This window comes from Leifsonia sp. NPDC056824 (assembly GCF_042789575.1).
Lineage (GTDB): Bacteria > Actinomycetota > Actinomycetes > Actinomycetales > Microbacteriaceae > Leifsonia.
Map to the genome: position 1 here is coordinate 468148 of NZ_JBHUAV010000001.1, position 53866 is coordinate 522013.

At 70.0% G+C, this 53866-nt stretch carries 56 protein-coding genes (1 of these 56 cut by a window edge); 25 read left to right on the plus strand and 31 right to left on the minus strand.

All coding sequences use genetic code 11. The features are described 5' to 3' along the window. The first annotated feature begins 170 nt into the window (after nt 1-170). Nucleotides 171-611: a DUF805 domain-containing protein gene (locus ACFRFH_RS02405; RefSeq protein WP_382461413.1), complete on the plus strand. Its 441-nt coding sequence runs from the start codon at nt 171-173 to the stop codon at nt 609-611. Between the two features lie 6 nt (nt 612-617). Here the strand turns inward: ACFRFH_RS02405 and ACFRFH_RS02410 are convergent, their stop codons facing one another. After that, entirely contained in the window at nt 618-1280 is a 663-nt protein-coding gene (locus ACFRFH_RS02410; protein ID WP_382461414.1) for a TetR/AcrR family transcriptional regulator, read from the minus strand. A gap of 63 nt (nt 1281-1343) precedes the next feature. Here ACFRFH_RS02410 and ACFRFH_RS02415 point away from each other — a divergent pair, with 63 nt between their 5' ends. Beyond that, nucleotides 1344-2867, plus strand: a complete 1524-nt coding sequence (locus tag ACFRFH_RS02415) for an MFS transporter (RefSeq protein WP_382461415.1) — start codon at nt 1344-1346, stop codon at nt 2865-2867. Between the two features lie 15 nt (nt 2868-2882). Here the strand turns inward: ACFRFH_RS02415 and ACFRFH_RS02420 are convergent, their stop codons facing one another. Continuing rightward, nucleotides 2883-4148, minus strand: coding sequence for a hypothetical protein (locus ACFRFH_RS02420; protein WP_382461416.1), 1266 nt, complete (start codon nt 4146-4148; stop codon nt 2883-2885). A gap of 204 nt (nt 4149-4352) precedes the next feature. Here ACFRFH_RS02420 and ACFRFH_RS02425 point away from each other — a divergent pair, with 204 nt between their 5' ends. Further along, complete coding sequence (locus tag ACFRFH_RS02425) at nt 4353-5810, plus strand: AAA family ATPase (RefSeq protein WP_382461417.1); 1458 nt, start codon at nt 4353-4355, stop codon at nt 5808-5810. Nucleotides 5811-5816: 6 nt separating this feature from the next. Here ACFRFH_RS02425 and ACFRFH_RS02430 read toward each other — a convergent pair whose 3' ends face one another. Next, nucleotides 5817-6218, minus strand: coding sequence for a VOC family protein (locus tag ACFRFH_RS02430; protein ID WP_382461418.1), 402 nt, complete (start codon nt 6216-6218; stop codon nt 5817-5819). Nucleotides 6219-6275: 57 nt separating this feature from the next. Here ACFRFH_RS02430 and ACFRFH_RS02435 point away from each other — a divergent pair, with 57 nt between their 5' ends. Continuing rightward, nucleotides 6276-6755, plus strand: a complete 480-nt coding sequence (locus ACFRFH_RS02435; protein WP_382461419.1) for a MarR family winged helix-turn-helix transcriptional regulator — start codon at nt 6276-6278, stop codon at nt 6753-6755. 9 nt (nt 6756-6764) lie between these two features. Here ACFRFH_RS02435 and ACFRFH_RS02440 read toward each other — a convergent pair whose 3' ends face one another. The 9 genes from ACFRFH_RS02440 to ACFRFH_RS02480 form a co-directional block, all read right to left on the minus strand. Further along, complete coding sequence (locus tag ACFRFH_RS02440; RefSeq protein ID WP_382461420.1) at nt 6765-8126, minus strand: family 43 glycosylhydrolase; 1362 nt, start codon at nt 8124-8126, stop codon at nt 6765-6767. 143 nt (nt 8127-8269) lie between these two features. Then, nucleotides 8270-9601, minus strand: a complete 1332-nt coding sequence (locus ACFRFH_RS02445) for an AMP-binding protein (RefSeq protein WP_382461421.1) — start codon at nt 9599-9601, stop codon at nt 8270-8272. Then, nucleotides 9598-9999: a hydroxyphenylacetyl-CoA thioesterase PaaI gene (gene paaI / locus ACFRFH_RS02450; RefSeq protein ID WP_382461422.1), complete on the minus strand. Its 402-nt coding sequence runs from the start codon at nt 9997-9999 to the stop codon at nt 9598-9600. Before paaI ends, ACFRFH_RS02445 begins: the two co-directional genes overlap by 4 nt. A gap of 134 nt (nt 10000-10133) precedes the next feature. Beyond that, the gene (locus ACFRFH_RS02455) at nt 10134-12332 is read right to left on the minus strand and encodes a beta-galactosidase (RefSeq protein WP_382461423.1); all 2199 of its coding nucleotides are present in this window, start codon (nt 12330-12332) and stop codon (nt 10134-10136) included. Next, nucleotides 12329-13501: a glycoside hydrolase family 1 protein gene (locus tag ACFRFH_RS02460; protein WP_382461424.1), complete on the minus strand. Its 1173-nt coding sequence runs from the start codon at nt 13499-13501 to the stop codon at nt 12329-12331. Before ACFRFH_RS02460 ends, ACFRFH_RS02455 begins: the two co-directional genes overlap by 4 nt. Nucleotides 13502-13555: 54 nt before the next feature. Further along, nucleotides 13556-15247 carry an ABC transporter ATP-binding protein gene (locus ACFRFH_RS02465; protein ID WP_382461425.1) on the minus strand — a complete coding sequence of 564 codons (1692 nt, stop codon included), beginning with the start codon at nt 15245-15247 and terminating at the stop codon, nt 13556-13558. After that, nucleotides 15244-16215: an ABC transporter permease gene (locus tag ACFRFH_RS02470; RefSeq protein ID WP_382461426.1), complete on the minus strand. Its 972-nt coding sequence runs from the start codon at nt 16213-16215 to the stop codon at nt 15244-15246. Before ACFRFH_RS02470 ends, ACFRFH_RS02465 begins: the two co-directional genes overlap by 4 nt. Further along, on the minus strand, nt 16212-17192 hold the full coding sequence (locus ACFRFH_RS02475) for an ABC transporter permease (RefSeq protein ID WP_382461427.1): 981 nt from the start codon (nt 17190-17192) through the stop codon (nt 16212-16214). Before ACFRFH_RS02475 ends, ACFRFH_RS02470 begins: the two co-directional genes overlap by 4 nt. Nucleotides 17193-17265: 73 nt before the next feature. Beyond that, nucleotides 17266-18855 carry an ABC transporter substrate-binding protein gene (locus ACFRFH_RS02480; RefSeq protein WP_382461428.1) on the minus strand — a complete coding sequence of 530 codons (1590 nt, stop codon included), beginning with the start codon at nt 18853-18855 and terminating at the stop codon, nt 17266-17268. Nucleotides 18856-19095: 240 nt separating this feature from the next. Here ACFRFH_RS02480 and ACFRFH_RS02485 point away from each other — a divergent pair, with 240 nt between their 5' ends. The 5 genes from ACFRFH_RS02485 to ACFRFH_RS02505 all read left to right on the plus strand — a co-directional run bounded on the left by ACFRFH_RS02485 (nt 19096) and on the right by ACFRFH_RS02505 (nt 25101). After that, nucleotides 19096-20184: a LacI family DNA-binding transcriptional regulator gene (locus ACFRFH_RS02485; RefSeq protein ID WP_382461429.1), complete on the plus strand. Its 1089-nt coding sequence runs from the start codon at nt 19096-19098 to the stop codon at nt 20182-20184. A gap of 39 nt (nt 20185-20223) precedes the next feature. Continuing rightward, entirely contained in the window at nt 20224-21171 is a 948-nt protein-coding gene (locus ACFRFH_RS02490; RefSeq protein ID WP_382461430.1) for an alkaline phosphatase family protein, read from the plus strand. Between the two features lie 761 nt (nt 21172-21932). After that, nucleotides 21933-22475: a hypothetical protein gene (locus ACFRFH_RS02495; protein WP_382461431.1), complete on the plus strand. Its 543-nt coding sequence runs from the start codon at nt 21933-21935 to the stop codon at nt 22473-22475. A 177-nt stretch (nt 22476-22652) separates the two neighbouring features. Further along, nucleotides 22653-23555: a hypothetical protein gene (locus ACFRFH_RS02500; RefSeq protein ID WP_382461432.1), complete on the plus strand. Its 903-nt coding sequence runs from the start codon at nt 22653-22655 to the stop codon at nt 23553-23555. A 358-nt stretch (nt 23556-23913) separates the two neighbouring features. After that, nucleotides 23914-25101, plus strand: coding sequence for an alkaline phosphatase family protein (locus ACFRFH_RS02505; protein WP_382461433.1), 1188 nt, complete (start codon nt 23914-23916; stop codon nt 25099-25101). 13 nt (nt 25102-25114) lie between these two features. Here ACFRFH_RS02505 and ACFRFH_RS02510 read toward each other — a convergent pair whose 3' ends face one another. Beyond that, a complete protein-coding gene (locus ACFRFH_RS02510) occupies nt 25115-25708 on the minus strand; it encodes an N-acetyltransferase (RefSeq protein WP_382461434.1) in 594 nt (197 codons plus the stop codon). A gap of 4 nt (nt 25709-25712) precedes the next feature. Continuing rightward, nucleotides 25713-26399: a GNAT family N-acetyltransferase gene (locus ACFRFH_RS02515; RefSeq protein ID WP_382461435.1), complete on the minus strand. Its 687-nt coding sequence runs from the start codon at nt 26397-26399 to the stop codon at nt 25713-25715. Between the two features lie 89 nt (nt 26400-26488). Here ACFRFH_RS02515 and ACFRFH_RS02520 point away from each other — a divergent pair, with 89 nt between their 5' ends. Further along, on the plus strand, nt 26489-27448 hold the full coding sequence (locus ACFRFH_RS02520; protein ID WP_382461436.1) for a diacylglycerol/lipid kinase family protein: 960 nt from the start codon (nt 26489-26491) through the stop codon (nt 27446-27448). Nucleotides 27449-27586: 138 nt separating this feature from the next. Here the strand turns inward: ACFRFH_RS02520 and ACFRFH_RS02525 are convergent, their stop codons facing one another. Beyond that, nucleotides 27587-27979 (minus strand): SHOCT domain-containing protein, encoded by a 393-nt coding sequence (locus ACFRFH_RS02525; RefSeq protein ID WP_382461437.1) that lies wholly within the window; start codon nt 27977-27979, stop codon nt 27587-27589. A gap of 318 nt (nt 27980-28297) precedes the next feature. Between ACFRFH_RS02525 and ACFRFH_RS02530 the strand changes: the two genes are divergently transcribed. Next, on the plus strand, nt 28298-28735 hold the full coding sequence (locus ACFRFH_RS02530; protein WP_382461438.1) for a VOC family protein: 438 nt from the start codon (nt 28298-28300) through the stop codon (nt 28733-28735). Nucleotides 28736-28947: 212 nt separating this feature from the next. Here the strand turns inward: ACFRFH_RS02530 and ACFRFH_RS02535 are convergent, their stop codons facing one another. Then, nucleotides 28948-29382, minus strand: coding sequence for a 4-oxalocrotonate tautomerase family protein (locus tag ACFRFH_RS02535; RefSeq protein ID WP_382461439.1), 435 nt, complete (start codon nt 29380-29382; stop codon nt 28948-28950). Nucleotides 29383-29472: 90 nt separating this feature from the next. Between ACFRFH_RS02535 and ACFRFH_RS02540 the strand changes: the two genes are divergently transcribed. Then, nucleotides 29473-30045: a TetR/AcrR family transcriptional regulator gene (locus tag ACFRFH_RS02540; RefSeq protein WP_382461440.1), complete on the plus strand. Its 573-nt coding sequence runs from the start codon at nt 29473-29475 to the stop codon at nt 30043-30045. 7 nt (nt 30046-30052) lie between these two features. Here ACFRFH_RS02540 and ACFRFH_RS02545 read toward each other — a convergent pair whose 3' ends face one another. The 4 genes from ACFRFH_RS02545 to ACFRFH_RS02560 form a co-directional block, all read right to left on the minus strand. Next, nucleotides 30053-31003 (minus strand): nucleoside hydrolase, encoded by a 951-nt coding sequence (locus ACFRFH_RS02545; RefSeq protein ID WP_382461441.1) that lies wholly within the window; start codon nt 31001-31003, stop codon nt 30053-30055. Nucleotides 31004-31108: 105 nt separating this feature from the next. Beyond that, nucleotides 31109-32044 (minus strand): ribokinase, encoded by a 936-nt coding sequence (locus tag ACFRFH_RS02550; RefSeq protein ID WP_382461442.1) that lies wholly within the window; start codon nt 32042-32044, stop codon nt 31109-31111. After that, a complete protein-coding gene (locus ACFRFH_RS02555) occupies nt 32041-33474 on the minus strand; it encodes an MFS transporter (protein WP_382461443.1) in 1434 nt (477 codons plus the stop codon). The genes ACFRFH_RS02550 and ACFRFH_RS02555 overlap by 4 nt, the downstream gene beginning before the upstream one ends. Further along, nucleotides 33471-34421: a nucleoside hydrolase gene (locus ACFRFH_RS02560; RefSeq protein ID WP_382461444.1), complete on the minus strand. Its 951-nt coding sequence runs from the start codon at nt 34419-34421 to the stop codon at nt 33471-33473. Before ACFRFH_RS02560 ends, ACFRFH_RS02555 begins: the two co-directional genes overlap by 4 nt. Nucleotides 34422-34521: 100 nt before the next feature. Between ACFRFH_RS02560 and ACFRFH_RS02565 the strand changes: the two genes are divergently transcribed. The 4 genes from ACFRFH_RS02565 (at nt 34522) to ACFRFH_RS02580 (ending at nt 36317) form a co-directional block, all read left to right on the plus strand. Beyond that, nucleotides 34522-35544 carry a LacI family DNA-binding transcriptional regulator gene (locus ACFRFH_RS02565; RefSeq protein WP_382461445.1) on the plus strand — a complete coding sequence of 341 codons (1023 nt, stop codon included), beginning with the start codon at nt 34522-34524 and terminating at the stop codon, nt 35542-35544. A 66-nt stretch (nt 35545-35610) separates the two neighbouring features. Then, nucleotides 35611-35751 carry a hypothetical protein gene (locus tag ACFRFH_RS02570; RefSeq protein ID WP_382461446.1) on the plus strand — a complete coding sequence of 47 codons (141 nt, stop codon included), beginning with the start codon at nt 35611-35613 and terminating at the stop codon, nt 35749-35751. A 6-nt stretch (nt 35752-35757) separates the two neighbouring features. Continuing rightward, on the plus strand, nt 35758-36039 hold the full coding sequence (locus ACFRFH_RS02575) for a hypothetical protein (protein ID WP_382461447.1): 282 nt from the start codon (nt 35758-35760) through the stop codon (nt 36037-36039). Continuing rightward, the gene (locus ACFRFH_RS02580) at nt 36036-36317 is read left to right on the plus strand and encodes a hypothetical protein (RefSeq protein ID WP_382461448.1); all 282 of its coding nucleotides are present in this window, start codon (nt 36036-36038) and stop codon (nt 36315-36317) included. The genes ACFRFH_RS02575 and ACFRFH_RS02580 overlap by 4 nt, the downstream gene beginning before the upstream one ends. A gap of 7 nt (nt 36318-36324) precedes the next feature. On the opposite strand, the gene ACFRFH_RS02585 is transcribed toward ACFRFH_RS02580, so the two are convergent. Genes ACFRFH_RS02585 through ACFRFH_RS02595 form a run of 3 tightly spaced genes read right to left on the minus strand, consistent with a single transcriptional unit; the run spans nt 36325 to nt 37713 of the window. Beyond that, a complete protein-coding gene (locus ACFRFH_RS02585) occupies nt 36325-37143 on the minus strand; it encodes a DUF1206 domain-containing protein (protein WP_382461449.1) in 819 nt (272 codons plus the stop codon). Between the two features lie 22 nt (nt 37144-37165). Continuing rightward, entirely contained in the window at nt 37166-37396 is a 231-nt protein-coding gene (locus ACFRFH_RS02590) for a hypothetical protein (protein WP_382461450.1), read from the minus strand. Next, nucleotides 37393-37713, minus strand: coding sequence for a hypothetical protein (locus tag ACFRFH_RS02595; RefSeq protein ID WP_382461451.1), 321 nt, complete (start codon nt 37711-37713; stop codon nt 37393-37395). The genes ACFRFH_RS02590 and ACFRFH_RS02595 overlap by 4 nt, the downstream gene beginning before the upstream one ends. A gap of 186 nt (nt 37714-37899) precedes the next feature. Between ACFRFH_RS02595 and ACFRFH_RS02600 the strand changes: the two genes are divergently transcribed. The 3 genes from ACFRFH_RS02600 to ACFRFH_RS02610 all read left to right on the plus strand — a co-directional run bounded on the left by ACFRFH_RS02600 (nt 37900) and on the right by ACFRFH_RS02610 (nt 40986). Continuing rightward, entirely contained in the window at nt 37900-38427 is a 528-nt protein-coding gene (locus ACFRFH_RS02600; RefSeq protein ID WP_382461452.1) for a MarR family winged helix-turn-helix transcriptional regulator, read from the plus strand. Between the two features lie 243 nt (nt 38428-38670). After that, complete coding sequence (locus ACFRFH_RS02605) at nt 38671-39222, plus strand: RNA polymerase sigma factor (protein WP_382461453.1); 552 nt, start codon at nt 38671-38673, stop codon at nt 39220-39222. 147 nt (nt 39223-39369) lie between these two features. Continuing rightward, nucleotides 39370-40986 (plus strand): glucoamylase family protein, encoded by a 1617-nt coding sequence (locus tag ACFRFH_RS02610; protein WP_382461454.1) that lies wholly within the window; start codon nt 39370-39372, stop codon nt 40984-40986. Between the two features lie 81 nt (nt 40987-41067). Here the strand turns inward: ACFRFH_RS02610 and ACFRFH_RS02615 are convergent, their stop codons facing one another. Continuing rightward, a complete protein-coding gene (locus ACFRFH_RS02615) occupies nt 41068-41877 on the minus strand; it encodes a hypothetical protein (protein ID WP_382461455.1) in 810 nt (269 codons plus the stop codon). Between the two features lie 229 nt (nt 41878-42106). On the opposite strand from ACFRFH_RS02615, the gene ACFRFH_RS02620 reads away from it, so the two are divergent. Further along, on the plus strand, nt 42107-43210 hold the full coding sequence (locus ACFRFH_RS02620) for a hypothetical protein (protein WP_382461456.1): 1104 nt from the start codon (nt 42107-42109) through the stop codon (nt 43208-43210). Between the two features lie 78 nt (nt 43211-43288). Here the strand turns inward: ACFRFH_RS02620 and ACFRFH_RS02625 are convergent, their stop codons facing one another. Together ACFRFH_RS02625 and ACFRFH_RS02630 are read right to left on the minus strand one after the other, a co-directional pair. After that, entirely contained in the window at nt 43289-44545 is a 1257-nt protein-coding gene (locus ACFRFH_RS02625; protein WP_382461457.1) for a hypothetical protein, read from the minus strand. A gap of 451 nt (nt 44546-44996) precedes the next feature. Beyond that, the gene (locus ACFRFH_RS02630) at nt 44997-45428 is read right to left on the minus strand and encodes a hypothetical protein (protein ID WP_382461458.1); all 432 of its coding nucleotides are present in this window, start codon (nt 45426-45428) and stop codon (nt 44997-44999) included. Between the two features lie 125 nt (nt 45429-45553). Here ACFRFH_RS02630 and ACFRFH_RS02635 point away from each other — a divergent pair, with 125 nt between their 5' ends. Both ACFRFH_RS02635 and ACFRFH_RS02640 read left to right on the plus strand, forming a co-directional pair. Further along, a complete protein-coding gene (locus ACFRFH_RS02635) occupies nt 45554-45781 on the plus strand; it encodes an RNA-binding S4 domain-containing protein (RefSeq protein WP_382461459.1) in 228 nt (75 codons plus the stop codon). Between the two features lie 54 nt (nt 45782-45835). Continuing rightward, nucleotides 45836-46090 carry a Smr/MutS family protein gene (locus ACFRFH_RS02640; RefSeq protein WP_382461460.1) on the plus strand — a complete coding sequence of 85 codons (255 nt, stop codon included), beginning with the start codon at nt 45836-45838 and terminating at the stop codon, nt 46088-46090. Between the two features lie 19 nt (nt 46091-46109). Here ACFRFH_RS02640 and ACFRFH_RS02645 read toward each other — a convergent pair whose 3' ends face one another. Further along, nucleotides 46110-47183, minus strand: a complete 1074-nt coding sequence (locus ACFRFH_RS02645) for an alkene reductase (RefSeq protein WP_382461461.1) — start codon at nt 47181-47183, stop codon at nt 46110-46112. A 333-nt stretch (nt 47184-47516) separates the two neighbouring features. Then, a complete protein-coding gene (locus ACFRFH_RS02650; protein WP_382461462.1) occupies nt 47517-48311 on the minus strand; it encodes a PASTA domain-containing protein in 795 nt (264 codons plus the stop codon). Nucleotides 48312-48503: 192 nt separating this feature from the next. On the opposite strand from ACFRFH_RS02650, the gene ACFRFH_RS02655 reads away from it, so the two are divergent. Next, nucleotides 48504-49148: a DUF1269 domain-containing protein gene (locus tag ACFRFH_RS02655; protein ID WP_382461463.1), complete on the plus strand. Its 645-nt coding sequence runs from the start codon at nt 48504-48506 to the stop codon at nt 49146-49148. Nucleotides 49149-49201: 53 nt separating this feature from the next. On the opposite strand, the gene ACFRFH_RS02660 is transcribed toward ACFRFH_RS02655, so the two are convergent. Next, nucleotides 49202-49843: a DUF2625 family protein gene (locus tag ACFRFH_RS02660; protein WP_382461464.1), complete on the minus strand. Its 642-nt coding sequence runs from the start codon at nt 49841-49843 to the stop codon at nt 49202-49204. A 364-nt stretch (nt 49844-50207) separates the two neighbouring features. On the opposite strand from ACFRFH_RS02660, the gene ACFRFH_RS02665 reads away from it, so the two are divergent. Beyond that, the gene (locus ACFRFH_RS02665) at nt 50208-50567 is read left to right on the plus strand and encodes a hypothetical protein (protein ID WP_382461465.1); all 360 of its coding nucleotides are present in this window, start codon (nt 50208-50210) and stop codon (nt 50565-50567) included. Between the two features lie 183 nt (nt 50568-50750). Here the strand turns inward: ACFRFH_RS02665 and ACFRFH_RS02670 are convergent, their stop codons facing one another. Continuing rightward, nucleotides 50751-51809 carry an AI-2E family transporter gene (locus ACFRFH_RS02670; RefSeq protein ID WP_382461466.1) on the minus strand — a complete coding sequence of 353 codons (1059 nt, stop codon included), beginning with the start codon at nt 51807-51809 and terminating at the stop codon, nt 50751-50753. 241 nt (nt 51810-52050) lie between these two features. Between ACFRFH_RS02670 and ACFRFH_RS02675 the strand changes: the two genes are divergently transcribed. Then, the gene (locus tag ACFRFH_RS02675) at nt 52051-52467 is read left to right on the plus strand and encodes a hypothetical protein (protein ID WP_382461467.1); all 417 of its coding nucleotides are present in this window, start codon (nt 52051-52053) and stop codon (nt 52465-52467) included. A gap of 73 nt (nt 52468-52540) precedes the next feature. On the opposite strand, the gene ACFRFH_RS02680 is transcribed toward ACFRFH_RS02675, so the two are convergent. Beyond that, nucleotides 52541-53866 carry the 3' portion of a hypothetical protein gene (locus ACFRFH_RS02680; RefSeq protein WP_382461468.1) on the minus strand. The gene runs 219 nt beyond the window's last position, so 1326 of the gene's 1545 nt are visible here — the last part of the coding sequence; its start codon lies off the right edge, out of view; its stop codon occupies nt 52541-52543.

Genomic DNA, 53866 nt, shown 5'->3' on the forward strand with positions numbered 1-53866 from the left:
GCCGGCGGCCCCTCTCCCCCGGCTCGCGGGCGCTCTTTCCGCCCTCACCGTCGAAAACGGGGGCGATTACCCCCACAGCCCCCACGAATCGCAGGCGCGACGCGACGGATGCGGTTGACTGGCGCCGCTCCACTCGACGCTCGTCACGACCTTGCTCGAAAGGATCCACCATGACCGCACCGCAGAGCCCTGCCTCCGCGCCCCTCGACCAGCCGCTGTACGGCGCCTCGTTCGGCGACGCCATCCGCCGGTTCTTCAAGAAGTACGCCGACTTCACCGGGCGGGCCAGCCGCAGCGAGTTCTGGTGGTGGTTCCTGTTCTCCGCTCTCATCGGCATCGTCTACGGGATCCTGCTGTCGACGCTCGGGTCGATCGGCAACGGCGGCCGCGGGTACGGGCCGATCGCCTGGATCCTGATCGCCGTCTACACCGTGTGGGGGCTGGCGATCCTGGTGCCCAGCCTCGCGCTGATCTGGCGCCGCCTCCACGACGCCAACCTGGCCGGGCCGTTCTTCTTCCTCGGCTTCATCCCGTTCGCCGGCCCGATCATCCTGCTCGTCTTCTACGTGCTCCCGTCGAAGCCCGAAGGCGCCCGGTTCGACCGCCGCTGACGCGGCTCAGGCTCCCGGCCGGATTCCCACGGCCGGGAGCAGCACGCCGTCGATCAGCGACAGCAGGTATGCGCGGTCGACGGGCTGCTGCAGGATCAGCACCCGGTAAGCCGTCATCGACGGCATGATCATCGCCAGCGTCTCGACGTCGGTCTCCGCCGAGATCTCCCCGCGTTCGATCGCCCGCTGCATGAACAGCCGGTTGAGGGAGGCGCGCGGCTCGACGATCGCGGCCGTCACGGCCTCCACCAGGTCGGGGTCGCGCGCGAGCATCGAGGTGAGGCCCGCCATGATCTGGAGCTTGCGCTCGCCGTCCTCGATGGTGTGCGGCTTGACCATCGCGACGAGGTCACCGCGCAGCGTGCCCGTGTCGGGCAGGTGCTCGAAGTCGATCGCGTTCTTCTTCATGCACGCGATCGCCTCGACGACCAGCTCGCCCTTCGACCCCCAGCGCCGGTAGACCGTCGCCTTGCCCGCCTTGGCCCGCGCGGCCACCATGTCCATCGTCATGCGGTCGTAGCCGGTCTCGGCGAGGACCTCCAGCGCGGCGTCGAGGATGTCGGCGTCGCGGGTGTGATCGCGCTTCCGGCCGAGTTTCGGCGCGGAGTCTGCGGCGTCGAGCTGCGTCATTGCGGCCTTCCCCGTGCTCGGTGATGTCTTCTGGACCATTCTAAGGTTAATTTTAGAACTCGGGAGATCCGAAACTGCTGAGTTTCGTATATGCTGTCCCGCATGACCCAGACTTCTCCCTCTCCCTCGGTCGCGCCCGCGGCGCCGGACGGCGGCGTTCCGCACTCGCGGCGCTGGTGGACGCTCGTCACCGTGGCGATGGCCCAGCTCATGGTCGTGCTCGACTCGACCGTGGTCAACATCGCCCTCCCGGCCGCCCAGCAGGACCTCGGCTTCTCCAACGCCGACCGGCAGTGGATCGTCACCGCCTACTCGCTCGCCTTCGGCAGCCTCCTTCTCCTGGGTGGCCGCATCTCCGACCTGATCGGCCGCAAGCGCGCCTTCATCATCGGCCTGATCGGCTTCGCCGGCGCCTCCGCACTGGGCGGCGCGGCCGGCACCTTCGGGATGCTCGTCGGCGCCCGCGCGCTGCAGGGCGCGTTCGGCGCACTGCTCGCTCCGACCGCGCTCGCGGTCCTCACCACGACCTTCACCGTCCCGAAGGAGCGCGCCCGCGCGTTCGGCATCTTCGGCGCGATCGCCGGAGCCGGCGGCGCGGTCGGACTCCTGCTCGGCGGCGTGCTGACCGAGCAGTTCAACTGGCGCTGGAACCTCTACATCAACGTCTTCATCGCGATCGCCGCGATCATCCTGGCAACGGTGTTCGTCACCGCCGGCCACCGCTCGGGACCGCGCCCGAAGCTCGACATCCCCGGCACCGTGCTGGTCTCCGGCGCGCTGTTCTCGCTGGTCTACGGGTTCTCCAACGCGGAGAGCGACGGCTGGGGCTCGCCGCTGACCTGGGGCTTCCTCGCCGCGTCCGGCGTGCTCCTGATCGCCTTCGTGCTGTGGCAGCGCCGCGCCGCCCACCCGCTGCTCCCACTGCCGATCGTGCTCGACCGCAACCGCGGCGCCTCCTACAGCTCGATCCTCATCGCGGGCTCGGGGATGTTCGGCATCTTCCTGTTCGTCACCTATTACCTCGAGACGACGCTGAAGTTCACGCCCATCCAGACCGGGCTCGCCTTCCTGCCGATGATCGTCATGCTGGTCATCTCCGCACAGTTCTCGACCAACCTGTTCCTGCCGAAGTTCGGGCCGAAGGTCATGGTGCCGATCGGCATGGTGATCGCGGGCTCCGGGATGCTGCTGCTCACCCGCCTCGGCGTGACAGCGAACTACGCCACCGAGATCCTCCCCGCCCTCATGGTGATGGGCGTCGGCATGGGCTCGATCATGCCGCCCGCCATCCAGACGGCCACCCTCGGCGTCGACCGCCACTTCGCCGGCGTCGCCTCAGCGCTGGTGAACACGAGCCAGCAGGTCGGCGGCTCGATCGGCACCGCCCTGCTCAACACGCTCGCCGCGACCGCGCTGACCGACTACCTGTCGGCCCACCTGCCGCCGACGCCGCACGTCATCCAGGAAGCGGCGGTGCACAGCTACTCGACCGCGTACTGGTGGAGCGCGGGGTTCTTCGCCTTCGGGGCGGTGCTGTCGGCACTGCTGTACCGGCGGCGGCGGCCGGTGGTCGCGGACGACGCCGGGGCGCCGGTGGCGGATGCTGAGCCGGTGGTGGCGCACTAGGCCGCTGCGCTCGCCCTACCCGCGCTGCAGCGCCTGGAACTCCCCCGTCCACCAGGTGTTGCGGCCGGGGAGGCCGTCGGCCGCAGGCTGCACGGTGTGCTGGCAGAACATGCTGTTGAGCAGCCACGGCGTCGAGGTCGGCCCGAACGAGGTCGACGACATCGCCGTGTCCTGGCCGATGCCGTAGCTGGCGACGACGAGTTTGCCAGTGGCGCGGAAGCGGCCCACCTGGTCGGTCAGGTAGTCCTTGTTCTGCGCCAGCCACGGGGTGGTCGCGAAGAAGTCGTCCCACTGCTGCTGCGGGACGGGGCGTTCCAGCGCCGAGCGGATGGCATCCCACGCGGGCGTGCCCTTCGCCAGGCCGTACCGCTTGGCGTACGCGGCGGCGACCGGCTTCCGAAGCTGCGAGCGGAAGTACAGCACGAGCGAGAACTCCGTCGCCAGGAAGGTCTGATCCGACCGCATCCTCGACAGGATGTAGTCGAGGTACGCCTGGTCGGCGCCCGGGGCTGGCAGGTGCGGGTGGATGTCGGTGCCGGCGAGCTCCGGGGTGTCGTGCACGAACCGCATCCAGCGGTCGGTCGCGGGCGTTCGCCAGCTCGGCTGGTCGAGGTGGTTGAGTGCGCCCATGTAGAGGGTCGTCCGGCTGCCGGACGGGAAATGCGCCGCACGGTAGGCGATCGCGCGCTGCGCCATCCCCTCGTAGAACGCGTTCAGCGGGTCGCCGTGGTCGGCGGTGCGGCTCTCGATGAACGGCTCGTTGCCGATCACGAGGATGTCCACCTTGTCCATCACGGCTGCGAGCACCGCGTCGAGCCGGCGCTGCGCGGTGGCGAGGTCGGCGCTCCCGGCGGCCGGGATGGGCTTGTCGTTGTACGGGAACTTCAGCGAGAGCACGGTGCCGTAGCCGTCGGCGGCGAGCAGTGCCTGGATGGCCGGCTGCGCGGCCGGGTCGCCGCGGTCGGCGTCGGGCATGGCGAAGAAGCCGCGGATCCATTTCGCGCCGATCGCTTGCAGCTCCGCTGTGGTCATGACGGCCGGGTCGCCGTTGAAGTTCGCGCCGAGAATGCCGACCGGCCGAGTGACGGCGGGACGCGGGCTCGGGATCGTGGCGGGCGTCGGCCGCACGGAGGTCGGCGTCGGGGCGGCTGGGCCGACGCAGCCCGCGAGGCCGGCGCCGGCCGCTGCGAGCACGCCCGCGGCCGAGAGCCGGAGGAGGCCCCGGCGGGACACGGCACGGGTCACGTCGGACAAGCCGGACGGACCGGTCGGTGCTGGCATCGCTACGCCTCTCCGAAGCGCAGCGGTTGCGACTCCGCAAATAATTGTAGGGTGGTTCGGACCTGGGCACGGGAAGCCACGACGCGTCGGCCGCCTGGTCGTCGGCTGGCAGTCCCCTGAGTACGGGTGTACCGCTCGGGCCGACCGGTCTACTGTCCACCTTCGGTCTGCGTTCTCCTGCGCGCGGACCGCGGAAGGAGTCCCGTGGCCCTCAACCTGCCCCTGTCACCGCACCTCAGCGTGCGCCTCGACCCGGACGCGACCGGCGAACTGCTGGTCGACGGGTCCCCGGAGTGGTTCTCCGAGCCGAACACCGAGCAGTTGCGCGAGGTCGTCCTCGGCCGCGTCGGCCAGATCGCCGCCGACGCCGGGCACCCGGTGCAGCTCACGGTCTCCGACGAGGAGGGCGACTGGCTGCTGGTGGTGCACCCGGACGGCTCCATCGGCGACGAGGAGGAGCTGGCCGCCGAGAGCATGGCCGAGCCCGTGCCGTTCGCCGATGTGCGGGAGGCCGCGCGGCATCCCGAGCCGACGGCGTTCAACGATCTGCTCGGCGCCGCCGGGCACGACCCGGAGCCGGCGGCGGCGGCGTTCAACGACCTGCTCGGCTCGCCGAGGTCGACGGCGCCCGTCCCGCTTCCGACGGCTCAGCCCGAGGCTCCGTCCCGGCCTGCTTCGTCCCGGCCGGTGAACCCGTCGCCGGTCACCCCGCCCGACCCGGTCGAGCTGGTGCCGCGCGCCCCGGAGCGGACGTCGTTCCTGCACGTCGAGAAGCCGCGCCCCGACCTGGCGCGCTCCGGCGTCCGCGGCGCGCTCTCCCGCGCGGGCATCCCGATGTCGCCGTCGTCGGCGGAGCTGAGGGAGCGCGAGGAGCTCGAGGCCGTCAGCCGGCACTGGGCCGGCCCGCGCACGATCGCGATCGTGAACGGGAAGGGCGGCGCCAACAAGACGCCGACCACCGCGCTGCTCTCCGCCGTGTTCGCCCGCAACGGCGGGTCCGGCGTGCTCGCCTGGGACAACAACGAGACCCGTGGCACGCTCGGCTGGCGCACGGAGCAGGACGACCACGACGCGACGCTCCAGTCGCTGATCCCCGCCGCCGACCAGCTCCTCTCGGCCGGCGCCCGCAGCGCCGACATCGGCCACTTCGTGCACCACCAGAACGCGGACAAGTACGACGTGCTTCGCTCGAACCCGACGATGCTCGCCACCCAGCAGCGCATCTCGAGCGACGACTTCGACCGCCTCCACCTGGTGGCGACGAAGTTCTACCGCCTGGTGATCATCGACAGCGGAAACGACGAGTCGGCCGAGCGCTGGCTGCGGATGATCGACCACACCGACCAGCTCGTCATCGCCACGACGGCGCTCGGCGAGCACGCGGAGGCCGGCGCGCTGCTGCTGGAGGCCCTCATGCAGCGCGACGCCCAGTCGGCCCGGCTGGCGCGCGACGCGGTCGTGATCGTGTCGCAGTCCGAGCGCACCGGACCCGAGTCGAACGTGACCCGCGTCGCCAAGGGCTTCGAGCCGCTGGCGCGCAGTGCGGTCACCATCCCGTTCGACCCGGAGATGCACGGTGGACGGCTGTCGTTCGACACGCTCGCGCCCAAGACGCGCCGGGCTTGGCTGCACGCGGCGGCGGCGGTGGCGGAAGGGTTGTAAGGCGCCCTACCGCGCCCCGAAGCGCGCCATCGCCTCCGGCGTGACCGGCGTGAAGAAGTTGACGACGGTCCCGTCCGGATCGCGGAAGAGCATCGAGCGGTTGCCCCAGGGCAGAGTGGTCGGCTCCATGACGAGGCCGCCCGCGAGTTCCGCGATGCGGTCGCGATCGGCGTCGACATCGTCGACCAGGAACTCCAGCATCATGCCGCCGTTCGAACGCGGGGCGACGGACGCTGCGGCGAAGCGATCCGTGAGGGCCGTGGCGCTGATCGCGATCGTGCCGCGGCTGGTCACCAGTTCGGCGAAGTGGTCGTTGGCCCAGTGTGCCTCGATGCCCAAGGCCTTCTCATAAAAGGCGACGAGGCCGGGGACGTCGTCGGTGGGGAAGCGGACGGATGCGAAAGTCATGGTGATCTCCTGTCTGTATCAGCCAACTTATATAAGTTGACTGATACAGTGTAAGCCATGCCCGAGCAGAACATCCACGGTCCGCGCGACTTCGGCGACCGGCTGACCTACCTCGTCCGGCGCATCGACGGTGCGCTCGCGCAGCGCCTCGACCAGCGCCTACGCGCATACGGGCTCACCCCTGCCCAGCTCTCCGCACTCGCCCAGCTCGACATCGAGCATCCCGGCACCCTGACCGGCGCGCAGCTCGCCGACCGCTCCGGCGTGACCGCGCAGTCGATGTCCGCGGCGATCGCGCGGCTCCTGGAGCGTGGACTGGTGACGCGGAGGCAGAGCACGGTCCACGGGAGGCGGCTCGATGTCACCATCACGCCGTCGGGAGCGGAGCTCCTCCATGCCGTCCAACTCGACACGCTCGACGCCGAGGCGGCCGTCGATTTCGGGCTGGACGACGGGGAGCTCGAGCAGCTCAAGCGGACGCTGCGACGCGTCGCCCGCGCGCTCGGCGTGTTCCTGCCGGCCGAGCACACGGGCTGACGGCCGGCCTCACCCCGAGACGACCTGGCCGTTGTTGCGGCGCTGGACATACAGCCGATCGCTGTCCGGGCCGGTCCACTCCACGCGCACGACGCCCGGCACTGCGGTGTCGGCGATGGGTGACGGGTCGGCCCAATAGCCCTGGGCCGGGTTGCGGAAGAACGTCGTCCACAGGTGGCCGCTCTCGTCCTCGAAGACGCTGTTGCCGCCGCAGCCGACGCCGAGGGTCCAGCGCGGCGAGTACGGGCCCTCCAGTCTGTCGGCCACGGCCATGACCGCGTCGTACTGGTACTGGACGCGGCCGGGCGCCGGGGTGTCGTAGGCGTAGCGCGTCGAGCCGTCGGGGTTGGCGGAGGTGCGGTCCCACGCCGCCTGCGTCAGGTAGTACTTGCCGCCGTATTTGAACGCGTAGGCGCCCTCCAGGTACGGCTCGGGCGAGTACGGGGTCTGCGCGAACGCCGGCAGCGCCGTGTTCGGGATGATGTCCTCCATGTCGTCGCGGAACCGTGCGTACACGCTGTTGTGCAGCACCAACCAGGCCGCGTCGTCCTCCGTGAACATGCTGCCGTCGATGTGGTAGTAGTTCGCCGGTTTGGCGACGGCCGGGCCGCTTCCGGTGGGGTCGCCGAACGGCTTCTCGAGGTTGCCCGTCGCTAGGCGGTACGGGCCCTCCACGCCACCGTCGCTGATGAGCAGGAACGAGCCGACCTTCTGGGAGTGGTCGCCCATGCACGCGACGATGTACCAGCGGCCGTCGAAATAGTGCACCTCCGGCGCCCACACCTCGCCGCGCTTGCCGAACTTCGCGTCGTACCAGTACTCCTGCCACGGCGCGACGACCGTCCGGCCGGGGGTGTTCTCGCCGACGAACTCCGGCGACCAGACCTTGCCCTTCTCGGCGCCGGGCCGGATGCCGGTGGTTTCGGCGAGCGTCCACGGGCCGTGCAGCGAGGGGGAGGTCCACAGGAAGATCCCGTCGTTCCACGGCTGCGCGGCGCTCAGCCCGGGCACGCGCGTGGTGCCGCAGGCGACATAGAGCGAATGGCCATCGACCGTGAAGAAGTTCACGTAGGTGTCGCGGATCCACACATGGCCGAGCTGCTCGTCGCGCGGGCGCAGCTCCAGCGGGAGGACGAAGGAGTTGTCGTCCCGCGGCCAGAGGTCGACGCGGGTGTCGGCCAGGCCGTACGGCGTCTGCTCGGGCCACGGTGCCGGGTACTTCCGGTTGCTCGTCTGCGGCGGGAGCTGGGTGGCGAACGCCGGCCCCGCCTCCATCGCCACCGCCGAGAGCGCCGCCGTGACGCCGATGAGCGTCGCGCCCTTCAGCAGCGAACGCCGGTCGAGCCGAGCACCGTCGCCGAGAGAACCCATTCGTCTTCCTCCATCCGCGGGCGCCGTCGCCCGCACCTGTCCGACGCTACGAACGGGTTTTCTGACCGTCAACGGATGGCAGAAATGAGATCGTACGGATTACTCCGGACGGGCGTTCCGGCAACCCCCGGCGTCCCGGAGGGTCAGCGGTAGTCGTACACCCGCTTGTACTTGCCTTCGCTGCGCGGCAACTCCCCCGGCTCGGCGAGCACCACATCGACGGTCGTGCCGATGTGCACCTTGATCTTCTGCCGGAGCACCACCGCGGCGGCCTCGCAGACCTCGCGGTCGAGGTCGGGATGGCGCTCGATGCGCACGGTGAGGGCGTCCATCCGGCCCTCCTTGCGCAGTTCCAGGATGAAGTGCGGCGTCAGCGTCTCGATGCCGAGCACCAGCTCCTCGATCTGGGTCGGGAACAGGTTGACGCCGCGCAGGATGATCATGTCGTCGTCGCGGCCGGTGATCTTCTCGATGCGGCGCAGCGCCGGGTACGCGCTGCCGGCCAGCAGCCGGGTCAGGTCGCGCGTGCGGTAGCGGATGACCGGGAACGCCTCCTTGGTCAGCGACGTGAAGACCAGCTCGCCGGTCGTCCCGTCGGGCACGGGCAGGCCGGTCTCGTGCTCGATGACCTCCGGGAGGAAGTGGTCCTCCCAGACGTGCGGGCCGTCCTTCGTGACCACCGACTCGCTCGCGACGCCCGGGCCCATCACCTCGCTGAGCCCGTAGATGTCGACCGCGTCGAGGCCGAGGCGGTGCTCGATCTCGCGGCGGAGCTCGTTCGTCCAGGGCTCGGCGCCGAGGATCGCGACCTTCAGCGACGTGCCGCGCGGGTCGAGTCCGGCGGCCTCGATGGCGTCCGCGATGGTGAGCAGGTAGCTGGGCGTGCACATGATGGCGTCCGGCTCGAAGTCGTGGATGAGCTGCACCTGCCGCGCGGTCTGGCCGCCCGACATCGGGATCACGGTCGCGCCGAGCCGCTCGATGCCCGCGTGCGCGCCGAGGCCTCCGGTGAACAGCCCGTAGCCGTAGGCGTTGTGGACCTTCCAGCCGGCGGCGACCCCCGCGGCCTGGAGCGAGCGCGCGACCAGGCCGGCCCAGCGGTCGAGGTCGCCCTCCGTATAGCCGACGACGGTCGGCCGCCCGGTCGTCCCGGACGAGGCGTGGATGCGGCGGACCTGGTCCATCGGCACCGCGAACATCCCGAACGGGTATGTCGAGCGCAGGTCCTCCTTCGTCGTGAACGGGAGGCGCACGACGTCCTCGAGCGTGCGGATGTCGTCCGGGCCGACGCCCGCGGCGTCGAACTTCGCGCGGTAGAGCGGGACGTTCTCGTAGGCGTGCCGCACCGTCCACTGCAGCCGCTTGAGCTGGAGGTCGCGGAGCTCATCGCGGCCGATCGCCGCGGGGTCGATCTCAGTCAGGTCGGGGGCGGCGGAGGCCGGTGTCGTCGTCGACATGGTGTCCTTACGGGTCATTCGGTTGCGTTGCCGGGCTCGACGGCAGACCGGTTGGTGGTGAGCGAGCGGCCGCGGAACTCCGCGACGACGTCGCCCGTCTCGTCGGTCACGGTGACGTCGTAGACGCCGGTTCGGCCAACCACCGTGCGGCGCACGGCGCGCGCGGTGAGGGTCTGACCGGCCCGGGTGGACTTCAGGAAGGTGATGTCGGCGCCGGCGGCGACGGTCACCCGCTCGTCCTCGTTGCAGGCGATGGCGAAGGCGGTGTCGGCGAGCGCGAACACCAGGCCGCCGTGCGTGATGGCGAAGCCGTTCGTCATGTCCTCGCGGACCGTCATGCCGACGATCGCCTCGCCTGGCTCGTCCTTCTCGACCACCATGCCGAGCGCCGCGGATGCGCGGTCCCGGACCATCATGGGCCGGAGTGAATCTGAGCTCATGTGCGCACCACCCACGGAACCTCCTCGTTCCTTACCGATCGTTCAGTAAATAGTGGCATCGAGGGTGCCGCGGCGCAACAGGGGGGCGAGAACTTCACCCGCGGGAGGTGTTACGACACGGGAAGGACGCGGTGGCCGCGCGCCGGGAGCACCACCGGCCCAGCGCTCACGGCGACCCCGTCGAGCACAGGACGGAGCGTCACCGGGTACGGCGCGACGTTGATCGCGACCAGGGCGGCCGCCTCCTCGCTCGCGACCGGGACGGCGATCGCACCCGCGCGATCGGCGCCGAGCTCCAGCCGCGGCCGCACGCCGAGCGACTCCAGCAGCGACCGCCAGAACCCGGCATGCACCGGGTAGTCGGCGCCGAGCACGACGGCGACCCCGCCTCCGGACGTCTCGACGCGCATCGCCGCCGGGAGGCCGCTGCCGGTCTCCCGGAGGAGCGGCTCCCCCACCCCGGCGAGGAGCTGGGCGCGCGTCACGCGGACCTCCCGCGCTCCGTGCCCGGCGAGCGGACCGACCGCGCGGACGCTCGGGAAGTACTGCCGGTCGGCGTGCATGCTCTCCGCCACGACGCCCGCGCCGGTCAGGCCGAGCGCGTCGGCGAGGACGGTGCATGCCGAGCCGTCGACGTCCTCCACGGGGAGGTCGCCGGCAAGCAGCAGCCGGCCTCCGGTCGCGAGGTGCCGCGCCAGGAACTCCTGCACGCCGCGACCGAGCTCGCGTCCGGTCGCCAGGACGATCAGCTCGCGGTCACGCCCGTCCCGGGTGTCGGTGGGCGCGCCCGCGCTCCACGCCTCGTCGGTGCCGGCGGCGGCCTGGAGGTCGAGCGCGCGGAAGCTCCAGCCGCCGAACACGAGCGCGCGGGCGAGGGTCTGCCGCACGCCGAGGCCGCGGTGCAGCACGCGGTCGCGCACCTGCTCCGCGCGACGGGTGGCCGCCGGATGCCGGTACTCGGTGAGGTAGTGGTCGGCGACGAAGCCGAGCACCAGATCGTCGGTGAGCTGCGTCGCCGTCGCGAACAGCGCGGCGTGCTCCGTGACCGTGCGTGTGGCCTCCACGACGCCGGCAAGCCCCGCGGACGGTTCGCCCTCCGGTCCGATGGGAGCCGCGAACCCGTGGCGCTCGCCCGTGAAGGAGATGCGGTCGTTGCCGTCGCCGACCGGCTCGTCGAGCATCGGGTTGATCCCGCCCGCGAACAGGTAGTAGTTGATCATCCGGGTGCCCTGCGCCACGTCCAGCAGCGTCTTGAGCACGGTCGCCTCCGGCGAGACGAGCTGGGCGAGATCCTCGCTGTAGTCTCCGCTGCCCGCGTCGAACTCCAGCGCGGTCAGCGGCTGGTCCGCGTCGTTCACCGCGGCCGTGAACGCGTTGGCGACGTAGAGGTCGGCGGCGTCGGTCACGGTGAGCTCGCCCAGGTACATGTCGGTCCCGGCGGCGACGCCCGGCCGGCCGCGGTACGACTGCGCGAGCTGGCTGATCCCGATCGGGAAGGTCAGCCCGCGGCCGGCGTCGGTGCCGTGGACGTTGACGAGCAGCGGCGCGGTGATCCCGGCCTCCCGCGCCCAGTCCTCCAGACGCTGCAGGTAGGCGGCGTAGCGGCTGCGCACGAACCGGCCGAGCTGCTGGTGCAGCGCGAGCTCCGCGTCGGTTCCCGCTGCTCCGGTGCGCGGGTTCGTCGTCTCCCCCGACCACTGCGCGAACGCCCGCAGCGCGTCGTCGGTGAGCGTCGGGGTGTTCGACACCCAGTCGAGCATTCCGACCTCGTTGTCGAGCTGCACGGCGATCACCGGGCCGCCGTGCTCACGCTGCCGCCCCGCGATCACCGGGAGGACCGCGTCGAACCAGGCCGACGACTCCGCCAGGAACGCCGGGGCGAGGTAGTCGAGCGAGTGCGTCGACCCCGGCTCCCCGTCCCAGCCGAGCTGACGGACCTCGGGATGCTCGCGCAGCACGCGGAACGGGATGCCCTCGTTCTTCAGCTCCGCCATCTGGAACGGGCCGGGCCGCGCGATGAACCACAGCCCGTGCTCGGCGCACAGGTCGATGAACGCGCCCAGGTCGCGCTCCGGCCGGGTCGCCCCGGTCAGGTCGACCGTGCCGTCGGGGAGCTCGTGCCAGATCCACGGGATGTAGGACGCGACGGCGTTGAGCCCGGCCTCCCGGGCGGCCACGAGGCGGTCCGCCCACTCGTCCCGCGGCACCCGGAAGTAGTGCACCTCGCCGGCGAGCACCATCCGGGGCTCGCCGTCGATCAGGATGCGCGAGCCGGCCAGAGCGGTCGGGAGCCCGGGCACCGCGCTCACAGGCCGTTCTGCCGCGCGATCGAGCCCAGCCGGCCGAGGGATGGCTTGGGGGTGCGCTCGAAGGTCTCCAGGTCCACCCCGATGAGCCCGAACGTCGGCCGGTACCCGCTGGCCCACTCGTAGTTGTCGAGGGCGCTCCAGTGCAGGTAGCCGCGCACGTCCACCCCCTCGGCGATGGTCTCGTGGATGGCGCGCAGCGACGCCTCGGTGTAGTCGATGCGGCGGCTGTCGTTCGCGGTCGCGATGCCGTTCTCGGTGACCATGATCGGGGTGTGCCCGCTCTTCTCCCACGCCGCGCGGATGCCGTCGGCGGCGGCCTGCGGGAAGTACTCCCAGCCGGTCAGCGTCGTCTCGGCGTCCTCCGCGACGGGACGGGGGCCCTCCGGCCCGATGAACGTGCGAGTGTATGCCTGCACGCCCAGGAAGTCGTCGCCGGCGGACTCCTCCAGGTACCAGTCGTCGCGCGGGTAGCCGTACTCGTGCAGCATCTCGGCCGAGCCGGGCTCGTCGGTCGGCATGAAGTCCTGCGTGGCGATGGTCCAGCCGCTCTGCAGGCCGGGCACGGACGACAGCACCTCGCGGGAGCGCCGGTGCGACGCCAGCAGCGCGTCGGCGACGTGGAGGTCGGGGTTCGGGAGGCCGTAGGCGACCAGGTTCTCCGCCTTCTCCCCTCCGGCCAGCATCGCCGCGATGTTCGGCTCGTTGATCGTGCACACGTAGCGCACGCCGTCCTCGAGGATCGGCAACACGGTCTCGGTGTAGCGCGCGAACAGGTCGGGCGCCTCTGGGTTGCGCCAGAAGCCGGCCTGGTCCATCCAGCGCGGCACGGTGAAGTGCATGAGCGTCACCACCGGCTCCAGGCCGACGTCGAGGCAGGCGTCGATCATCCGCCGGTAATGGTCGAGGTTCGCGCGCGAGACGAAGCCGCGCTCCGGCTCGATGCGCGCCCACTCCACCGAGAATCGGTAGCTGTTCAGGCCCGCCTCGGCGAGCAGCCGGAGGTCCTGCGGGTAGCGGTTGTAGTGGTCGGCGGCGTCGCCGCTCGGCTCCACGATCGCCGTGCCGGGCGCGTGCTCCATGACCCACCAGTTGCTGTTGACGTTGTTGCCCTCCACCTGGTGAGCGGCGGTCGCGGCGCCCCAGAGGAAGCCGTCGGGAAAGGTGAGCACAGAGTTCTCCTTGGTGTAGTCGGTCGGGAGTCGGGTCTGGACTGGAGGCAGGGGTCAGCCGCGCGACGGCGTCGGTACGGCGTCGAGCAGCCGCACCGTGTAGTCGTCCTGCGGGCGCTGCAGCACCTCGGCGGTGTCGCCGCGCTCGACCACCACGCCCTTGTCGAGCACCATGATCCGGTCGGTGACGAGCCGCGCGCTGAGCAGGTCGTGGGTGATGTAGAGCATGGACACGCCCCGGGTGCGGCGCAGCTCCTCCAGCAGCGCGAGGACGCCGGCGCGCAGCGACATGTCGAGCATCGAGACCGGCTCGTCGGCGATGATCACCTGCGGGTCGCTGGCGAGCGCGCGGGCGATGACCACGCGCTGGCGCTGGCCGCCCGAGAGCTGGTGCGGCAGCCTGCTGGCGAACTTCTCGACGGGCGTCAGGCCGACCGTCTCCAGGAGCTCGAGCACACGCATCCGGGCGGCGTTGCCGCGCAGGCCGGTGAAGTTCTCGACCGGCCTGGTCAGGATGTACTCCACGGTGTGCAGCGGGTTGAGCGCCGCGTACGGGTCCTGGAAAACCATCTGCACCTCGGAGTGGAGCTGCTTCAGCGCGCGCCGGCCCCGGAGGGTGTCGATGCGGGCGTCGCCGAACTGGATCGTTCCGGAGGTCGGCCGCTCCACGCCGGTGATCATCTTCGCGATGGTCGACTTGCCGCTGCCGCTCGCGCCGACGAGCGCCATCGACATCCCGGGCTCCAGGGTGAAGGACACGTCGTCGACGGCGCGCGTCTCGGTGCCCCGGCGGCCCTTCGGGTAGACCTTCGTGAGGTTCGAGACCACGATCGGCGAACGCGCGCCGATGCGCTGCCTCGCGGCGTTCCCCGCGGCGCGCGCACCCGCGACCGCGCTGGTGACCGGCGCCGGCCGCGCGGCCCCCTCGGTGCGGCGCTCCAGCCCGGGCACGGTCACCTCGGCGGCCCGCGGGTCGCCGTAGTGGCTCAGCAGCATCTGCGTGTACGGGTGCTCCGGAGCCCTCAGGATGCGGTCGCTCGGGGCGTCCTCCACGATCACGCCGTCGTGCATGACGAGCACGCGCTGGGTCGCCTCCAGCACGACACCGAGGTCGTGGCTGATCAGGATCGCGGTGAAGTTCTCCGACGCCTGCAGCTGGCGGATGGTGTTCATCACGGCGTGCTGCACGAGCACGTCGAGCGCCGTGGTCGGCTCGTCGAACACCATCAGCCGCGGCTCCAGAGCCAGCGCGAGCGCGATCGAGACGCGCTGGCGCATCCCGCCGGACAGCTCGCCCGGGTAGCGGTTGAGGGTGGCCTCCGGCAGCTCGACCTTCGCGATCAGCTCCTCCGCGCGGGCGGCGCGCGCCCGCGGCGGCACATGGCCGTGCGCGGCGAAGATGTCGAGGAAGTGGTTGCGGATGGTGCGCACCGGGTTCAGCGCGTTCATGCCCGATTGCAGCACCATCGCGAAACCGCCCTGACGCTGGGTGCGCACCTCCTCGATGGAGAGCGCGGCGATGTCGGTGCCGTCGAACAGGATCCGGCCCCCCGCGATCCGCGCCGGCGGCTTGGACAGCCGGGTCAGCGCGAAACCGAGCGTCGACTTGCCGGAGCCCGACTCGCCGACGAGTCCGACGAACTCGCCCTGGCCGAGCTCGAAGCTCACCTTCTTCACGGCCTCGAACGACTGGCCCTTGCCCTCGTCGTAGACGACGGACAGGTCTTCGACCTTCAGCAGGCTCATCGTGCGGCCTTCCTCTCACGCAGACGGGGGTTGCTCAACCCGTCGACTCCGAAGTTGATGAATGTCATGGAGACGGCGAACAGGGCGATCATGAAGCCCGGCGCGAAGAGCTGCACCCACTGGCCGGTGAGCAGCACGTTGCTGTTCTGCGCCCAGAAGAGCATCGTTCCCCAGCTCACCGTGTTCGGGTCGCCGAGTCCCAGGAACTCCAGGCCGGCCTCCGCGAGGATGGCCGCGGTCGCCGCGCCGAAGAAGCTCGCGACGATCAGCGAGGTCATGTTCGGGAGGATCTCCCGGAAGACGATCCGACTCGGGCTCTCTCCGCTGAACTTCGCCGCGGTGACGAAGTCGCGGGAGCGGAGGGTCTGCGTCTGCGAGCGCAGCACGCGGGCGCCCCACGCCCAGCCCGTCACCACGACGACGAACACGATGACGGCGATGCCGCCGTTGTGCAGGTAGGCGGCGATCACGATCATGAGCGGCAGCGACGGGATGACGAGGAACAGGTTGACGACGAAGCCGACACTCTCGCCCCAGAACGCGCGGACGTAGCCCCAGCTCAGCCCGACCAGGATCGCGACGATCGTGCTCAGCAGGCCGGCGATCAGCGCGACCGAGACAGACACCCTGGCGCCCCAGATGAGCTGGGACAGCACGTCCTGGCCGACGCCGGTCGTGCCGAGCAGGTGCGCGGCGCTTCCGTCCTGGCTGTGCGGGAACGACGTGTCGTGCGGGTCGTAGGGCGCGATCAGCGGCGCGAAGATCGCCATCAGGATGAAGAGCAGCAGGAGGACGACGCCGAAGCGCGCCTTCGGCTCCGACCAGATGGTGCCGAACGCGCGGCCGAGCACGCGGAACGGGTTCCAGCTCTTGTTCTGGCGCTCGACGACGGCGGCCGCCGCGGTGGTCGTGCCGACGCCCGCTGGCTCCTCCGCGGAGTTCTCGGTGGGGTTCTCGGTCTGCGTCATCGTCTGGTCCTCGGGTCGAGCACGCCGTACAGGATGTCCACGAGGAAGTTCGCGATCAGGACGCTCACCGTGATGATGAGGAACAGCGCCTGCATCAGCGGGTAGTCCTGGTTGGTCACCGCGTGGAAGAGGAGGAGGCCGACGCCCGGGTAGGCGAACACGGTCTCCACCAGGAGGGAGCCGCCGACCACGCCGCCGAGCACCATGCCGAACGACGTGAACTGCGGCAGCAGTGCGTTGCGGGCGGCGTAGCGCAGGGCGACGGTGCGCGTGCGGAGCCCGTTGGCCTCCGCGAAGGTCACGTAGTCCTCGCCGAGCGTGTTCACCATCGTGTTGCGCATGCCGATGATCCAGCCGCCGAACGCGGTCAGCAGGATCGTCAGGCCCGGCAGGATGCCGTGGTACAGCGCATCCGTGAAGAAGTCCCAGCTCCAGTTCGGCGTCGCCGTCTGGGAGTACGCGCCGCTGGTGGGGAACCAGCCGGCCACGTAGCCGAGGAAGAACAGCAGCAGCAGCGCGATCCAGAAGTACGGGAACGCGGACAGGAACTGCCCGCCGACGGTCGGGATGGTGTCGAACGCGGTGCCGCGCTTCCACGCCGCCAGCACGCCGAGCAGTGTGCCGAGCACGAACGCCAGGATCGTCACGGTGCCGACCAGGACGAGCGTCCAGGGCAGCGCGGCGCCGATGAGGCTGGAGACCGACTGCGGGAAGTAGCTGAACGACGGCCCGAAGTCGAAGTGGACGATCTGGCCCAGGTACGTCACGTACTGGTCCCACAGGCTGCCGGTCGGCACGCCGAGCTGGGCCTCGATCGAGGCGCGCATCGCGGGCGACACCGGGCCGTTCTGGCTGAGCTTGGCGATCGCCGCGTCCGCGGGCGAACCGGGCATCAGTCGCGGCAGGATGAAGTTCACCGTGACGGCCGCCCAGAGGGTGAGGACGAAGAGTCCCAGCTTTCCGAGCACGTAGCGCACGACGACCTCCTTTCAGTGTTCGGGCAGGCGGGGTCGAGGCCGGTCGCGGACGTCGCCCGCGACCGGCCTGCGATCACTTCGCCTTCGTGAGGTGGGTGAGGATCAGCAGCGAGTTCTCGGTCCAGGTGGCCGGAGTCGCGTACGGGTCGCTCTGGCTCGGCCAGCCGGTGAAGCTCTTGTCGCTGAACAGGCCCCACAGACCGCCGTAGAACATCCCGATGACGGGGACCTTGTTGTACATGACCTCTTGCAGCTGGTCGATGTACTTCTTCTGGTCGCTCGTCGAGGTGGCCGAGCGGAGCTGCTGCAGCAGGCTGTCCGCCTGCGGGTCGCTGAACCGCTCGAAGTTGCCGGAGGCGGACGTCCCGACCGGCTTCACGAACTCACTGCTCATCAGGGTGTTGAAGTCCTGATAGACGCTGCCCGCGCCACCGAAGGCGCCCATGAGGAGCTGGAAGTCGCCGTTGTTCTGCGCCTGCGTGTATGCGGCCGGCTGCGGCTGGTCGATCGTGACGGTGATCCCGATCGCCTGCAGCTGCTGCTGGACGGCCTGCACGCCGCGAAGCCAGTCGGTGTAGCCGTTCGGCGTGGTGATCGTGACCTGGAGCGGCTGACCGGAGGCGTCGACGAGCTTGCCGCCCTTCTGCGTGTAGCCCGCCTTGGCGAACGACGCGAGAGCCTTCTGGGTGTCCTGCGAGATCATGCCCTGGTTCGGCAGCGACGAGTTCAGCCACTGCTGCGAGTTCGGCAGCAGCAGGCCGTTCTGGCCCGCGGCCTTCACGTAGCCCTCCTCGGCGTCCTGCGCGATCTTGTCGCGGTCGAGGGAGTAGCTGAGGCCCATCCGGAAGTCCACGTTGTTGAACGGGGCCTTCGTCAGGTTCGGGAGGAGCGAGATCGTGCCGCCGGGCGGGAACCAGTACTTGTTGTGCTGCTTGTTCGCGCCGACCCAGGTCTTGTCCACGTTGTCGATGAACGAGTAGGCCCAGTCGTACCCGCCCTTGACGAGCTGGAGGCCGGTGTTGGAGGCCGGCAGCACCAGCTTCTCCGCCGCGACCTTGTCGGCCTGCCAGTACTTGGTGTTCTTCACCATCGTGTACTGGTTCGGCGCGAAGGTGCCGACCGTGTAGGGCCCGCTGGCGACCGGCTTGTCGTTGGTCCAGGTCACCGGGTCCTTCACGGACTTCCAGATGTGCTCCGGAACGATGATCTGCTGGTCGATGATGCCCGCGGCCGGGACGTTCGGGGCCTTGAGGTGGAACGTCACCGTGTCGCCGGACTGGCTGATCGTGTCGATGTTCTGCCACTGGCCGAGCAGGTCGAGCGCCGAGGTCTTCTTGAGGAGGTCGAAGGTGTAGACGACGTCCGCCGCGGTGAGCGGCGTGCCGTCCGACCAGTTCACGCCCTTGCGGATCGTGTACTGGATCGTCTTCGGGTCGACGACCTTGTCGCCGGTCGCGAGGAACGGCGTGGCCTTGCCGTCGATGGAGTTCACCACCTGGAGGGGCTCGTACATGTAGTGCGCGCCGGTGCGGGCGTTCGGCGAGAACGGGTTGAAGTTGCGTACGAACGTCGGGTTTCCGCCGTCCGCCCCGAAGAGCAGCGATCCGCTGGCTCCCGAGTTGCCGCTGCTCGACCCGGAGGTCTGGAGGCTGCAGGCGCTCATCGCAAGCAGTGACGCTGCTGCGGCAACTGCGACGAGTGAACGCCGGAGGCGCGTTCTGGACTTGTTCATCGCGGTGTGGTCCCTTCAGTCGACGATGACTTGGTGCTGGTGCTCCGCCACTGTAAGCGCATACGAAAAGTCTTTCAACCCCACCCGAATTAAGTTTCCCCGTGCCACAATGGGGTTCTGGCGACGGATTCACAGACGAACTCGGGGAGAAACGTGGCGAGAAAACCGACGGTGTATGATGTCGCCGCGCACGCGGGAGTGTCCATCGCGACGGTGTCCCGCGTGCTCACCCGGCCCTCCGATGTACGCGCTTCCACTCAGGAGCGGGTGCTCGCCGCCGTGCGCGAGCTCCGGTATGTGCCGAGCGGCAGCGCCCGGGGTCTCGCGGCCCGCCGCACCGGCGTGCTCGGGCTGTTCCTGCCCGGCGTCGACGCGGTCCAGGACCTGAGCGACCCGGAGGTCAGCGACCCCGGCACAGTGGAGATCCGGCGCGACCCCGCAACGCCCGACCACGGCAACGCGGCCAACCTCTACTTCGAGGAGGTGCTGCGCGGCTGCGAGCTGGAGGCGTGGCGGCAGGGCTTCTCGCTGATGATCTGCGTCGGCCGCGGCCGCACCCCTGAGGGACTCGAGCTCACGCTGAACGATCTCGCAGGAAAAGTCGACGGCCTCGCCGTCATCGCGCAGAGCGCGCCGCACGACGTCCTGAAGCGGATCGGCGACACCATCCCGGTCGTCTACCTCGCCGGTCAGCGCCGCGGCGACGACTTCGATCATCTGACTGTGCGCAACCGGGAGGGCATGCGCGCCCTCACCGAGCACCTGATCGACGACCACGGCATCCGCGACCCCGTGTACCTCACGGGACCGTTCGACTCCCCCGACGACGCCGAGCGCTACGGCGGCTTCGCGGACGCTCTGGAGGGCCGCGGTATCAACCCGACGGCGCTCCCGGTGCTGCACGGCGAGTTCTCCCGCAAGCGCGCCCGCGCCGTCGCTGAGGACCTGATCGCTCGCGGCCGCCTCCCCCGCGCCCTGGTCTGCGCCAACGACCAGATGGCGCTCGGCGTCCTGGACGCGCTGCGCCCGGCCGGCGTGCGCGTCCCGGAGGACATCATCGTCACCGGCTTCGACGGCATCGACGAAGGCGCCCGCTCGGAGCCGCGACTGACGACGGTGATGCAGCCGATGCTGGAGCTCGGCCGCGCGGCGGTGCGGGCGATGGTCGCCCGGCTCACCGACCCCGACCTGGAGCCGGTCAGCACGGAACTGCCGGTGACGGTGCTGCTGCGGGAGAGCTGCGAGGGGCCGCTGGGCTGAACCGGCCCGATCCGGCGTCGCCCGGCGTACCGTGTTGCCATGAACGGGAGGGCGCTGGCCGCGGCGTGCGCTGTCGCCGGCGTGCTCGTCATCGCCGGGTGCGCACCGGGCGCCGCGCCCACACCGACGCCGGCGACCGCGCCCGCCACGGCCCCGTCCGCCACACGCCCCGCGCCCTCCTCGCCGCCGGCAGCCGTCGCGTCCGCGATCCAGCACATCGTCGTGATCGTGGACGAGAACAAGCCGGCCGGCTCCGTCATCGGTGACCCGCGGGCCCCCTACCTGACCTCGCTCGCGCAGGCCGGTGCGCTCGCCACGAGGTACTCGGCGATCACGCACCCGAGCCTCCCGAACTACCTGGCACTCACGAGCGGCACGACCGCGGGGATCACGACCGACTGCAACCCGCCAGGCGGCTCCTGCCTGGTCACCGGCCCGAACCTCGCCGAGGAGCTCGATCGCGCCGGCCGCTCCTGGCGGATGTACGCCGAGAGCATGCCGGCGCCGTGCACGACGGCGAACACCAGCCTGTACGCGGTGAAGCACAACCCGTTCCTGTACTTTCCGAGCGTGACGGACTCGGCCTCCTCTTGCGCCGCGCACGACGTCCCGTACTCGCGCTTCGCCGACGACCTCGCATCGGCCCTCCCGGCGTTCTCCTTCATCAGCCCCAACCTCTGCGACGACATGCACGACTGCTCGGTCGCCGCCGGAGACGCGTGGCTGAAGGCGAACGTCCCGCCGATCCTGGCCTCCCCGGCGTTCACGACGCAGCGCTCGCTGCTCGTGGTGACGTTCGACGAGGGCGACTCGTCGGACAACGTGGTCGCGTGTGTGTTCGCGGGGCCGGCGGCCCGCGCGCACACCGTGGTCGCGACCCCGTTCACGCACTATTCGCTGCTGCGCACCATCGAGCAGGTGTGGGGGCTCGCGTCGATGACCGCGGCGGATGACGGGGCGGTGGCGATGACGGGAATGTTGCAGTGAGAGCGGATCCGCCGTCACCGTGTTTCTCCATCCCCTCTGGCGTGTCGCCCACCCATGTGCTTCCGTGGGGGCATGGCAGCGGTGACGCGTGTGATCGTCTTTGTCCAAATTTGACGACGCTTTGCTCGATTTCCTCTGTCGAGCGGATGCGACCGTACTCGTTGGCGAACCTGTAGATGTAGCCCTTGCCTGCCCAAATCTCGAGCATTCGCGGGTTGATCTGATAGCGCAGGGCGGGATCGGCAGTTGTGAGGTGAGGCATGAGCCTGTTCCTTTGTGAGTAGGAACACCTCGGTACGGCGGTGCCGTGCCTCTCCGGTCCGCCCTCTAGCGCATCTTCTGGGGTGTGACCTCGTGTCTGCGCATCGCCGTCACTATCTGGCTAGCCGGTAAGGGCGTGACGACCGCCGGCTCGAATTCTTCAAACCTGCGTATCAATTGTAGCACTGTGTAGGCCGTCATGGGAGCGTTTTTCGACACGCGCGATCGTGAATCCCTCACTATGGGACCTCACGCGAGCTGCACGATCGCGTTTCCGTACGCCTGCACACTCTCGGACTACCGCACTCCCCGAAGGCCCCAAAGCCGCGTAATTCTGCCATTTGCGCGAACTTATCCACAGGTTCTCGATGAAACCTCAATGGGGGTGTGTGGAAATGTGGACAAGTTCTGCACACCTGTGGATAACTTGTGGAGCGTTTGGGAAAAGTGTTGTAACGCGGGTGTGTTAGAATGGAAGGAGTTCCTGAGAGGAGGCCACGATGAACCGAGAGCAGCGGCTGGAGTTGCTTGATGATGCTCGATCTGAGTTGCTTCAAGCTCGTGAGCAGTTGGCAGCCCTGAATCGTCGCGTGCAGCAACTGACCCAGGTCGTGAACGGCCTCTCGGGCCTGCTGAACGTGGACGAGGACGCCGCGGAAGCAGAATCCAACTCCGAATCGGACGAGACCGATTACGTCAGGTCGTCCTGGAGCCATCAGTTCCTGACGCGCTCACCCAGGGCGAACAACAAGATCGTTCGACCCCGCGACGCGGTGATGCAAGTCCTGTCCCTTCGCCCGAACACCCCGTTGGCGCCGAAGGACGTCGTTGACCTTGTACGGCGCGCCGGGCTTTTCAATCCGAATCTGAAATCCGGGAGCAACGGATACACCACCGCCCTCAATCGACTTGCGGAGGAACCCGGCACCGGGGTCCTGCGCGAGCCGGAGGGAATGTACGTCTTCCGTCCGGAGCGACGCGCAGTCGGCGCGATGCTCACCGGCGAGGGAACCCTATTCGTTGGAGGTTCAACGAGTGAGTAGGTGAAAAAGCTCTGGCCTGGCATCGCTCCAACGATGTCCAGGCCAGTTACCGGCCCGAGGGCGCGGTGGGACTTTAGCAGTCGCCATTAGCGTACCGAAGTTTCCTGTGAGGGGCACCAGTCTCTCCGCTTCTTCCTTGGGCCAAGTTCCACAAGTAGAAGAACGGAGGGCACCAAAATGCCCCTGGTAAGTCAGTACTACAAGATCGCGGGACCCGTCCCGTTCGTCGACGTCGACATCTCGATGGACAACGACAGGTTCCTCGATCCGCACGCCATCCGCCTGGCGCGCGGCCCGCAGCCGCATCAGAGGCACGCGATCGAGTGCATGGACACGTTCCTGGCCGAGGTGACGGACTGCGTCATCCACGGCCGGCGCCGCGGCGAAGAGCTTCTGCAGAGGTTCACCGAGCCCTGGGAGACCAGGCTCGGCATGTCCGCGGAAGGGTTCTACGGTCACGGCGGCGGTCACGACGTCGGCACCTGGATCTGGGACGCCCTCACCGGCGACGTGGAGGCCCTCGTCCGGGTCGGCGCGCTGCACCAGCTGGAAGACCTCCCGCTGTTCGTGAGCGGCATCGACAAGGACATCACCTCCGATGTCACGAGTCGCATCGTGTACGGGCCGCTCGCGGACTTCACGGCCGAGATGATCGCGACCTACCCCGAGTTCACCGCGAGCGGTCACCGGGTCGCAACGTTCACGAGGCAGGTCTGGAATCCCGTCACCAACGACTGGGAGGAGCGCGAGATCACGCTCCCGGTCGCTGACGGCAAGCCGCTGCTGCTGGTGCCGAGGCACTGGGCGAGGCGGAACCTGCTGATGTCGGCCGGTCGGTTCTGGAGCACCAGCGTCCTCTCCTTCGCGCAGTTCGAGCGTGCTGTCGTGACGTCGGACGGCAAGGTCCTCAAGCCTCGCAAGGAGGACCTCGCAAAGGTCCCGGGCCTCACCCGCGGTCGTGGCACAAACATCAGGGTGACGAAGCGGGCGATCGAGACCGCTGAAGACCTCGTGCGCAAGTTCAAGGAGTTCGTGGACCGGAAGCACATGGAGCCGACGGAAGACAACGACGCCGCCTGATTCAGGGCCAACTGGCCCCTTCTCGCTCACGCGGGACGGGGCCAGCGCCTTGCTCAGCCGAAGAAGTCGAACAGCCTAGGCTGCTAGGTCGGCCAGCCCCCGACTCAGCAGACTTCGCGTTCACGAGAATCATGCCCGTCCGCACTATCTAGAGCTAGTAGCCGCCGAGGGTGACACTGCGGACGCTCGCTGCGGCGCACCATCGAGCCAGGTGTGGGGGCTGGCGTCGGTGACCGGCGAGGACGACGGGGCGGTGGGGATGACGGGGATGCTGCGATGAGAGCGGATCCGCAGCCACCGTAACGGGTTTCTCCATCCCCTCTGGCGTGTCGCCCACCCGCGTGCTTCGGTGGGACGCATGGCAGCGGTGAAGCGCGTGATCGTCTTTATCCAGGAGAACAAGACAACCGACTTCTACTTCCCCTCGCTCGCGGAGTGGGGCGCCGAGGTCGCGAACAACGGGAACCTGCGCACCAGCGCCCCCGACTTCGACCAACCACACGACCGGAACGCGTGGGTGCACTGGGCGATGGGCGACTATCCCGCCGAGCCGATGCAGCTCGACAACGACCAGGTCATCCCCTATTACAGCTGGCTCGCCAAGACCTTCGTGTTCAGCGACCACCACTTCGGCTCCGGGTCGAACTCGACCCCCGGCCACATGCTGGCCGTCGGCGGCCAGATGCCGACGCTCAAGAACCCGCCGTTCGTCGGCGCCCACCCGGTGTGGGACCTGCCCTCGATCTTCAGCGTCGCCCAGAAGGCCGGCGTGAGCTGGGGCGCGTTCCCCGATCAGGACGGGTACCCGGTCAAGTTCTACACGACGACGTCCACGGCGCCGGGGTCGAGCGAGGTGTTCCCGCCGTCGCAGTTCATCCCGATGGCGAAGGGCGGGACGCTGCCGGACGTCTGCTACGTCTGGTCCCCCGCGGGCTTCGACGAGCACCCGCCGGCGACGCCCGCGCCCGACTACGTGACCAAGGGCCAGGGCCTGGTCTGGCAGCGCGTCCAGGCGGTGATCGACGGCGACGGCTGGGACGAGACGGTCTTCATCCTCACCTGGGACGACTGGGGAGGCTACGCCGACTCGGTCCCGACGCCCGCGATCGAGACCGCTCCGGACGCGCTGCACCCGGACGGCTTCCAGGTCATCGGGGGCTCGCGCATCCCGCTGCTCATGTTCGGCGGTGCTGTCAGCCAGGCGATCGACCCGGAGTGGCACTCGCACGCCTCCATCCCGAAGACCATCTGCGACCTGCTCGGCCTCGGCACGTTCGGGGTGCCGCGCGTGGATGACGCGCCCTCGCTCGCGCACCTGGTGCAGCCGGGGCTCGGGAGGCCGGTACCGCCGGCTCCCGGCAGCACGATCACGCAGCCGACCCCGCCGAGCCCGCGGCCGACGCCGGTGGCACCCAAGCCGTGGCCGGGGCCGTTGGGGCAGCCGCTGCCTGCATTGGTGACGCTCGACGGGAGGACGGTGCCGGCGCCGATCGACGGGAAGGTGAACCCGAAGCCACCGAAGGCGCCGGTCGCGCCGCCGGCGTGAAGCGGCGATCGCGCTAGCTGTACGCCAGGAACCGCCCCGGCTTCCCCGGCTCGACATACTCGAACCGGCGCACAAGCCCCGCCCCCTCGAGCAGCCCCACCTGCTGCGCGAACGGCTCGCTAGCGACGAAAACCGTCCGCTCGACCGCCCACTCCTCCGCGAACCAGGCGCGCAGCGCGGCGAGCAGGCGGGCGTCCAGCCCGTCCGCCATCCGCGAGCGGCGCACCCAGAAGAACACGACCGCCTCCACGTCCTCCCACGCGGCGTCGCCGAGCGCCGTCACCGTCGACTCCGCCAGGAACGTCGCCCTCGTGTCGAACACGTACACGCACCCCAGGCACTCGCTGTCGCCCGGGTCGCGCACGGTGTAGGTGAAGGCCTTGTGCTCGCGGTGCCGCCGCTCCAGGCCGGCCAGGTCCTCCCGGTTCGCCGCGACGGTGAAGTCGTCGGCCGGCCAGGAGGACTGCTCCCACAGCCGCAGATCGTCGCGCGTCTCCATCAGGGCCGCGTGGTCGTCCGGCGCGTCGTCCGCGGTGATCGGGCGCAGGGTGAGCTCCGCCGTCCGCAGCCCGGACGGGATCCGCACGGCCGGGTCGGTCAGCCGCACGCGGTCACCCCGCCGTCCGGCAGACCAGCACGGTCATCCGCTTCCGCCGGGTGAACCCCAACCGCTCGTACAGCGCGACCGCCCGCTCGTTCACGGTCTCGACATGCAGAAACGGGCGCTCGCCGCGGTCGAGGATGCCGCGCATGACGGCGAGCATGACCTGGACCGCGAAGCCCCGCCCGCGCCACTCCGGGTCGGAGCAGACCGCGCTGACCTCGCACCAGCCGTCCGGGCGCATCCGCTGGCCGGCCATCGCCGCGAGCCGGTCCCCGACGCGGACGCCGTGGTAGCCGCCGAAGTCGATCGTGCGCGGGAGGAACGGGCCCGGCCTGGTGCGCTCGACCAGGTCCAGCGCCTCCGCGACGTCGCCCTCCCCGAGCGGGACGAGGCGCGCGTCGTCCCCGAGCGCGGGCGACGCGGGGAGGTCGGCGCCCTCGAACACGTATTGGTAGCAGTCGTACCCGGCGACGGCCTCCCAGCCCTCCGGCGCCGCGTCGGCGAACACGCCCAGCGTGGCGCCCGGCCCGACGAGGGCGGCCAGGCGGCCCCAGTCCGCGTCGCTGCCCCGGTCGGCGACCGACGCGAACGGGGACATGTCCTCCGGGTAACGGCGCGCCCGGTCGTCCCCGACGGCGAGAGCCGCGTGAGGACCGGTGAGGGCGTTCCAGGCGGGGTCGTCGAGCACATGCATCCACTCAGCCTCGCACACGCCGGCCCTGGGAGGCGTACTGTCTGGGGCAGCGTCGCGCCGCCCGAGCACGACGCGCGAAAGGGAGACGGATGAGCAGGGCCGCGATCGTGGTCAACCCGGTGAAAACCGATCCGGAACGGCTGCGGGAGGCCCTCGCGGCCGCCGAGCGCCGACACGGCTGGGAGGACACCCTCTGGCTGGAGACGACGGAGGACGACCCGGGCACGGGCCAGACCCGCCAAGCGCTGGAACACGGCGTGGACGTGGTGATCGCGGCCGGCGGCGACGGCACCGTGCGCACGGTCGCCGAGGAGCTGCGCGGCGGCGACACCGCCCTGGCGCTGCTGCCTTCCGGCACGGGCAACCTCCTCGCCCGCAACCTCTCGCTGACCCTGGACGACGTCGAGCACGCTCTCGACACCGCGTTCGACGGCGCCGACCGGGCCATCGACGTCGGCCTCGCCGAGCTGCGCGGCGGCCACGACGGCACCGAGCGCCGCGCCTTCCTGGTCATGGCCGGGCTCGGGATCGACGCCAAGATGATCGCGGCGACCGACGACGACCTCAAGGCCAAGGCGGGATGGGTCGCGTACGTGGAGGCGATGGGCCGGGTGCTGCGCGACAAGAACGAGCTCCGCCTGCGGTACCAGCTCGACGGTGGCAACACGCACACCTTGCGCGCGCACACGGTCATGGTCGGCAACTGCGGGTCGCTGCAGGCGGACATCATGCTCCTCCCGGACGCGGCGGTGGACGACGGCATCCTCGACATCGTGGTGCTCCGGCCGGAGAGCATCATGGGCTGGGCCCGCATCGTCGTCAAGATCTTCTGGGAGAACGGCGTGCTGCGCCGCACCAGCGTCGGCCGCCGCTTCATGCGCGACGACCGCGAGGTGCACGCGATGAACTACCTGAAGGGCAAGGAGATCGTGCTGACCTCCAGCCGCCCGGAGCAGGTCGAACTGGACGGCGACCTCTTCGGCGAGGTGACCTCGATACGCGTCCGCGTCGACCCCGGCGCCCTGCGGGTACGCGTTCCGCGCGACTGAGCGGCGCCCGCCCCGATGACGCGGGCGGCGGACGGACGTATGCTGATGGTCCCCGTAGCTACGGGTATGGGGAAAACACGCCAGAGCCCGGCCGAGCGATCGGTCGGGCTCTGGTGCGTTCGGGCCACTCGTCCGGGACTAGGCGGCCCCGCTGAGCGCCTTGGCCTTGAGCGACTCGAACTCCGCCGGCGTGATCGTGCCGGCGTCGAGGAGCTGCTTGCCCGACTCGATCTCCGCGGCGGGTGAGGACGTCCCCGTCCCCGCCACGGAACGGATGTAGTCGGCGGAGGCGGCCTGGGCTTGCATCGAGCCCGCCGCGCTGCGCTGCGCCATCCGACCGCCCCGGGCGATCAGGTAGATGAAGGCGGCGAGGAAGGGCACGATCACGAGGAAGATGCACCAGAGCGCCTTGGCCCAGCCGTTGAGCTCCGGGTCGCGGAAGAGGTCGATGAACACCCGGATGAAGATCGTGATGCAGACGAACACCAGGTAGAACCAGAACGACCAGACGAGGAAATCCCAGAAAGTCATCGCGACTCCGTTCGGTTTGACGAGTGCGATCATCGCCTCGTGTGGCCGAACGGTACGACGCCGCGACCCGGCTCGGCAAGAGGTCAATCCGGCCGCGGAGGCAGTGCGAAAACCCGCTGTTGCCAAGTGCACGTTTTGGAGGCATCATGCAGCCGAAGGCACCACCGCGAGCAAACGAGTCGAGCGACGATGCCTGACCTGAGTTCGCGCGCGACCGCCGGATTCCCGCTGTTACGGGGGTTTCCGCGGAAGCACCGGGGTCGCGCGCGAGCGTCACGCCGAGCGCGCGCCGACGGATGGGTGGGTACCATGCGACGCATGCCCATCACCCTCGACAACGTCGGCATCGCCGTCCGCGACCTGGAGGCGGCGATCGCCTTCTTCACCGACCTCGGACTGGAGGTCGTGGGCCGCGACACGGTCAGCGGCGAGTGGACGGACACCGCGGTCGGACTCGACGGCAACCACGCGAACATCGCGCTGCTGCAGACGCCGGGCGGCCAGGGCCGGCTGGAGCTGTTCGAGTACCTCCACCCCGCCGCGATCGAGACCGAGCCGACCCTCCCGAACGAGATCGGCATGCACCGCGTCGCGTTCCAGGTCGACGACATCGACGCTGCCCTGGAGGTCGCCGCCGCGCACGGCTGCCACCCGCTCCGCGGCGTGGCCAACTACCGCGACATCTACAAGCTGACCTACCTCCGCGGCCCCAGCGGCATCCTCGTCATGCTCGCCCAGGACCTCACGAAGGACTGAGACGTGGGTAATAGCGGGGATCGGCCGGGCGAGTGCCGCGCGTTATCACGGCGGGGGGGGGAGTTGGCCGCGGGGGGGGCGGCGGTGTGGGGGGGGGGGGCGCCCCCCCGCGCCACCATCTACTGGCCCCCCCCGCACCCAACCAAGCACGCCTCGGTTATTATTGCGGGAACCGGGCGGCCCTATCCCCGCTATTACCCACGTCTGGTCGGTCAGTTGCCCGCTTGGAGGGCGGCGATCTGGGCTCGGGCGGCAGCCACCAGCTCCTCGTTCGTGTTGGCGTGGCCGGCGAGGCCCCAGCCGCCTTCGACGGCCTCGGTGAGGAGGACCCAGGTGCGCTCGGTGAGGGTGGGGTCGCCCGCGGCCTCCGCGACGATGGCGGTGAACTGCTCGACCACGGCGAGCTGCTTCAGCCGGTCGAGCGCGCCCGCGTTGGTGAGCACCTGCACGCGCACGTAGTTCGAGTCCCCGTCGACGTTGGAGAGCGCACCGTCGGGGAGCTCGTGGACGAAGGCGGCGGTGTTCTTGCGGAACATCGGGATGTCGGGCACCTGCTCGATCACCTTGAGGGTGTCGGCGAGGGTCCTGGCGAGCGCGTGCGGGTCGGCGAACGTGCCGGCCGTCGCATAGACGTCGATCATGGGCATGGGACTCATCTCCTCGGTTCCGGGGTGGCGGGTCCAGTGTGGATTATGATGAGCGTCATAGTCAAGGCTTCTCGACAGAAAGGTCCACGGATGGTCTCCGACGCGAAGGCGCGCATGATCGAGGGCGCGGCCCGGCTGCTGGCCGAGAAGGGCCTCCAGGAGACGTCGTTCTCCGAGGTGGTCGCCCTCACCGGCGCGCCGCGCGGGTCGATCTACCACCACTTCCCCGGCGGCAAGGCGAGCCTGGTCGCCCAGGCGCTCGACCTGCAGCGCGCGAGGTCGATCGCAGTCATCGAGTCGGCGCGCGGGCTGCCCGCCGTGGAGGTCGCGGCGACGTTCCTGGACGCCTGGCGACGGCTCCTGCTGGCGTCGCACTTCACGATCGGCTGCTCGGCGGTCGCCGTCGCTGTGGCCGCGGATTCCGACGACCTCCTCCAGCAGTCCGGCGCTGTGTTCCGGGGCTGGGCCGACCTCCTCGCCGAGCTGCTGACGCTGGGCGGCGTGCCGGCCGGTGCTGCGGACGGCGCGGCAGTGATGCTCGTGGCCGGCAGCGAGGGCGGTGTCATCCTCAGCAGGGCGCAGTCCAGCATCGAGCCGTTCGAGGCGGTGGCGGAGCAGCTGATCGCGCAGGTGCGGGGGCTCAGCGAGCCGGGCGGCGACTGACCCTACGTCAGAATCGGCCGAGCACCCGCTCCAGGAGGTGCGGCGCGAGGTCCGGCTCGGTCCGCAGCACGACGCGCACATGCGCCCCGGGCCGGTCGACGGGCCCGGGGCGCTGCCCGCGCAGGTCGCAGATCGTCTGGCCACGGCCGGGCCCGTCCGTCGCGTCGACCTCCACCGGGACGGCCGGCGCGAGCACAGCGCGGACGCCGCCGACGGCGAGCGCTGCCGCCAGCGGGTCGTGCAGGGCGCTGCTGCGGCGGCCGAACTCGGTGACGTAGAAGTCGAAGTAGTGGTCCAGCATCCGCCCGACCGCGCTCGCCAGCCGGCCGCCCTCCTCCACCAGCCGGACCCGGTCGGACTCCTCGAGCACGTTGTCCATCGTGGAGTCCAACGGCACGAGGACGATCGGCCACTCGGCGGCGATCACTACGCGTGCCGCCTCCGCGTCGTTGCCGATGTTCGCCTCGGCGACCGGCGTGATGTTGCCGGGGACGAGCGCGGCGCCGCCCATGATGGTGACCTTCGCGATCCGGCCGGGGAGCGCCGGGTCGCGCTCCAGGGCGCGGGCGAGGTTGGTGAGCGGCCCGACGGCGAGGATCTCGAGGGCGCCGTCGTGCTCGTGCGACAGGCGCAGCAGCATGTCGGCCGCGTCCTCGGCGACGGGGACCGCCGTGGCGGCCGGGAGGTCCAGGCCGCCGAGCCCGTTGGCGCCGTGCACCTGCGGCGCGCCGCCGTGGAATGTCCCGGCGATCGGGTGGTGCTCACCGACCGCCACCGGCAGGTCCCGGCCGGCCAGCGCCAGCAGGCGCAGCGTGTTGTCGGCCGCCTGCGCCGCGCTGACGTTGCCGCTGACCGTGCCGATGCCGCCGATGGCGACCTCGGGGGAGCCGAGCAGATACGCGAGGGCGAGTGCGTCGTCGACGCCGGTGTCGCAGTCGAAATAGAGAGGAACGGCCATCACAGGATTCTCCCCCATCCACGCCTCAGCACCCGCCGAAGGGCACGTAAACGCCCCTAAAACGGCGTTTTAGGGGCGTTTACGTGCCCTTCGGCGGTGAGCGGGTCAGGCGTCGGGGGCGCGGTCCGTGAGGAACGTCGCGAGCTGCGCGGGGTCCGGGTAGGACGCCTGCGCGCCGGGATGCGCGGCCGCGTAGCCGCCGACGCCGACCGCGAACCGTGCGGCGTCCACCAGTGCGTCGCCCTCCGCCAGCCGGACGAGCAGCGACCCCATGAAGGCGTCGCCCGCGCCCGTCGTGTCGACGGCCGTGATCCGCACCGCGGCGACGTGCGCGGGGGCCGCGTCGCCGTCCACGATCAGGCAGCCGTCCGCCCCGCGGGTGACGACCGCGCGGGCGATCCCGAGCGCGGCGAGCCTGTCGCGCACGGCGGCAGGGTCGGACGCGACCGCGCCCTCCGCCAGGCCGAGCAGCGCCTCCGCCTCCCCCTCGTTGACGAGCAGGACGTCAGCGAGCGGGACGAGGTCGCGCGCGGCCTCCCCGAACGGCGACGGGTTGAGCACGACGGTCGCGCCGGCCGCGCGGGCGCGTTCGGCGGCGGCCCGCACGGTCGCAGCGGGCACCTCCAGGCAGAGGCCGAGCACGGCCGCGCCGTCGAAGACGCCGTCCGGAAGGTCGTCCGGGACGAGCGTGCCGTTGGCGCCGGCGGAGACCACGATCGTGTTCTCGCCGTCCGCGTCCACGGTGATGAGCGCCGTACCGGTCGCCACGCTGTCCCGGACGGTGACCCGGGATGTGTCCACTCCGGCCGCGGCCACGGCCGAGCGCAGCAGCTCGCCGTTGGCGTCCGCCCCGACCGCACCCACCATCGCGACGTCGCCGCCGATCCGGCCGGCGGCCACGGCCTGGTTGGCGCCCTTGCCGCCGGCGCCGATCAGCAGGTCGCCTCCGGAGACGGTCTCGCCCGCACGGGGGAACCGGTCGGTGCGCACGACCAGGTCGGCGTTCAGCGAGCCGACGACGATGATCCTGCCCGTGCTCATCGCACGGCCTCCTGCGCCACCTCGGCCGAGGCGGGACGCGGGATCAGGAACGACACGGCGAGCGCCGCTGCCGTGATGACAGCACCGAGGATCATCCCCGCAGAGTATCCGGTCGTCGAGTGCCCCGTCGCGCCTGTCGCGATCTGGATCGCGGGCAGCAGCGCGAAGCTCAGGCCGGCGCCGAGGTTGAACGCGCCCGCGTTCAGCCCGGGCAGGAACCCGGGATTGGCGGCGGGCGAGAGCACGATGCCCAGCCCGTTCAGCATGATGTTCGCGATGCCCGCATACGTGATCCCGAGCAGCACGGTGGCGGCGATCAGCACGGGGAGCGAGTGCACGCCCACGAACGCCATGATCAGCGTGCCGATCACGCTGCCGGTCAGGCCGATCCGCAGGATGCGTCGGTAGCCGAGCGTCGGAGCCAGGCGCCCGGCGAGCGGGCCGACCACCCAGCCGACCAGCGCGTACGGGGTGAGGAAGGCGAGCGAGGCGAGGTCGGGCGCCATCCCGAACCCGGCGTCCGGGTTCTGCGCGATGGAGGTCACCAGACCGTTGACGACGGCGAAGACGCCGGTCATCGTCAGCAGCGTGGTGAGCAGCAGCGCCCAGGTGGACCGCGGCTTGAGCAGCGGGGTCGGGATGAGCGGCTCCCTCCGGCGGTTCTCGATCGCCCAGAACGCGGCGAACGCGAGCCCGGCGACCAGCAGCGCCCCGATCACGAGCGGCCAGTTGGCGGCGCCGAGCTTGCCCGCCTCGTTGAGGCCGGTCAGCAGCGCGGCGAGCGAGAGGGCCAGCGGGAGCACGCCCCACCAGTCCATCCGCACGCCGGCGGACGGCCGGGAGTCGCCGGCCCAGGCGGCGAGCATGACCACGGCGACGACCGTGACGGCGGCGATCACCCAGAAGACCGAGCGGAAGCCGAACGCCGTCGCAAGCCAGCCGCCCGCGATCGCGTCGATGCCGGCGATGCCGCCGTTGACGGCGGTGAGGAGGCCCATCGCGGCGCCGTAGCGGCGCGGGTCGGAGATCTCCGAGCGCAGCATGAGCAGGCAGATCGGGACGACCGGGCCGGCGACGCCTTGCACGATGCGGCCGACGAAGAGCATCTCCACGTTGACGGCGAGCGCGGCGACGATGCTTCCGGCGAACATCACCACGAGCATCCCGAGGAGGACGCGCTTGCGGCCGGCGATGTCACTGAGGCGCGGGAGGAACAGCGAGAACACCGCGGCGACCGTGAAGAACAGGGTCTGCGACAGGCCGATGGTGGCGTCGTCGCTGTGCAGCTCGCGCGCCATCGTCACGAGGACGGGGCTGAGCATGCTCGCGTTGAGCTGGAACGCGACGCACGCGGCGAGCAGGGCCGCGGTGAGGGCGGCGATGCGGACCGGGCGGCCGGTCGGCGTGGAGGTGGCGACGGGGGCGGTCATGCGACGGCCTCCGGGTCGCCGATGCGCTCGAGCGCGTCCACCACGAGACCCCAGAAGCGCTCGCGGTCGATCTCGAGGGCGGCCCAGGTCACGCAGTCGTCCGGCACCGGCCCGCGGCGGTCGGCCACGGTCATGCCGGTGGTCAGGCGCCCCTGGGTCTCGATGGCGATCGGCATCCGCTCGGCGCGCACGATCGTGGGGTCGATCACGTAGGCGACCGCGCACGGGTCGTGGACGGGCGGGCTGTCGAAGCCCTGTGCCTCCGAGTAGGTCTGCCCGAAGAAGTCGAGCAGCTCGCCGACGAAGCGCGCAGGGGCGGTGCCGACCGCGGCGATGCTCTCGCGCACCTCCGGGGTGGCGAGCGCCTGATGCGTCAGATCGAGGCCGACCATGACGACCTTCCAGCCGGCGCTGAAGACGATGTCCGCGGCCTCCGGGTCGATGACGATGTTGAACTCGGCGACCGGGCTCCAGTTGCCGACGTGGACGCCGCCGCCCATCAGGACGACCTGCTTGACGCGCTCCACGATCCGCGGCTCGCGACGGATCGCGAGCGCGATGTTGGTCAGCGCGCCGGTCGGGACGAGCGTGACGGTGCCCGGCTCGTGGGCCATCACCGTCTCCACGATGAGGTCGACCGCGTGCCGCGCGTCGAGCTCGATCAGCGGCTCCGGGAGGACGGGGCCGTCGAGGCCGGATTCGCCGTGGATGGTCGGCGCGACCTCGATCGGGCGCACCAGCGGGCGGTCGGCGCCTGCCGCGAACGGGACGCCGGCGATCCCGGCGACGCGCGCGACGGACAGCGCGTTGCGGGTGACCTTGTCGAGGGTCTGGTTGCCGGCGACGGTCGTCACGGCGAGCAGTTCGATCTCCGGGTTTCCGTGGGCGAGCATGAGCGCGATCGCGTCGTCGTGACCGGGATCGCAGTCGAGGATGATCTTCTCCATCGGGTGGAGCCTCCGCTTCTTCGGGGAACGTAAAACGTTTGACACGATAAACCTAAAGCGCTTTACGCGCAACCGGAGCCGCCCTCGGTATCATGGGCGGGTGTCGACGCCGCCCCCTCCCCCGCCGCGCAAGCGGGTGACCGCGGCGATGGTCGCGGAGCGCGCGGGCACGAGCATCGCGGCCGTGTCCCTCGTGGTCAACGGCAAGCAGGCCGGGCGCATCTCGGACGAGAACGCGGAGCGCGTGCGCGCCGCCGTGCGGGAGCTCGGCTACGTGGTCGACAGCACCGCGAGCGCGCTGGCCCGCGGCACGAGCGACGTCGTCGTGCTGCTCGCCCCCGACCTCCCGAACCCGTTCTTCGGCCGCGTCATCAACGCGGTGCAGGAGACCCTCGGCGCGCGCTTCCAGCTCCTGCTTTTCGCGTCGCCGACCGGCGAGCAGCCGACCGTCGCCGACGTCCACCGGCTCGCCGCGCTGCGACCGGCCGGCCTGCTCGTGTCGGCTCCGACGGTGGAGTTCCTGGACGATGCGCCCGCGGGGGTCCCGCTCGTCCTGCTGGACGCCCCCGGCCTCCAGGACCGCGCCCCGACGGTCAACTACAACCTCGCCTCCGGCGTCCGCGCGCTGATCGCGCACCTCGCCGAGCGCGGTCACACCACGATCGGCTACCTCGACGGCTCCACCCCGGCCGCGACCTACGAGCTGCGCCGCACCCTGCTGGAGGCGGAGGCCGGGCGGCGCGGGATGACGCTGCTCACCACGCCGCAGGTCCGCAGCCGCCCGGACATCGCCGAGGCGATGGCCGCGACCGAGGCCGCCCTCCCCGAATGGCGGGCCGCTGGCGCCACCGCGGTGATCGCGGCCTCCGACACTCTCGCCCACGGCGTGCTCGCCGCGGCCGCGCGGGCGGGCCTGCGGGTTCCGGAGGACATCGCGGTCGCCGGGTTCGACGACCTCCCCGCCTCCTCCGTCACGGCCCCGGCGCTGACCAGCGTCGCCCTCCCCGGCTACCTGCTCGGCTCGGTCGCGGCACGCCTCCTGCTGTCGCTCATCGAGGGCGGCGACGCACCCGAGATCCACGAGCTCCCGGCCGAGCTCGTCGTCCGGGCGTCGACCGGCTGACGGCACGCGTCATACTCCCCGGATCCGGCGCTCTCTCAGGGGCGTCCGCGACACGAGGAGACAACGATGACGACACACGACGGCCCCTGGGCCGAAGGAACCCCGAGCCGGGCCGACCTCCAGGTCGACGACCCGCAAGCGGCGCGCGGCTTCTACGCGGACGAGACCTTCGGCGTCATCGACCTGTCCCGGCGCCAGGGCGCCTGAACGGAGATGGCCGAGTCCCATCCCGACCCGCTGGCGGCGCCGCGCGACAGCGTGACCTTCCAGGTGTCCGCGGCGCTCCGAGCGCGCGCACGCGAGACCTACCGGAGGACGGCCGCGGCCGAGGACGACACGTCCTGGGCGCACTTCCTCGCGAAGGCCGTCCTCCGGGAGGTCGAGCGACGCGAAGAGTTGCACAACGCGGGAGGCCGCTACCCGGTCGCCGACGTGCGGCTGCGGCCCGGTCGCGGCAGCCGGAGGCGCTTCAGCCGGCCGGGCGCCGACGCATGACCGGGAGCCCTGTCCGCGCCCTCCTGTCCCGGTTCGCCGGCCGCGACGCCGCGAGGATCGCCGATCCCTCCTCCGCGGAGGCGGCGGCCGCCCGTCCGCACGATCCCGGCAGACCGGCCGAGGTCGAGCGTGGCGGGTCGCACTTCTGGGCCTCCTGCGCGGCGTGTCCGTGGGAGGGCGACGATCGCCGCATCCACTTCGACGCCGAAGCCGACGCCGCGCAGCACAACGACCGGGTGCACCTCCCGCAGACCGCCGGCCGGCACGGAGACGGCTGACGACGGCTCAGAACCGCGCCAGCCAGGCCCGCGCCATGTTGTACACGCCTGACGCGATGAGCCCGAGGCCCAGCACGACGATGGCGATGCCGCCGAACGGGAGCTGCTGCAGCGCGGTCAGGCCGCCCGCGAGGCCCGTCGCGGTCGCGGGCTGAGCGCTGATCGCCGCGAGGATGAAGGCGACGCCCGCGAGGGCGACCACGACGCCCTTCGCGATGTAGCCCACCATGCCGAGGACCACGATCGCGTGCCCGGCGGCGCCGGTCGGCACCTCGATGTCCCGCCGGAACCGGCGCCGGATGCCCTTGACGACGAAGTAGCAGCCGACCGCGACGGTCACCAGGCCGAGCACGCCCAGCCCGAGCTGGCCTGCCGGCGACGCGAGGATGCCCGCGCTGACCTCCCGGGTCGTCGCGCTGGCGTGCGTCGGATGGCCGTCGGCGAAGGCGAGCGCCGTGAAGCCCAGCACGGCGTAGGCGACGGCCTTGCTCACATGCATGGCGCGCGCGACCCAGCGGTCGGCCGCCGACCCGGCCCTGACCAGCACGGCCTCGGTCAGGAGCCAGAGCGCGAGGGCGAACAGTCCGATGGCGGAGATCCACAGCACGATGAAGCCGCCCGGGATCTTCGTCACCTCCTCCAGCGCCCCGGTCTGGTCGGGCTCCCCCGCGTGCGCGGCGCCGAGCTGGATGGCCAGGCCGCCGAGCAGCAACTGGATGAGCCCGCTCGCGGCGAACCCGCCGCGTGCCGGGATCTCGAGCAGCTTGCTGTCGCCCGCCGTGCGGGCGGCCTTCCGGAGCTGCGCCTTGCCCTCCGCGGTGCTCATCGGGTGAACGCTCTGCTCATGGCTACTCGGCCTCCTGGACGCTGCGCAGCACCGTCCAGCCGTCGCCGGGGGTGATGCCGAGCTCGCCGTCGCCCTCCGGGGAGTGGGCGAAGAACACCGCGGAGCCCGGCTGCTCGCCGGGACCGCCGTACGTGGAGAGCAGGTCGTCGCCCGCCGGCGAACGGAGCACGTAGGCGCGTTTCGGGAGGAGTTCGCTCCAATCGGTCACGACCTCCTCTGCATCGTCGGTCATGCGCGTCGCAGCCACCCGAAGAGTCCCGTCTTCTGCGGCCGGAACCAGTTCGCGTAGACGGCGAGCTTGGCCTCGGCGAGAGTGGTGAACTCACCGAGGGTCCGTCCGTCGCCCGCCGACGCGGTGCAGCCGGTGTTCGTCTGATCGATCATGCCGAGGTAGGCGGACGGGGTCTCTGCGACCCAGAGCCCGGCGACCGGCTGACGCCAGGCGAGGTGCTCGCTCTGGCCGGGCGCTGCGGCCGGGCGGAGGCTCCGGCGCACCCTCGTCTCGGAGCGCTGCTGAAGCGGTCGTGCCGCCTTGACCGCGATCGTCATGGCATTCCCTTCGGCCGGATGTGGTGCTGTGAGCGATGAAGTACCTAGAGCTTCTAGCTGATCGACGGTCTCAGCAAGTTTTGCCCGGGGGGTTGATTCGCACCCTTCGAACTGCTAGTGGCGTGGCAATCGAACATCTAGAAGCTCATGTAGCTAGACACACTAGCGATCAGTTAGCATCTGTGCATGACGACGGACAGCACGAGTCCGGCGCCCCACCACTGGTACAGCGCCGAGACGGATCGCGAGCGGGCGATCGAGGTACTGGAACACCTGCGCGCGTACGGCGCCGCCGACAGCGCGATGCAACGCCGGTCCGAGAAGGCCATGGGGATGAACGAGAACGACATCTCCGCACTCCGCTACCTGCTCAGGGCGCGCGAGCAGGGGATGACGGTCGGGCCGCGCGAGCTCGCCGAGTACCTGGGCATCCAGAGCTCGTCCGTCACCGTGCTCCTCGACCGCCTCGAGAAGTCCGGCCACATCCGCCGGGTCCCCAGCCCGTTCGACCGCCGAGCGCTGATCATCGTGCCGACGGTCCCGACCGACCAGCTCCAGCGCGCCATCCTCGGCGACGTCCGCGAGGAGCTGGTCGAGGTCGCGTCCGGCCTGACGCCGGAGGACGCGGAGACCGTCGTGGGATTCATCGGCCGCCTCCGCGACGCGGTCGACCGGATCGAGACTCCGGGCGGCGGGCGGGGCTCGGCGAACTGACGCCGCGGCGGCGCGGATAGCCCTGTCCGAAAACGGCCACCGGACTGTCCCTGAGCGGCTTTCGAGCGCGCGAGCACGGAAATAGGTTCTTTCCATCCCGTAGCCGCCCGCCCCGCGGAGCATCCGATCCGGACCCCGATCCGGACTCCGATCCGGACCCCTCCGCACCGGAGGGCGGCCCTCTCCCGAATCGTCGGGGCGGCCTCCCTTCGTCATGCCTGGCCGTCCCCGGAAGGAACCGCCATGCGCCCGCACGCAGACACCACCGTCGACGACGACCTCGTCGCCCGCAGCCGAGAAGGCGACACCGCGTCGTTCGCCGAGCTCTGGCGCCGCCACTCCGACGCCGGGCGCCGGTTCGCGGCCACCGTCACCTCCGCCTTCGACGCCGACGACCTGGTGGCGGAGGCGTTCGCCCGGATCTTCCGGGCGCTCCGAAACGGCAACGGTCCCGTCCGGGGCTTCCGCGCCTACCTCTACACCACGATCCGCAACGCGGCCGCCGCCTGGGGGTCCGCCCGGCAGGAGGTCGCCGTCGAGGACCCGGGCGAGTACCGGGACGAGCCGTGGACCGACGACCACCAGGACGTGGTCTGGGAGCGGTCGCGCGTCGCCGCCGCGCTCGGCGCGTTGCCGGAGCGGTGGCGGAGCGCCCTCTGGTACAGCGAGGTGGAGCAGCTCACCTCGACGGAGGTCGCCGGCGTGCTGGGCATCTCACCGAACGCGGCCGCCGCCCTGACCTACCGCGCGCGCGAGGGACTGCGCCGCGCGTGGGTCGCCCAGCTCGCCGCCTGACCGGCTCGGCCGGGCCTTCCGGATCTGGTCTCCCCAGGGTCTTGCGCGATCGAATGTATGCGCATACGGTGCGCGAGGTGATCGCTCTGCGGGAGTGCGTTCCCGCGCGAGCAGTTGTCGACGATGACACGAAACGGAGACCGTCCCATGACCAGACCCCATCCGCCGCGGCGTTCACGCCGCACCACCGCGATCGTGAGGGCCGGCGCAGCAGCCGTGCTCGCGGTCGCGTCGCTCGCGACCGCGCAGACCGCGTTCGCGACGACGGCGCCCGGCACACCGAGCGCAGGTGCCCAGGGCATGCAGGGGATGAGCGCCCAGGCGCCGCTCACCGCCGCCCAGAAGGCGAGCCTCCTCCAGGTCGCCAAGGACACCTGGGCGTTCTTCCAGAAGGACACCGACCCGGTGACACACCTCCCGCTCGACAACCTCGGGCCGGGTGCCACCAGGGGCCAGTACACCTCTGCCGCGAACATCGGCACCTACCTGGAGGCCGTCGTCTCCGCCGGTGACCTCGGCATCATCAAGCGGCCGCAGGAGCGCGCGCTGATCTCCTCCACGCTCGACACCGTGGCCACCCTGCAGCGCTCGCACGGCTTCCTGTTCCAGTGGTACGACACCACGAACGGGCACACCATCCTGAACCCGGGCGCCGCCGACTGCTCCACCGAGACCACCCCGAAGCAGGACAACTGCTCGTTCCTCTCGGCGGTCGACAACGGCTGGTACGCGTCCGGCCTGATGGTCGCGCGCCAGGCACTCCCCGAGCTCCGCACGCAGATCGACGCGCTCATCTCCCCGATGGACTTCTCGATCTTCTACGACAACCGGGCGCAGACCGCGTGCAACACCAACCCGGACATCGCGGGCAACCAGCCGACCGGCCAGATGTACGGCGGCTATTACGCCGGCCAGGGCCCGGCCGGCTACCACAACGGCGCGCTCTACAGTGACCCGCGCATCGCGATGTACATCGGGATGGGCCTCCACCAGATGCCCGGCGACGTCTGGTGGCGCACCTGGCGCACCCTCCCGCCGAAGCAGTGCGCCACGGATCCGGACTTCTCGTGGCAGGGCCAGTGGCCCGTCGGCGGCGCCTGGCAGAAGTACACCGACCCGCAGAGCGGCAAGGTCTTCAACGTCTGGGAGGGCCACTACACCTACCCGGGAACGTCGATGACCTTCCTCCCGACCTGGGGCGGCGGGATGTTCGAGGCGATGCTCGCGAACGAGATCGTCCCGGAGACCACCTGGGGCCAGAACGGTTTCGGCCTCGCGGACGTCCGCACGGCGCAGGTGCAGGAGAAGTACGCCACCCAGACCCTCGGCTACCCGGTCTGGGGCATGTCGCCGTCGAGCACCGCTGACGACACCGGCGGCTACGGCATCTACGGCGCCACCGGCCAGAAGTTCCCGGCCGGCCAGGCGCTCGCCCAGTGCCCGGGCTGCTCGACGGAGGACGTGGTCACCCCGCACGCCTCCTTCACGGCGCTCGGTGTGATCCCGCAGGACGCGTACGCGAACATCCAGAAGCTGCGCACGCTCTACCCGGGCATCTACACCCAGGACGGCGGCTTCTACGACGCGGTCAACCCGGTCTCCGGCTCGATCGGCCACCGCCGCCTCGTGCTCGACCAGTCGATGATCATGATGTCGCTCGACAACGCCCTCCAGAACGGCGCCATCCGCCAGCACTTCGCGGACGACCCCGCGTCGTGGGCGGCGAAGACGTATCTGGGGATGGAGACGATGACGCTGAAGTAGTCAGCTCCCGGCACACCGGACGCCCGGACACCGCCTGTGTGGCGGTGGCCGGGCGTCCGTGCGTTCGGGGCCGGATCGCGCTCAGGCGCGGACGCGCTCGTCCTCGTCGAGGCCTGCCGCGTCCAGGGCCGGCGTGCGGTCCCGGCCGCTCACCGTCAGGTACACCACGAGCGCCAGGATCGCCGCGAGGAAGATCAGACTGGTCATGACTGTCCCGAGGCCGAGGCCGCCGTCCGAGGTCGGCTGCGAGAGCAGGTCGCCCAGCGAGGCGCCGAGCGGGCGGGTGAGCACGTACGCGATCCAGAACGCCACGATCGCCCCGAGCCGGAACACGCGGTGCGCGACAGCGACCAGTGCGATCGCGACGGCGAACACGACGACCGACACCAGGTAGCCCAGGTCGAGCTGCTCGGCCACGAGGTCTCCGGCGGCCGTGCCGAGCGCGAAGGTGAACAACACCGCCAGCCAGTAGAACGCCTCACGGCGCCTGGTGACGATGTCGTGGATCGACAGCGTGCGCTCCACGCCGTACCAGACCGCGAACGTGGCGATCAGCGCGACCGCGAACACGCAGGTCGAGACCACCAGCGGCACACCGAGGCCGTCGGTCAGGTTGTCGGTGATGAGGGTGCCGACGATGCTGATGAGCACCACGGTCAGCCAGTAGACCGCGGGGATGTAGCGGCGGCTCCGGAACTGCACCACGAACACGACCAAGAAGACCGCGGCCATTACGACCGAGGTGAGCTGGGTGCCCAGGTGGAGGCTGGAGGACAGCAGATCGGCCGCGGTCTCACCCACGGTCGTGGCCAGGATCTTGATCGCCCAGAACGAGGCGGTGGGCTCCGGGACTTTGTTCTCGCGGACGGCGGGATGGTTCGGCTCGGTCATAGGACTCCCTTTCGGAGGTTGGATCGACTGATCGGGTCGGACCTCTCGAACGCTAGGGACGGCCGTCCAAGGCCGCACTAAGAATCGTTCCGGCGCACCCCTGAACCTCTGAGCTTCCTCAGCCGCGTTTCCCACCTGTTCACCCGATGGGGGCCCTCGCGTTGGGGACACCCTGCCTACCGTGGAGGCGTCTCCCCCGGACACCGCCATGCCCTCGAAAGGATCCCCCATGCCGTTCCCCGCGCTCACGCGAACGCGCGCCTGCCTCCTCGTCGCCGGACTCGCCGCGACCACCGCCGTCGCCGGCGCCGCGCTCCCCGCCGCGGCCTCCCCGTCGCCCGCGCCGGCGCACGCGGCGTTCTCGGTTCGCTCGTTCCCCGCCGTCGGCGCCGAGACCGGACCGGACGACATCACGCGCCTCGGCGACTCGATCTACGTCACCTTCCAGAACGGCGTCGGCCCGATGGGCGAGGCCGCTCCGTCGGGTGCGACCGCCTCGACGATCCAGCAGTACAGCCTCGCCGGCGTCCCCGGCCGGTCGTGGTCGGTCACCGGCAAGGTGGACGGCCTCACCGCCGACCCGGAGCACCACCGGCTGCTGCTGACGGCCAACGAGGACGGCGACTCCAGCTTCCTCACCCTCGACCCGGCGCGCTCCTCCGCCGCGACCCGCTACACCTACCAGGGCCTCACGCACGGCGGCGGCACGGACGCGATCTCGGTCTCGCACGGCTCCATCCTCGTGAGCGCCTCCAACCCGACCGTCCCGAACGGACCGGCCGCCTACCGGGTGGCTCTGCAGGGCGGGAACGCGGTGCTCAGCCCTGTGCTGTTCGACAACAGCGTCGGCACCAGCGCCAACGCGGCCACCGCCGGGAAGCCGGTCCAGCTCGCCCTCACCGACCCGGACTCCAACACGATCGTGCCGCGCTCCAGCGCCCGCTTCGGCGGCTCGTTCCTGCTCGACGCGCAGGGCGACCAGCAGCTGCTGTTCCTGAACCCGTCCGTCCGGGAGGGTGCGGCCGGACACGGCATCCAGGTGCTCTCGGTCGCCCAGCCGCTCGACGACACCGCCTTCGCGACCGCGTCGCGCCGCACCCTGTGGGCCACGGACCCGACGCACAACGCGATCGACGAGATCACGGGAGCCTTCACGCCGGGCGAGGCCGTCTCGACCGTCACACCGGACAGCGGTCCGACCTCCCTCGCCCGCCTCGGCCTCACCGACGGCTCGCTCACGCCGATCCCGGGCCTCGGCTCGGTGACGCCGAAGGGTCTGCTGTTCACCAGCGGCGCGCACGGTGAGGACCAGGACGAGCAGGGCGACCAGTAGTCGCACCCGACGCTCCTCCTGGCCGGGACATTCTCCGGCCAGGAGGAGCACGACGCGAGTCCCAAGCCTCCCCGAGCCCTAGATCGATGGACACCACGCGAGCTTCGACGGTGGACTCTGTCCCCAACTGGTGAACGACCAGCACTGATCCGGGACCTTCCATCCACGATCGCTGTTCAATGTCGTCATGTTCGTTATCGACGGCCCGGGGAGTGCAGGATCGAAGATGGTGCCCATGCAGTCTGTGGACGCCATGTTCGGAAAGAGAACGCACCCGGCGTCACTGACCGCCTGATAGTTCCCGCTCACTGTGGCCGACGAGCGAGAGCCGAGCGGCGCGGTGATCTGAACCAAGACCGTCTGATTCCCCTCGGCGATCTTCGTAAGCTTCTGCGGGTAGCGCATCCCGATCGCAATCGAGTTCTTGCCGCACGGATCCGATAGGTCGTTGTAGTCCGCGTATGCCCCCACTGCGCCGGCATCGGCTCCGAAAGCCGTCATCAGCGACCACGACCAGTTGTCGTTCACGGCCCAGTTGGCTTCTTTGTAGCCGCCGGCGCAGATGGGCCGAGAGCCGCCTCCATCGCCGTTCGATATGTTGACTTCGATCTCCATGCCCCACCCCTTGGGCAGTGCGGTGGTCGAGTTGCCGAGGGGAGCAACCCACCAGGCACCCTGCACGACCTTCGCCTTCTTTCGGATGTTGTCCGTGTAGGCGTTGATCTCCCCGCTATAGGGCGCCCAGAGTGGATCGCTTCCGCCACGCCCAATTCGAGGCGGCACCGAGTCGGTCGCACTTGCCATCGCCGCAAGCCGTGCCCGGCGTTCGAACATCGCGCCGTGCGCGGCGGACTCGGGCACCACTTCCGGCGCATCCGTGTCGACGGTCGTGAGCCCGCGGCCCCGCGTCCGTGAGTTCGTCTCTTCCGTCGAACGCTCGACGATCACCCCCGTGGCGGCGGGTCGCACACCGTAGTCTTCGACGAAATCGGCGACGAAGTCATCTACCGTCTGACCAGGATCGAGGTAGTACTCTCCGACGACGTCCCCATTGTCGAACCGATAGCCTTTGACGTCTTCGCGGAGCGTTTCCCCGAGCACGACCGCGTCCGTGAGGTCGATGGGATACTCGATCGGCAGGACAGTCGTAGTCGTATCTGGAAGCTGCGGAACAGCGGGCGCCGAAGTCTTGTCGGCTGACGCGGGGAACTGCGCCCCCGTAATACAGATTGTTGCGAAGACGACGGGTATCCCGACGATTGCGCGCCTATTCATGGTGCTGGTCTTACCTTTCTGGCCCTCCTGAGCCGGTAATCGCGAAGGAACAAGACGCATGCGACGACGAGTACCAGCGAGGAGCCGAGTGCTATCCAGTTGAATTCCCACCCCTGGGTGGTGTTTCGCCACAAGCCCGTCGCGTCATCGAGATAGCTGCACTGGTAGTAAAGAGGAAACCCATGTAGACCCGGCCACATGTGCGGTCCGAGTTCAACGTCGGTGGGCGGAGTTTCACGACACACGTCGCTGGGGGCAAATCTCGCCCAGGTGAGGTACCGCCAAGCCACGAACAAGCCGCCCGAGACCGCCCCCGACGCCAGAGACACCGCGATCGCCCGCAACGACCAGTTGTTCATCCATCACCCCCGGCACCTGGCCGGATGAGCCGATGCATGCTTCACTCAAGCTAGCCGTGAGCATCTATGCATGGCAAATCTATTACGTGCAGCTTAATATTTTCATTTCACAGACATCACTCCGGCCCAGAGGAGCGCGACGCGGTTCCTCCTCAGCGCACGACCGACGCCCGACGAGCCAGCGCCCGGGCGCCGACCACGACGTACAGGACCGCGGCCGCGACGAAGCCCGCCGACATCAGGAACGACAACCACGCACTGCCCGACATCATCGTGCCGACCCCGACGAGGAAGGTGAGCACGATCACGACGAACGCGGCGAGCGCGGCCCGCTGGGCGACGCGCTCACGCCGGGCGGTCAGCCAGACGCGCACCGACACGGCGATCACCCCGATCCCGACGAGCGCATGGAGGCCGAGGACGACGCCCGCGACCACGCGCGCCGCGCCGACGTTCTCCTCCGGGCTCCCGAGGAGGTTCGCGCCCATCCCGAGCAGGAACTGGACGGCGAGGGCACTCAACGCCTCCCGGGATCGGCGGACGAGGTCGGCGTCGGGCGCGGGAGAGGTGGGCACAGCGGACATGGAGTCCCTTTCACTGGACGGATCGCAACGGTCCGGCCCATCCTCGTCCGGCGTGGGAGCGCTGTCGTCCGGCCGGTGGAGTAGGTGCGGCTACTCTCCGGGGAGTAGCCGCTACTCTTCGTAAGGTGACGAACCAGCCTCGACCAGACGACATCTCGATCGGCGGCGACATGATCCGCCTCGGGCAGTTCCTGAAGTTCGCCGGCCTCCTCGACTCCGGTGGGAACGTGAAGGAGGCCATCATCGACGGCTACGTGACCGTGAACGGCGAGGTCGACCGCCGGCGCGGACGGCAGCTCCAGGTCGGCGACATCGTCGGCTTCGAGGGTCGCCGCGTCCGCGTCTGCCCGTGAGCCGTCTTTCCGTGAACACGGGGCCCGGCGCCGCCGCGGGTGCAGGATGAGCAGATGAAGCTGACGCTCGACCTGCACGACATCTACAACCGCGGCGGCGACATCGATCGCGCACTGCGCGGGATCATCGCGGACGCCGTCGCGAAGAAGGCTCCGCTGGTCGAGATCATCCCGGGCAAGGGCTCCGGCGCGCTGAAGAAGCGGGTGCTGCGCTTCCTCGACCAGCCGGAGATCAAGGCGCAGTACCACCGGGTCGAGAAGGACTCGAAGAACTTCGGCCGGGTGTTCGTTCACTTCCGCTGGAAGTAGCGCGCCTCCCGCGCGCCGGCTACGCGCTCAGGCGCGGATAGTCCGTGTAGCCCTCGGCACCCGGCCCGTAGAACGTCGCCGCGTTGGGCTCGTTCTCCGGGTGCTCGCCCTTCCATCGCTCGACGAGGTCCGGATTCGCGATCGCGAGACGGCCCACCGCCACCGCGTCCGCGTGCGAGTCCTCGACCAGCGCGATCGCCTCGTCCCGCGAGGTGACCGAGCTGAACCCGCTGTTCACGATGAACGGACCGCCGAAGCGCTCGCGCAGGTCCTGTACGAGCGCGCCCGTCGGCTCGCTGTGCAGCACGCTCACGTAGGCGAGTCCGAGCGGCGCGAGCCCGTCGACCACGGCCTCATAGGTGGCGGTGGCGTCGGCCAGGTCGGTCTCGAACACATCCTGGATGTTGTGCATCGGCGACAGGCGGATGCCCACCCGCCCTGCACCCACGGCCTCGGCGATCGCCGTGGTCACCTCGACCACGAAGCGCGCCCGCGCCTCCGCGGACCCGCCGTACTGGTCGTCGCGGACGTTGGAGACCGGCGAGAGGAACTGGTGCAGCAGGTAGCCGTTGGCGCCGTGCACCTCCACCCCGTCGAGACCGGCGGCGATGGCGTTCTTGGCCGCAGTGACGAACTCGTCGCGGACCGTCGCGAGCTCCTCAGTGGTGAGCGCGTGCGGCACCGGGTAGGCGACCTTCCCGGTCGTCGTGCGCGTCTCCCCGTCGATCGCGACGGCGCTCGGAGCGACGACGCGGTCCGTCCCGTTGATCAGGGGGTGCGAGACGCGGCCGCTGTGCATGAGCTGCATGACGATGCGGCCGCCCTTGGCGTGCACGGCGTCGGCCACGGCGCGCCAGCCGGCGATCTGCTCGTCCGTGACGATGCCGGGCTGCCCCGGGTACGCCCGCGACTCGTGGCTCGGGTAGGTGCCCTCGGTGATGATCAGGCCCACGCTCGCCCGCTGCGCATAGTGTTCCGCCACCAGCGGCCCCGGGATGCCGGCCTCACCCGAACGCGTACGGGTGAGCGGCGCCATCACGACGCGGTTGGGAAGGTGGAGGTCGCCGAGCGAAACGGGGGAGAACAGATCCATCGAGGCATGCCTTTCGGTGTGCGGACGCGTACCCGGGAGGGTAGCGGCTGCGCGGTCGGGCGCAGCCTTAGAGCGGAACAGGGGTGGCGCGCGGTCTATTCCTTCGGTGGCGGCACCACCAGGCTTCCGGAGGAAACTCACCCCCGCCAGCTCCGGATCTCCTCCGTTAGCTGACATCCCGGCACTCGCCAGCGCCGATCTCCTCCGTTACCGACACTTGTGGCGAACGGAGGAGTTCCGCGCCGCGGGACCCCCGAAACGCAGCGACCGGAGGAGATCCGAGGCAGTCGGGGCGGGGTCTCCTCCGTTCGCCATGTCCAGAGGCATCCCCGACTAGATGATTCCGTGGAGGAAGCCGGTGACGAGACCGAGAGGTAAGACCGGGAGCTTCGGAAGCGGCAAGGAGGGCAGGGGCGGCGTCGGCACCTGGACGACCGGCGGCGGTGTGACCGGCTGCGCTGGAGCCGGGACCGTAGACGGCTGCGGAGCGGGTGCCGGCACGGGCGCCGCCGGGGCGGGCACAGCAGCGCCACTCCCGGCAGTTCCAGCGCTTCCGGTCCCGCTCGCGTTTCCGGCCCCGCCGGCGCTTCCGGCTCCGCCGGTCGCGGGCGTGCCGGACGCTGCCGGCGCCGAGACGGTCGCCGGGCTCGTCGGGCCGGCTGCGTTCTGGGGAGGCGTCGAGACACCGGTCACTGCAGGTGCGACGGTCAGGGCGATCGTCGCGCCCTTCGCGACATGCGCTCCCGCGCCGGGTGACTGCCGGATCACGACGTCGTCCGCACTTGCCGTCGCGGGCGTCCCGGACGCGGTGCGGAGCTCGATCGTGAACCCGCGAGCCCGCAGCGTGTCACTGGCGCGGCGCTCTGAGAGGCCGATCATGTTCGGCACGGACAGAGCGACGGCGGGAGCCGCGCCAGCCGCGGAAGAACCCGAATCGGCTGACGAATCCGAGTGAGCGGGCGCCGGGAACAGGTCGGCCGTTCCCAGCGGGGAGACGACCAGCGCCGTCACCAGCGCGGCGGTCACGACGGCGCCGGTCGCGACGGCGCCGGTGGCGAACGGGTGTGCGATGACGACATCGCCGACTCGGCGAAGCCCGCCGGCGCGTGCGTTGTGCCTGCCCACCATTCCCTGCTTTCCTGCCGATGATCGAAGCGACGGGCGTTGAGCCAGCCGACCGCCGAGACAGTACGCCTCGCGAACGGTCTTCGCGAGGGAGACTCAGGAGGCTGCCAGGACCGGACGGGGCATTGCCGCGAGCGAAGCCCCCTCCTATGCTTTCGCCCGAACGGCAGACGCCGCTCGTGAAGGAGGCTCGAAATGACCGATTCGACATCCACTCCCGCGGACGAGACCGGCGCGGATGACACGACCGTCAGCGTTGCGGCGGCGGGCATCAGCGACGGCGCATACACCCTGATCGCCGCCGATTTCGCGGACACCGACGTCGCGATGGAGGCGTACGAAGCACTCAAGACGGTCGAGGACGGCGCGACGGTCAAGATCGACGGGGTCGTCGTCGTCAGACGGGACGCCGGCGGCAAGCTCGAGGTGCAGAAGGCCACCGATCACAGCACCCGCGAGGGACTCGCCTGGGGCGCTGTCGGTGGAGCCGTGCTGGGCGTCCTGTTCCCGCCCTCGATCATCGGCAGCGCCCTCGTGGTCGGCGCCGGCGGCGGCATCATCGGCAAGCTGCGTGAGCGCCACCACAAGAAGGAGCTGGCGAAGGAGCTCGAGGACGCGATCGAGCCCGGCCACTCCGGCATCATCGCCCTCGTCTCCAACCCCGGCGAGGTCAAGATCCGCACGGCGCTCGAGAAGGCCGACCGGATCGTCGAGAAGGCCGTCGACGACGCCGCCGCGGCGGACCTCAAGGCAGCGGGCAAAGATGCGGACAGCGCGGCAGACTCCGGTGCCGCAGCCGATGCTCCCGCTGCCGCCCAAGGCGACTCGGACAAGAAGTAACACGCGGGCTCGCAGAGCGGCACGGGTCCCTCCGTGCCGCTCCGGCCCTGTCCCTACCTTTCGCCGCCGTTGAGCTGGCGCGCGGCCTCCGCGTAGAAGGAGTGGAGTTCGGCGAGCGGAACCGGCGCGCGAGACACCGCATTCGCGTCCTGGCCCTCGCGCGAGAAGGGCGGCGGGTAGAACGACCAGCCTTGATCTGCAGGCAACGACACGGTGTCCTCCCGCCAGCCGTTCCACCGCAACGGACCGTAGAACTCGCCCAGCCCGCCGTCGAGTGCCCAGGAGACGAAGGCCGAGTGTCCCCCGCCGATTCCCGACCACGCGAGCGTGTCCGGCCCCCAGTAGCAGACCTCACCGGCGGCGACGCCGAGGCCCCCGCCATCGATGGCGAAGCGTCCGCCGAGCGCATCGAAGGCGACCACGAGGTGCGACCGGGCACGGCCTCCACTGTTCCCTTCCGACAGGCTCGGCAGGCCCGGCGCGCCCCCGCCCAGGATGCGCAGCCAGCCGCTGTCGATGAGGAGGCCACCCGTGTTCGCAGCGATCGCGCCCAGGGTCGAGCGTTCCGTGAGCTGAAGCTCGTCCACGACCGCCCGGCCTCGCCGGGGATCGACGGGAAGAGCGTCGACATCCACGGAGGATCGGTGCATCAGGCGGACGAGTTCCGGCCAGACGGACTCGTCAGCGTCCGACATGCAGCCTCGCCCGGGTCTCCGTCATGCGGCGAGCGTACAGCTTTCGGCGCTACCCGACCCGCTTCCCGCCATGGAGGCGGTAGACGCCGGCCGCGAGACCGAACAGCTGCAGGCTGAGCATGATCGACGCGATCTCTCGGCGCATGAGGTGCACGGTACGCCTGCGACACGACCCGATGGGGAGTCCGGCTGTGCCGACCGAGCGCTCGCCAACCGTTATGGTTGCCGCAGGTTTCGCGCATCCGGCCGGGGGAAGCAGGACACATGGGCTCGTTTCACGCAGCGCTGAGAAAACCCCGCGCAGCCGGAGGCCGACGCGTCGACCGCGAACTACACCCTGAACCGCGGGTGTGCGGTCACGGTCGTGTTCGGAGGCGATCCCAACGGCGCAGTCCCGATCGCGTCAGCCCACGCGCAACTCGAGCGCATCCGGGACGACGGCTGGAAGGTCGTCGCCGTCCAGTGCTGGGTCGATCCCGACTTCTCGAACGCGACGATCTACGCCACCAAGACCATCGGACCGTTCACCGCGGCGTTGAGCGATGAGATCGACTCAGGAGTGATCACCCTGGCGGCGTACGCGCCATTCCACACCGAAGGCTCCGACCCGTGGATACCAGACGGCAAAACCACGCCGGCGCACACCTGTATCGACGGGCCCGCCGCACCGACAGAGACCTCGCAGAGCGTGGACACCAAAATCAGCTCGCAGGCGCAACTCTGAAAACCGCCGTCATCCGGTGCCACTCGCTTGGGGCGACGCGACAATCACCCGGGCCCGCCGCCGAAACTCGAGAGGACGTCGGAGAACGCGGACAGACCGAACGCGTAGGGCCCGTATCCGTCGTTGGTGGGCTGGAGGAGTTCGAGTGATGTAGACGCTGCCGTTCCCGGCGAGGCCCAAAGATCACGGTGAGTCCTCCGTTTCCCAGGTGAGCCAACGCGCGAGAGCCGCGTCCTTGTCGTCACCAATGAGGAGGAACCGCATCAACAAGCTCAGCGGCACGGCGAGAATCGCTCCAACGGGTCCGAGGAGCACACTCCAGAGCACGACCGAGAAGAACGTCAGGGTGACGCTCAGCCGAACCGTCCTCGCTACGAAATGCGGCTGGATCAGTTCCTGAACGACGACGTTGACGACCGTGTACAGGGCGAGCACGAGTAGTCCCATGCCCCAGCCGCCGATGACCAGCGCCAGCACGAACGGTGGAAGCAACCCGATGACGAAACCGACGTTCGGGATGTAGTTGGTGACGAACGCGAGCACCGCCCAGACGAAGGGAAGCGGGATGCCGATCGCCCAAATGGCGAGACCGTCGATGATCGCCACGATGGCGCCGAAGATCGTGTTGACCACGTAGTAGCGCCCAGTGCCATCGACGAATCCGCGGAAGGTGCGCACCCGCATCGGCTGCTTCGCCGCAAGGCCCGCGGGCATCTCGGCCAATCGTCGCGCGTCGATCGCCATGAACCAGACGTAGCCGAGCACGAAGAAGAGGGCCGCACCCAAGCCGATCAGCTGCTTGCCGGCGCTGAACACCGCATGCAGGATCGCATCGGGCTGAAGCCAACCGCCGACCGCGTCGGCGGACGCCGGGTCGAACCCGAGCGTGCCGAGGAATTCTGCGACCGCGCCGGAACCCTTCTGCAGTTCGCTCGCATAGTCGGTGAGGACCCGGGCGAACTGGCCGAGGGCGAGCACGATGACCACCCCGAGCACCACGATGATCGCGTAGGCGGTGGCCACGACAGCGACCGTGCCCAGCCAGCGCGGCAGCCCACGCCGATCGAGGGGGCGCCGCACCGGATGCGCCACGATCACGAGCACCGCCGCGAGAATCAACGGGCCGAGAAACCCGCGCCCCGCCCAGATGGCCCATGCGGCAACACCAGACGCCGCGAGGGTGACCAGGACCCGCGTCGGCTTCGCGAGACCTATCGGCCGATGCTGCTCCAGGTCGGCCATTGCGATGACTCCATGTTCAGAGGCGTGGGATGCGGGCACCGTGGGCGATCAACGTAGTGTGGGTCCCCCGCAATGTATCCGAGGTGCATGCCGTGGCGCGACGGGGGGCCGCCGCCCCAAGCTGAAACCAGACGAGCCAAATGCCCCATTGCCAACCCGCGCCACGACGCTGCATGATGCCGCCCTACAGGTCACATGCTCGCATCCGCGACGCCGTTCCACTCTCTGGAGGTTGGTACCGATGACACAGACACAAACGTCAGGTCAGGCTCAGCGGACGGGCTGGGTCGGCTGGGTGTACTTCGCCGCAGTCGTACTTCTGATCGGCGCGGCGATCGACATCTTCTACGGGATCATGGCCATCGTCGGGCCGAACACCGCCTATTTCGTCGGCCCGCAGGGCGGTGTCGCCAAGTTCGATGTCGCCGGGTGGGGATGGTGGTCGCTGATCGTCGGGGTGGTCATGGTCGTCTTGGCGTTCTTCCTGCTCACCGGACGCACCTGGGCCCGCGTGCTGGTCACCATCGTTGTCGCGCTGAACGCGGTAGGACACGTTGCATCGCTACCAGCACAACCGTGGTGGTCGATCGTGATGATCGCCCTCGATGTCCTCGTCATCTACGCGGTGACCGTGCACGGAAGGGAAGTCCGATCCTGACCCGCAACAGCCGATAACGACGATCCGGCGGCCGCGCCGCGGAGGGCACGACCGCCGGACGTGTGGGAAAGGACTACTGCGCCGCCACCAGTTGGCCGACGTATCCGGGAGCGTTCGGGCTGCCCCAACCGGTTGTCAGGTCGTAACCGGAGGTCGTCGGGTATCCCGGCACCGGGTCGGGCGTGACGAATCCGTCGGATCCGAGGTCCCAGATGCGGTTGTTCTGCAGCACACCGCTCGGCGTCGTCCCGTAGGTGTGCGGGACGATGTCGTTGAACGCGGCCGACTTGTCGAACGAGGCACCGTAGATCACCGGGTTCAGGAATCCGATCGGCCCCTTGCCCGCTGCCGCGCGCTGCTGGTTGCCGATCGCGGTGATGGCGGCGAACTGCGGTGACGCAGCCGAGGTTCCACCGTACACACCCCAGCGCGGGCCGCCGTAGAGCGTCGGGAAGTAGGTCTCGTACGTGAGCACGCCACCGTTCACCGCCGCGTTGAAGGCCACATCAGGCACGCCGCGCTTGGCGCCGACGACGCCGGAGACGGTGTTCTGGTAGGACGGGCGGGCGTAGACGGTCGAGAGGCCGCCACCCGTTCCGATTCCCTCGAAGCTCTCGTTCCAGACGTTCTCCGAGCTGCCGCCGCTGGTCCACGACCAATAAGCCGGGTTACGCGCACCCGATGCGAGGAACGGCATGTCCTGGGTGGGGGCCCACTGCCATCCCGACATCACCTGCGTGCCGCCGACCGACGTCACGTACGGCGAGACGTTCGGGTAGCTCACCTCGGGGGTCGAGCCGACCGTCGTCTGACGGTGCGACCGGGTGACACCGGTCGATCCGTTGTCGCCGGCGGAGGAGAAGAACGTGTCGCCCTTCGCCAGGCCGCGCTGGAACGTCTGGTCGAACTTCGCGAACTGCGCGGCCGCGGCTCCCCCGAACGCTTGCTCGTCGGTGCCGAAGGACATCGAGAACACGGTGCCCGATGGGTACGCTCCGACAGCCCAGTCGATCGCTTTCATGAGGTTCGGCAGGCCCTGGACGCCCTGGGTTTCGGCGGGAGGAGTGGCGACGAGCACGATGTGCGCCTTGGGAGCCATGGCGTACGCCCACTCGATGTCGAGACTCGCCTCACCGGCCCAGCTCGCGGCCGCGTTCGGGCCGGACTGGCCGACTCCGTTTCCGGTGGGATTCTTGTAGTCGGGCTGGCCGAGGGGGTAAACCTCGCTGAAGTCGGGTGTGGGGCCACCGTAGGTGCTGGCGAAGAATGACAGGTCGTTCGCTCCCGTCGGCGTGCCGTACGCGTCAACCAGCACGATCGTCTGTCCGGCGCCGTCGTTGCTCGACGCGAGCGGGCCGAGGCCGTAGAACGAGCGCAGCTGGTCGGGTCCGTAGCAGTG

What these genes read in the sequence shown, in the direction of transcription:
- ACFRFH_RS02615 (WP_382461455.1), bottom strand. Translation starts at nt 41,877, where the DNA reads ATGACCGAGCCGAACCATCCCGCCGTCCGCGAGAACAAAGTCCCGGAG.
- ACFRFH_RS02520 (WP_382461436.1), top strand. Translation starts at nt 26,489, where the DNA reads ATGAGCAGGGCCGCGATCGTGGTCAACCCGGTGAAAACCGATCCGGAA.
- ACFRFH_RS02530 (WP_382461438.1), top strand. Translation starts at nt 28,298, where the DNA reads ATGCCCATCACCCTCGACAACGTCGGCATCGCCGTCCGCGACCTGGAG.
- ACFRFH_RS02675 (WP_382461467.1), top strand. Translation starts at nt 52,051, where the DNA reads ATGACACAGACACAAACGTCAGGTCAGGCTCAGCGGACGGGCTGGGTC.
- ACFRFH_RS02535 (WP_382461439.1), bottom strand. Translation starts at nt 29,382, where the DNA reads ATGCCCATGATCGACGTCTATGCGACGGCCGGCACGTTCGCCGACCCG.
- ACFRFH_RS02500 (WP_382461432.1), top strand. Translation starts at nt 22,653, where the DNA reads ATGCCCCTGGTAAGTCAGTACTACAAGATCGCGGGACCCGTCCCGTTC.
- ACFRFH_RS02435 (WP_382461419.1), top strand. Translation starts at nt 6,276, where the DNA reads ATGCCCGAGCAGAACATCCACGGTCCGCGCGACTTCGGCGACCGGCTG.
- ACFRFH_RS02625 (WP_382461457.1), bottom strand. Translation starts at nt 44,545, where the DNA reads ATGCGTCTTGTTCCTTCGCGATTACCGGCTCAGGAGGGCCAGAAAGGT.
- ACFRFH_RS02620 (WP_382461456.1), top strand. Translation starts at nt 42,107, where the DNA reads ATGCCGTTCCCCGCGCTCACGCGAACGCGCGCCTGCCTCCTCGTCGCC.
- ACFRFH_RS02585 (WP_382461449.1), bottom strand. Translation starts at nt 37,143, where the DNA reads ATGAGCACCGCGGAGGGCAAGGCGCAGCTCCGGAAGGCCGCCCGCACG.
- ACFRFH_RS02430 (WP_382461418.1), bottom strand. Translation starts at nt 6,218, where the DNA reads ATGACTTTCGCATCCGTCCGCTTCCCCACCGACGACGTCCCCGGCCTC.
- ACFRFH_RS02590 (WP_382461450.1), bottom strand. Translation starts at nt 37,396, where the DNA reads ATGACCGACGATGCAGAGGAGGTCGTGACCGATTGGAGCGAACTCCTC.
- paaI (WP_382461422.1), bottom strand. Translation starts at nt 9,999, where the DNA reads ATGATGGTCCGGGACCGCGCATCCGCGGCGCTCGGCATGGTGGTCGAG.
- ACFRFH_RS02415 (WP_382461415.1), top strand. Translation starts at nt 1,344, where the DNA reads ATGACCCAGACTTCTCCCTCTCCCTCGGTCGCGCCCGCGGCGCCGGAC.
- ACFRFH_RS02445 (WP_382461421.1), bottom strand. Translation starts at nt 9,601, where the DNA reads ATGACCCGTAAGGACACCATGTCGACGACGACACCGGCCTCCGCCGCC.
- ACFRFH_RS02440 (WP_382461420.1), bottom strand. Translation starts at nt 8,126, where the DNA reads ATGGGTTCTCTCGGCGACGGTGCTCGGCTCGACCGGCGTTCGCTGCTG.
- ACFRFH_RS02640 (WP_382461460.1), top strand. Translation starts at nt 45,836, where the DNA reads ATGAAGCTGACGCTCGACCTGCACGACATCTACAACCGCGGCGGCGAC.
- ACFRFH_RS02495 (WP_382461431.1), top strand. Translation starts at nt 21,933, where the DNA reads ATGAACCGAGAGCAGCGGCTGGAGTTGCTTGATGATGCTCGATCTGAG.
- ACFRFH_RS02470 (WP_382461426.1), bottom strand. Translation starts at nt 16,215, where the DNA reads ATGACGCAGACCGAGAACCCCACCGAGAACTCCGCGGAGGAGCCAGCG.
- ACFRFH_RS02465 (WP_382461425.1), bottom strand. Translation starts at nt 15,247, where the DNA reads ATGAGCCTGCTGAAGGTCGAAGACCTGTCCGTCGTCTACGACGAGGGC.
- ACFRFH_RS02540 (WP_382461440.1), top strand. Translation starts at nt 29,473, where the DNA reads ATGGTCTCCGACGCGAAGGCGCGCATGATCGAGGGCGCGGCCCGGCTG.
- ACFRFH_RS02545 (WP_382461441.1), bottom strand. Translation starts at nt 31,003, where the DNA reads ATGGCCGTTCCTCTCTATTTCGACTGCGACACCGGCGTCGACGACGCA.
- ACFRFH_RS02605 (WP_382461453.1), top strand. Translation starts at nt 38,671, where the DNA reads ATGCGCCCGCACGCAGACACCACCGTCGACGACGACCTCGTCGCCCGC.
- ACFRFH_RS02480 (WP_382461428.1), bottom strand. Translation starts at nt 18,855, where the DNA reads ATGAGCGCCTGCAGCCTCCAGACCTCCGGGTCGAGCAGCGGCAACTCG.
- ACFRFH_RS02555 (WP_382461443.1), bottom strand. Translation starts at nt 33,474, where the DNA reads ATGACCGCCCCCGTCGCCACCTCCACGCCGACCGGCCGCCCGGTCCGC.
- ACFRFH_RS02650 (WP_382461462.1), bottom strand. Translation starts at nt 48,311, where the DNA reads ATGGTGGGCAGGCACAACGCACGCGCCGGCGGGCTTCGCCGAGTCGGC.
- ACFRFH_RS02670 (WP_382461466.1), bottom strand. Translation starts at nt 51,809, where the DNA reads ATGGCCGACCTGGAGCAGCATCGGCCGATAGGTCTCGCGAAGCCGACG.
- ACFRFH_RS02645 (WP_382461461.1), bottom strand. Translation starts at nt 47,183, where the DNA reads ATGGATCTGTTCTCCCCCGTTTCGCTCGGCGACCTCCACCTTCCCAAC.
- ACFRFH_RS02570 (WP_382461446.1), top strand. Translation starts at nt 35,611, where the DNA reads ATGACGACACACGACGGCCCCTGGGCCGAAGGAACCCCGAGCCGGGCC.
- ACFRFH_RS02490 (WP_382461430.1), top strand. Translation starts at nt 20,224, where the DNA reads ATGAACGGGAGGGCGCTGGCCGCGGCGTGCGCTGTCGCCGGCGTGCTC.
- ACFRFH_RS02575 (WP_382461447.1), top strand. Translation starts at nt 35,758, where the DNA reads ATGGCCGAGTCCCATCCCGACCCGCTGGCGGCGCCGCGCGACAGCGTG.
- ACFRFH_RS02505 (WP_382461433.1), top strand. Translation starts at nt 23,914, where the DNA reads ATGGCAGCGGTGAAGCGCGTGATCGTCTTTATCCAGGAGAACAAGACA.
- ACFRFH_RS02580 (WP_382461448.1), top strand. Translation starts at nt 36,036, where the DNA reads ATGACCGGGAGCCCTGTCCGCGCCCTCCTGTCCCGGTTCGCCGGCCGC.
- ACFRFH_RS02595 (WP_382461451.1), bottom strand. Translation starts at nt 37,713, where the DNA reads ATGACGATCGCGGTCAAGGCGGCACGACCGCTTCAGCAGCGCTCCGAG.
- ACFRFH_RS02405 (WP_382461413.1), top strand. Translation starts at nt 171, where the DNA reads ATGACCGCACCGCAGAGCCCTGCCTCCGCGCCCCTCGACCAGCCGCTG.
- ACFRFH_RS02525 (WP_382461437.1), bottom strand. Translation starts at nt 27,979, where the DNA reads ATGACTTTCTGGGATTTCCTCGTCTGGTCGTTCTGGTTCTACCTGGTG.
- ACFRFH_RS02515 (WP_382461435.1), bottom strand. Translation starts at nt 26,399, where the DNA reads ATGCATGTGCTCGACGACCCCGCCTGGAACGCCCTCACCGGTCCTCAC.
- ACFRFH_RS02550 (WP_382461442.1), bottom strand. Translation starts at nt 32,044, where the DNA reads ATGAGCACGGGCAGGATCATCGTCGTCGGCTCGCTGAACGCCGACCTG.
- ACFRFH_RS02610 (WP_382461454.1), top strand. Translation starts at nt 39,370, where the DNA reads ATGACCAGACCCCATCCGCCGCGGCGTTCACGCCGCACCACCGCGATC.
- ACFRFH_RS02630 (WP_382461458.1), bottom strand. Translation starts at nt 45,428, where the DNA reads ATGTCCGCTGTGCCCACCTCTCCCGCGCCCGACGCCGACCTCGTCCGC.
- ACFRFH_RS02655 (WP_382461463.1), top strand. Translation starts at nt 48,504, where the DNA reads ATGACCGATTCGACATCCACTCCCGCGGACGAGACCGGCGCGGATGAC.
- ACFRFH_RS02600 (WP_382461452.1), top strand. Translation starts at nt 37,900, where the DNA reads ATGACGACGGACAGCACGAGTCCGGCGCCCCACCACTGGTACAGCGCC.
- ACFRFH_RS02410 (WP_382461414.1), bottom strand. Translation starts at nt 1,280, where the DNA reads ATGGTCCAGAAGACATCACCGAGCACGGGGAAGGCCGCAATGACGCAG.
- ACFRFH_RS02560 (WP_382461444.1), bottom strand. Translation starts at nt 34,421, where the DNA reads ATGGAGAAGATCATCCTCGACTGCGATCCCGGTCACGACGACGCGATC.
- ACFRFH_RS02420 (WP_382461416.1), bottom strand. Translation starts at nt 4,148, where the DNA reads ATGCCAGCACCGACCGGTCCGTCCGGCTTGTCCGACGTGACCCGTGCC.
- ACFRFH_RS02660 (WP_382461464.1), bottom strand. Translation starts at nt 49,843, where the DNA reads ATGTCGGACGCTGACGAGTCCGTCTGGCCGGAACTCGTCCGCCTGATG.